General features: G+C 71.2%; 36 protein-coding genes and 1 pseudogene. 9 read left to right on the top strand and 28 right to left on the bottom strand.

The genetic code is table 11. The features are described 5' to 3' along the window. Nucleotides 1–127: 127 nt before the first annotated feature. The 20 genes from AB0C01_RS33515 to AB0C01_RS33420 all read right to left on the bottom strand — a co-directional run bounded on the left by AB0C01_RS33515 (nucleotide 128) and on the right by AB0C01_RS33420 (nucleotide 24,941). Nucleotides 128–2,236, bottom strand: a complete 2,109-nt coding sequence (locus tag AB0C01_RS33515; protein ID WP_357573048.1) for a ThuA domain-containing protein — start codon at nucleotides 2,234–2,236, stop codon at nucleotides 128–130. 75 nt (nucleotides 2,237–2,311) lie between these two features. Continuing rightward, nucleotides 2,312–5,164: a PQQ-dependent sugar dehydrogenase gene (locus AB0C01_RS33510; protein WP_357244691.1), complete on the bottom strand. Its 2,853-nt coding sequence runs from the start codon at nucleotides 5,162–5,164 to the stop codon at nucleotides 2,312–2,314. A 216-nt stretch (nucleotides 5,165–5,380) separates the two neighbouring features. Further along, entirely contained in the window at nucleotides 5,381–6,448 is a 1,068-nt protein-coding gene (locus AB0C01_RS33505) for a polyprenyl synthetase family protein (protein ID WP_357244689.1), read from the bottom strand. After that, nucleotides 6,445–7,851 (bottom strand): nucleotide pyrophosphatase/phosphodiesterase family protein, encoded by a 1,407-nt coding sequence (locus AB0C01_RS33500; RefSeq protein ID WP_357244686.1) that lies wholly within the window; start codon nucleotides 7,849–7,851, stop codon nucleotides 6,445–6,447. Before AB0C01_RS33500 ends, AB0C01_RS33505 begins: the two co-directional genes overlap by 4 nt. Continuing rightward, entirely contained in the window at nucleotides 7,848–9,047 is a 1,200-nt protein-coding gene (gene eboE, locus AB0C01_RS33495) for a metabolite traffic protein EboE (protein ID WP_357573047.1), read from the bottom strand. Before eboE ends, AB0C01_RS33500 begins: the two co-directional genes overlap by 4 nt. Further along, nucleotides 9,047–9,904: a TatD family hydrolase gene (locus AB0C01_RS33490; RefSeq protein ID WP_357244680.1), complete on the bottom strand. Its 858-nt coding sequence runs from the start codon at nucleotides 9,902–9,904 to the stop codon at nucleotides 9,047–9,049. Before AB0C01_RS33490 ends, eboE begins: the two co-directional genes overlap by 1 nt. A 1-nt stretch (nucleotide 9,905) precedes the next feature. Beyond that, complete coding sequence (locus tag AB0C01_RS33485; protein ID WP_357244677.1) at nucleotides 9,906–10,514, bottom strand: EboA domain-containing protein; 609 nt, start codon at nucleotides 10,512–10,514, stop codon at nucleotides 9,906–9,908. A 64-nt stretch (nucleotides 10,515–10,578) separates the two neighbouring features. After that, the gene (locus tag AB0C01_RS33480; RefSeq protein ID WP_357244674.1) at nucleotides 10,579–11,556 is read right to left on the bottom strand and encodes a sugar phosphate isomerase/epimerase family protein; all 978 of its coding nucleotides are present in this window, start codon (nucleotides 11,554–11,556) and stop codon (nucleotides 10,579–10,581) included. Beyond that, complete coding sequence (locus tag AB0C01_RS33475) at nucleotides 11,553–12,494, bottom strand: SCO3242 family prenyltransferase (RefSeq protein ID WP_357573046.1); 942 nt, start codon at nucleotides 12,492–12,494, stop codon at nucleotides 11,553–11,555. The genes AB0C01_RS33480 and AB0C01_RS33475 overlap by 4 nt, the downstream gene beginning before the upstream one ends. Further along, a complete protein-coding gene (locus AB0C01_RS33470) occupies nucleotides 12,478–13,644 on the bottom strand; it encodes an inositol-3-phosphate synthase (protein ID WP_357244668.1) in 1,167 nt (388 codons plus the stop codon). Before AB0C01_RS33470 ends, AB0C01_RS33475 begins: the two co-directional genes overlap by 17 nt. A 624-nt stretch (nucleotides 13,645–14,268) precedes the next feature. After that, complete coding sequence (locus AB0C01_RS33465; protein WP_357244665.1) at nucleotides 14,269–15,477, bottom strand: Gfo/Idh/MocA family oxidoreductase; 1,209 nt, start codon at nucleotides 15,475–15,477, stop codon at nucleotides 14,269–14,271. Between the two features lie 20 nt (nucleotides 15,478–15,497). Further along, nucleotides 15,498–16,550 carry a substrate-binding domain-containing protein gene (locus AB0C01_RS33460; RefSeq protein ID WP_357244662.1) on the bottom strand — a complete coding sequence of 351 codons (1,053 nt, stop codon included), beginning with the start codon at nucleotides 16,548–16,550 and terminating at the stop codon, nucleotides 15,498–15,500. A gap of 98 nt (nucleotides 16,551–16,648) precedes the next feature. Beyond that, complete coding sequence (locus AB0C01_RS33455) at nucleotides 16,649–17,776, bottom strand: ABC transporter permease (RefSeq protein WP_357244658.1); 1,128 nt, start codon at nucleotides 17,774–17,776, stop codon at nucleotides 16,649–16,651. Beyond that, nucleotides 17,773–19,281: a sugar ABC transporter ATP-binding protein gene (locus AB0C01_RS33450; RefSeq protein ID WP_357245185.1), complete on the bottom strand. Its 1,509-nt coding sequence runs from the start codon at nucleotides 19,279–19,281 to the stop codon at nucleotides 17,773–17,775. The genes AB0C01_RS33455 and AB0C01_RS33450 overlap by 4 nt, the downstream gene beginning before the upstream one ends. Before the next feature lie 134 nt (nucleotides 19,282–19,415). Further along, nucleotides 19,416–20,594: an ROK family protein gene (locus AB0C01_RS33445; protein ID WP_357244655.1), complete on the bottom strand. Its 1,179-nt coding sequence runs from the start codon at nucleotides 20,592–20,594 to the stop codon at nucleotides 19,416–19,418. Between the two features lie 271 nt (nucleotides 20,595–20,865). Beyond that, nucleotides 20,866–21,885: a YihY/virulence factor BrkB family protein gene (locus tag AB0C01_RS33440; RefSeq protein ID WP_357573045.1), complete on the bottom strand. Its 1,020-nt coding sequence runs from the start codon at nucleotides 21,883–21,885 to the stop codon at nucleotides 20,866–20,868. A gap of 66 nt (nucleotides 21,886–21,951) precedes the next feature. Next, entirely contained in the window at nucleotides 21,952–22,761 is an 810-nt protein-coding gene (locus AB0C01_RS33435; protein WP_357573044.1) for an ABC transporter permease, read from the bottom strand. Between the two features lie 9 nt (nucleotides 22,762–22,770). After that, on the bottom strand, nucleotides 22,771–23,568 hold the full coding sequence (locus tag AB0C01_RS33430; protein ID WP_357573043.1) for an ABC transporter permease: 798 nt from the start codon (nucleotides 23,566–23,568) through the stop codon (nucleotides 22,771–22,773). 387 nt (nucleotides 23,569–23,955) lie between these two features. After that, complete coding sequence (locus AB0C01_RS33425) at nucleotides 23,956–24,147, bottom strand: DUF397 domain-containing protein (protein WP_357244642.1); 192 nt, start codon at nucleotides 24,145–24,147, stop codon at nucleotides 23,956–23,958. Then, nucleotides 24,138–24,941: a helix-turn-helix transcriptional regulator gene (locus AB0C01_RS33420; protein ID WP_357573042.1), complete on the bottom strand. Its 804-nt coding sequence runs from the start codon at nucleotides 24,939–24,941 to the stop codon at nucleotides 24,138–24,140. Before AB0C01_RS33420 ends, AB0C01_RS33425 begins: the two co-directional genes overlap by 10 nt. Before the next feature lie 302 nt (nucleotides 24,942–25,243). Here AB0C01_RS33420 and AB0C01_RS33415 point away from each other — a divergent pair, with 302 nt between their 5' ends. Then, nucleotides 25,244–25,459: a flavin reductase gene (locus AB0C01_RS33415; protein ID WP_357244636.1), complete on the top strand. Its 216-nt coding sequence runs from the start codon at nucleotides 25,244–25,246 to the stop codon at nucleotides 25,457–25,459. 63 nt (nucleotides 25,460–25,522) lie between these two features. Here the strand turns inward: AB0C01_RS33415 and AB0C01_RS33410 are convergent, their stop codons facing one another. Continuing rightward, nucleotides 25,523–26,062, bottom strand: coding sequence for a hypothetical protein (locus AB0C01_RS33410; RefSeq protein WP_357573041.1), 540 nt, complete (start codon nucleotides 26,060–26,062; stop codon nucleotides 25,523–25,525). A 183-nt stretch (nucleotides 26,063–26,245) separates the two neighbouring features. After that, nucleotides 26,246–27,178: an ABC transporter ATP-binding protein gene (locus AB0C01_RS33405; RefSeq protein WP_357244630.1), complete on the bottom strand. Its 933-nt coding sequence runs from the start codon at nucleotides 27,176–27,178 to the stop codon at nucleotides 26,246–26,248. A gap of 782 nt (nucleotides 27,179–27,960) precedes the next feature. On the opposite strand from AB0C01_RS33405, the gene AB0C01_RS33400 reads away from it, so the two are divergent. From AB0C01_RS33400 to AB0C01_RS33380, 5 genes are all read left to right on the top strand, one after another. Beyond that, nucleotides 27,961–30,051, top strand: coding sequence for a TRAP transporter fused permease subunit (locus tag AB0C01_RS33400; protein WP_357245183.1), 2,091 nt, complete (start codon nucleotides 27,961–27,963; stop codon nucleotides 30,049–30,051). Beyond that, entirely contained in the window at nucleotides 30,048–31,070 is a 1,023-nt protein-coding gene (locus tag AB0C01_RS33395) for a TAXI family TRAP transporter solute-binding subunit (protein WP_357244627.1), read from the top strand. Before AB0C01_RS33400 ends, AB0C01_RS33395 begins: the two co-directional genes overlap by 4 nt. 63 nt (nucleotides 31,071–31,133) lie before the next feature. Next, on the top strand, nucleotides 31,134–33,485 hold the full coding sequence (locus AB0C01_RS33390; protein WP_357573040.1) for a nitrate- and nitrite sensing domain-containing protein: 2,352 nt from the start codon (nucleotides 31,134–31,136) through the stop codon (nucleotides 33,483–33,485). Beyond that, nucleotides 33,482–33,874, top strand: a complete 393-nt coding sequence (locus AB0C01_RS33385; protein WP_357244622.1) for a roadblock/LC7 domain-containing protein — start codon at nucleotides 33,482–33,484, stop codon at nucleotides 33,872–33,874. Before AB0C01_RS33390 ends, AB0C01_RS33385 begins: the two co-directional genes overlap by 4 nt. Next, nucleotides 33,871–34,839, top strand: a complete 969-nt coding sequence (locus AB0C01_RS33380; protein ID WP_357244619.1) for a TAXI family TRAP transporter solute-binding subunit — start codon at nucleotides 33,871–33,873, stop codon at nucleotides 34,837–34,839. Before AB0C01_RS33385 ends, AB0C01_RS33380 begins: the two co-directional genes overlap by 4 nt. 16 nt (nucleotides 34,840–34,855) lie before the next feature. Here AB0C01_RS33380 and AB0C01_RS33375 read toward each other — a convergent pair whose 3' ends face one another. After that, on the bottom strand, nucleotides 34,856–35,392 hold the full coding sequence (locus AB0C01_RS33375) for a hypothetical protein (protein WP_357244616.1): 537 nt from the start codon (nucleotides 35,390–35,392) through the stop codon (nucleotides 34,856–34,858). After that, nucleotides 35,393–37,316, bottom strand: a pseudogene (dnaG, locus tag AB0C01_RS33370) (DNA primase). A 113-nt stretch (nucleotides 37,317–37,429) separates the two neighbouring features. Here dnaG and AB0C01_RS33365 point away from each other — a divergent pair. Beyond that, on the top strand, nucleotides 37,430–38,635 hold the full coding sequence (locus AB0C01_RS33365) for a low temperature requirement protein A (RefSeq protein ID WP_357244600.1): 1,206 nt from the start codon (nucleotides 37,430–37,432) through the stop codon (nucleotides 38,633–38,635). Between the two features lie 7 nt (nucleotides 38,636–38,642). Here AB0C01_RS33365 and AB0C01_RS33360 read toward each other — a convergent pair whose 3' ends face one another. The 3 genes from AB0C01_RS33360 to AB0C01_RS33350 all read right to left on the bottom strand — a co-directional run bounded on the left by AB0C01_RS33360 (nucleotide 38,643) and on the right by AB0C01_RS33350 (nucleotide 41,156). Then, the gene (locus AB0C01_RS33360; RefSeq protein ID WP_357573039.1) at nucleotides 38,643–39,473 is read right to left on the bottom strand and encodes a siderophore-interacting protein; all 831 of its coding nucleotides are present in this window, start codon (nucleotides 39,471–39,473) and stop codon (nucleotides 38,643–38,645) included. A 15-nt stretch (nucleotides 39,474–39,488) separates the two neighbouring features. Next, a complete protein-coding gene (locus AB0C01_RS33355; RefSeq protein WP_357245181.1) occupies nucleotides 39,489–40,721 on the bottom strand; it encodes a deoxyguanosinetriphosphate triphosphohydrolase in 1,233 nt (410 codons plus the stop codon). A gap of 81 nt (nucleotides 40,722–40,802) precedes the next feature. Continuing rightward, nucleotides 40,803–41,156, bottom strand: coding sequence for a VOC family protein (locus AB0C01_RS33350; RefSeq protein ID WP_357244594.1), 354 nt, complete (start codon nucleotides 41,154–41,156; stop codon nucleotides 40,803–40,805). Nucleotides 41,157–41,408: 252 nt separating this feature from the next. Between AB0C01_RS33350 and AB0C01_RS33345 the strand changes: the two genes are divergently transcribed. Continuing rightward, a complete protein-coding gene (locus tag AB0C01_RS33345) occupies nucleotides 41,409–41,909 on the top strand; it encodes a roadblock/LC7 domain-containing protein (protein ID WP_357244591.1) in 501 nt (166 codons plus the stop codon). A 50-nt stretch (nucleotides 41,910–41,959) separates the two neighbouring features. On the opposite strand, the gene ppdK is transcribed toward AB0C01_RS33345, so the two are convergent. Beyond that, nucleotides 41,960–44,695, bottom strand: a complete 2,736-nt coding sequence (ppdK, locus tag AB0C01_RS33340; RefSeq protein ID WP_357244588.1) for a pyruvate, phosphate dikinase — start codon at nucleotides 44,693–44,695, stop codon at nucleotides 41,960–41,962. Nucleotides 44,696–45,060: 365 nt separating this feature from the next. On the opposite strand from ppdK, the gene AB0C01_RS33335 reads away from it, so the two are divergent. Then, complete coding sequence (locus AB0C01_RS33335; RefSeq protein WP_357573049.1) at nucleotides 45,061–46,743, top strand: beta-N-acetylhexosaminidase; 1,683 nt, start codon at nucleotides 45,061–45,063, stop codon at nucleotides 46,741–46,743. Nucleotides 46,744–47,198: the final 455 nt, after the last annotated feature.

The raw sequence follows: 47,198 nt of genomic DNA, 5'->3' as shown, positions 1-47,198 counted from the left end.
CGAACTCCTGCCAGCGGGCGAGCACCTCGCCCCGGAGCAGTCGGCCGTCCTGAAGCCCCTGCTCGACGGTGCGCTCGGCACCCCGGTACGCGGAATGTGGGCGTCGGCCCCCTCCCGTTCTAGCTGGTTAGGGCAGGGTCCACTTCTGGTTCGCCGCGCCTAGGCAGGTCCAGAGGTGTACGGCGGTGCTGTCCGCCGAGTTGTTTCCGGAGACGTCGAGGCACTTGCCCGACGACGGGTTGCGCAGGCTGCTGTCGGAGGACTGGGCCGCCCAGTTCTGCGCGGCGCTGCCGTTGCAGGTCCAGAGCTGGATCTTGGTGCCGTTGGCGGTGGCACCACCGTTGACGTCCAGGCACTTGCCGAGCGCCTTGATGGTCGAGCCGGACACGGTCCAGTTCTGTGCCGTGCCGCCGTTGCAGGTGTAGAGCTGGATCTGGGTGCCGTCGGCGGTACCGCCGCCGCGCACGTCCAGGCACTTGCCCGCCAGGCCCTTGATCGGGCCGACGCCGGGGGTGCCGCCGCCGCCCTTGACCAGGGTGAAGTCGTCCAGGTCGAAGAGCCCCGTGCCGCTACCGGTGAAGGTGAGGTAGAGGTTCTGGGTGCTGGACGGGACGTTGGAGAGCGCGGTGGTGACGTTGGCGTACGTGGACCAGCTGCCGGTGTTGGGCACCGCGACAGTGCCGAGCACCGGGCCGGTGGCCGAGCCGGTACGCACCTGGATGGCGCCACCCGCCCCGCCGGAGACGACCCGGGCCGTGAACGAGGTGACCCCGGTCAGGTTGACCCCGTTGTACGCGGCCCAGTCACCCGGCTCGATGTAGCCGAGGGTCTGCCCACCGTTGGCGCCCTCCTTGGTGAACGCGGAGACGCCGTTGGCCGAGCTGAACGCCTCGGCCTGGATCGTGCCGGTGGGCGTCGGGGTGGTGCCCAGCTCCTTGATCCGGATGTTGCGGAACGCGACGTCGTCACCGGTGCCGTGGTTCTGGATGCCGATGTGGCCGGCGAGTGAGCGGACCGGGTCGGTGTTGGTGAAGTCGTTGATCTTCACCCCGTTGAGCAGGACCTGTAGCCGCTCGCCCTCGACCAGCAGCTCGTAGGTGTTCCACTCCCCCGGCGCGTTCAGCGCCGCGTCACGGGCCGCGGTGTCGGCGGCCTTGTACGTGTAGACCGCGCCGGTGGTGCGGTCGACCGCGTCGGTGGCGTCGATCTGGACCTCGTAGCCGTTGTTGATCGCCGACTGCGGGTCACTCGACGGCGGGAAGCCGATGAAGATGCCGGAGTTGTCGTCCCCGGCCATCTTCCAGTCGAGCTTCAGCGAGTAGTTGGTGAACTGCTTGGCGTTGTACCAGAACAACCCCATGCCGCCCACCGAGGTCAGGGTGGCGTCGGAGTTGGCAAAGTTACCCGGGCCGGCCTGCGACCAGCCGGTCGTCGAGCCGTTGTAGAGCGGGGTGTAACCGGTCTCCGGCCGGCAGTCGGCCTTGCTCCGACCGGAGGCGTACCGGATGCCACCGAGCAGGTGGGTCCGGAACGCCGGCTCCGCGTACGACGCCTGGGTGTGCCCGGCCCCGGTGTAGAAGGACCGGCCGCCGTTGTAGCTCTTGCACCAGCTCAACGGGTGGTCGGCGCCCATGCCGCCGCCGGAGTACGAGGACTCGTCGAGCGTGGCGAGCACGTGGGCGGTCGAGCGGGCGTTGGTCCGGTAGTTGTACCACTCGTCGGTGCGGGTCCAGGTCTGCGGCAGGTGGCCGGTCGCGGCGTGCCCCCGGTCCTCCACCTTGACGTTGGCCTGCTGGATCGCCGGGTGCGAGGCGAACCACGCGCCCACCAGGTTGCCGTAGAACGGCCAGTCGTACTCGGTGTCCGAGGCCGCGTGCACGCCCACGTAACCGCGACCGGAGGCGATGTACGACTCGAAGGCGGTCTGCTGGCTGGCGTTCAGCACGTCGCCGGTGGTGTTGAGGAAGACGACCGCCTCGTACTGGGCGAGGTTGGCGGTGGTGAACGTGTTCGCGTCCTCCGTGGCGGTGACCGTGAAGTTGTTCGCCGCGCCCAGGTCCCGGATGGTCTGGATGCCGACCGGGATCGCGTCGTGCCGGAACCCGGCGGTCTTGGAGAAGACCAGCACGTCGTACGGGGCGTCGGCGGCGCTGGCCGGGCTGGCCGGGGTGGTGCAGGCGATGACGGCGAGTGCGGCCAGGGCCGCACCGAGGACGGGTCGCAGGCGTCTGCGCATATCGCTCTCCTAACTGTGGTTAGGAAGGGCCCCTCGCCCTACCGTAGGCGGTGACGAGGGGCCCCACCACTCAGCTCAGGGCAGGATCCACTTTTGGTTGGCCGCGCCGAGGCAGGTCCACAGGTGGACCGCCGTGCTGTCGGCGGAGCTGTTGCCGGAGACGTCGAGGCACTTGCCCGACGCCGCGTTGCGTAGCGTGCCGTCGGCCTGGGCGGCCCAGTTCTGCGCGCCGGTCCCGTTGCAGGTGTACAGCTGGATCTTGGTGCCGTCGGCGGTGCCGGCGCCGGCGACGTCCAGGCACTTACCCAACGACTTGATCGTGGAGTTCGGCGTGACCGCCCAGGTCTGCGCCGCACTGCCGTTGCAGGTGTAGATCTGGATCTGCGTGCCGTCGGCGGAGGACGCGTTGCGGACGTCCAGGCACTTGCCACCCAGACCCTTGATCGGGCCACTGCCGCTGGTGGCGGTGCCGGTGACGAACGTGAACGCGTCCAGGTCGTAGAGCGCCCCGGTGCCCGACCCGGCGAAGGTCAGGTACAGCGTGGTCGTACCGGTCGGTGGGCTGGTGATCGTGCCGGTCACGGTGGCGAAGGTTTCCCAGCCGCCGGTCACCGGGACCGTGGCCGAGCCGAGCACCGTGCCGGTGGCCGAGCCGGCCCGGACCTGGAGGGTGCCACCGGCACCCGCCGAGGAGACCCGGGCGGTGAACGAGGTCACGTTGCCCAGCCGGTACGGCTGGAACGCGATCCAGTCGCCGTTGTTGATGTCACCGACGGTCTTGCCGCCCTCGGCCGTGGCCTTGCTGAACACGTTGACCCCGGACGAGGTGCCGAAGAACTCGGCCTGCCGGTGCCGCGGCGGCAGCGTGTGCTGGGTGTGCGTGGTCAGGCCCCCGGCGTCGGTGTACTCGGCGTCGAAGATCGCGAAGATGTTCGCCGCGTCGTCGTGCTCACCGTCGACCGGGATGGTGATCGAGCCGGAGCACCCGGTCTTCGAGGTGATCTGGTGCCCGTGCTGGTCGTGCCCGAGCACGTAGGTCATCTTGACCTTCGTGCAGTCGATCGTGCCGTCCTCCGGGTCGGTGACCGTGATGCTGTAGGGCACCGTGTCACCGAAGCTGAACAGCTGACCGTTGCCGGGGTTGTTGATGGTGACCGTCGGCGCGGTGTTGCCGACACTGATCCGTACGCTGCTGCTGCCGGTGGCGCCCTGCGGGTCCCGCACGGTCAGCGTGGCGGTGTAGGTGCCGTTCGTGGAGTACGTCTTCGTCGGGTTGGCGGCGGTCGAGCTGGTCCCGTCACCGAAGGCCCACGAGTACGTCAGCGTGCCGCCCTCGGGGTCGGACGAGCCCGCCGAGGAGAACGTCACCGCGAGCGGTGCCGCACCGGAGGTCCGGTTGGCGTTGGCGACCGCGGTCGGTGCCCGGTTGCCGCTGCCGACGTAGTCGAAGCGGTAGAGCGCCGAGTTGGCGTCGCCGTTGAAGTAGCCGGTGCCGTAGTCGAGCACGTAGTACGCGCCGTCCGGGCCGAACGCCGAGTCCATCACCTGCTTGCCGACCCAGGGGAAGGTGTCGATGGCACCCCGGGAGCCGTCGGAGTTGACGTGGATCGGCTTGATCCAGCCCCGGCCGAACTCGGTGGCGAAGAACTGCCCGTCGAACGACTGCGGGAACTTGGTGGTGGAGGTCGACGAGGCGTTGTACCGGTAGACCGGGCCACCCATCGGCGACTCGGAGCCGCCGCCGAACTCGGTCGGGGTGCCGGCGTCGCCCGCGTACCGGATCCAGGCGGGCTGGGCCGGCGGCAGGGTGGTCAGGCCGGTGTTGCGGAACGAGTTGTTCGTCGGCCCGCTGGCGCAGTTGTACTTCGCCCCGCTGGCGTTGCTGGCGAAGTCCCACTCGTTGTACGTCTCGGTGGAGGTGTTGGTGCCGGTGCAGTACGGCCAGCCGTAGTTGCCCGGCGCGGCGACCCGGTTGAACTCCACCTGGCCGGACGGCCCGCGGGTGGAGCTGGTGGTGCCGGCGTCCGGCCCGTAGTCACCGACGTAGACGACTCCGGTGGCCTTGTCCACGCTGATCCGGAACGGGTTGCGGAACCCCATCGCGTAGATCTCCGGCCGGGTCCTGGCCGTGCCGGGCGCGAACAGGTTGCCCGAGGGGATGGAGTACGAGCCGTTGGCGTTCACCTTGATCCGCAGGATCTTGCCGCGCAGGTCGTTGGTGTTGCCGGCGCTGCGCTGCGCGTCGTACCCCGGGTTGCGGTTGGTCCGCTCGTCCAGCGGCGAGTAGCCGGCGGACTCGAACGGGTTGGTGTCGTCACCCGTGGACAGGAAGAGGTTGCCGGCGGCGTCGAAGTCGATGTCGCCACCGACGTGGCAGCACAGCCCACGGTCGGCCGGCACGTCGAGCACGTCGACCTTGCTCGACTGGTTGATCGTGAAGTCGGCGTTGAGGGTGAACCGGGAGAGGCGGTTCACTCCCTGCCAGGCGGAGAAGTCGGTGCCGGTGGCCGGCGCGTCGCCGCCGGGGGTGGAGAGGGGCGGCGCGTAGTAGAGGAAGATCTGCCGGTTGCTGGCGAAGTTGGGGTCGACCCCGACGCCCTGCAACCCCTCCTCGTCGTGGTTGTAGACCGGCAGGGTGCCGACCACTGAGGTGGTGCCGCTCGCGTCGGTGCGGCGCAGGGTGCCGTTGCGGGCGGTGTGCAGGACCGAGCGGTCCGGCAGCACGGCCAGCGACATCGGCTCACCCATGTCGGTGACGCCGCGGGCGAGTTCGACCTGCTGGAAGTCGGTGGCGACGATTGTGTGCGCCTGTGCGGGGGCCGAGCCGGCGGCGAATGCGACAGTGCCGGCGGCGACCGCCAGCAGCAGCGCCGATCCGGCGGAGGACCATCGTCGAGATCGATGGTGTGGAGCGTCCTTGATGGACATGTGTGCTGCCCCTTCCTGACGAGTGACTGCCAGGCGGGCGCGCGCCGTCGCGCCGGATGCCGTAGCGGTGAGGGTGGTCGATGGGTTACCGCGCCGCCGGTTCACCTCGACGAAACATTGTCGTGTTGGTCACGACACTAAGTTGCGAGTGTCGATGTGTCCATACCTTCCGGTGGTTCTACGCCAACTTTCGTCGATCCGTTCGAAAGTCGGCGATCACGCGTGGCGGTCGATCGCCTGTCCGGCCAGCGCAATCAGCGCCGCGCGCGCCTCGTCCACCACCAGGGCGCTCTCCAGGGCACCGAGCGCGGCCTCGGTCCGGACCCGGATCATCTGCTCGATCCGGGTCCGGGCACCGGTCTCCTCGATGATCCCGCGCAGTTCCGCGGCACCCTCGGCGTCCAACGCCGGGTTGCCGAACAGCTCCCGCAGCCGGACGGTCTGCGAGCGGTCGGCCGCACTGCGGGCCAACGCCATCATCACCGTCGGCTTGCCCTCACGCAGGTCGTCCAGGATCGACTTGCCGGTGATCGCCGGGTCCCCGAAGACGCCCAGCACGTCGTCGCGGAGTTGGAAGGCGTCACCCAACGGGTCACCGAACTCGCCCAGCGCGGCGATCAACTCCGGCCCCGCGCCGGCCAGGGCCGCCCCGATCTGCAACGGCCGGGTCACCGTGTAGCGGGCCGCCTTCATCCGGATCACGGTGAGCGCGCTGGCCACCGAGCCGTCACCCACACCCGAGACCAGGTCCAGGTACTCCCCCGCGATCACCTCGGTGCGCATCAGCGCGAACACGCCGTACCCGCGGTGCACCTGTTCGGTGCTCAGCCCGCACTCGTGGAACATCTGATCCGACCAGGCCGCACAGAGGTCCCCGCAGAGCAGGGCGGTGTTGCGCCCGTACGCCTCGGGGTCACCGCGCCACGCCGAGCGGGCGTGCAGGTCGGCGAAGAGCCGGTGCACCGACGGCTCGCCCCGGCGGCGGTCGCTGCCGTCCAGGATGTCGTCGTGGATCAGCGCGAACGCGTGGAACAGCTCCAGCGCGGCGGCGGCCACCACGATCGGGGTGCCGTCGGGTGCCCCCGCCCCGCGCCAGCCCCAGTAGCAGAACAGCGGGCGGATCCGCTTCCCGCCGGCCAGCACGAACCGTTGCAGGGCGGTGAACACCCCGCGGGGCGCGCCGTCGGGCCAGTCCGGACCCTGCCGTTCGAGGAACCCGGCCAGCTCGGCGTCGAAGCGTGCCCGCAGCCCGCTGGCGTCGGCGGGCGCGACGGTAACCGTCACGACCCCTCCCCCGGCCCGCCGTCACGCAGCCCGGCCAGCTCCAGCAGCAGCTCCTTGACCTCGGTCGCGGCGATCTTGTCCCGGGCCGCCGCCGGGTCGGAGCAGAGCAGCACCGGGGCGTCCGCCGGGTCGTCCGGCAACCGGCCGTGTGAGCCCTTCACCGCCCGCGCACCGGCGTCCAGGCCGACCGCGCTCATCAGGTACCGCATGCCGAGCTTCTTGCGGGCCAGGGCCACCCCGGCGCGGGCCTTCGCGGCACCGGGGTTGGCCGGGTCGAAGAACAACTCGGCCGGGTCGTAACCCGGCTTGCGGTGGATCTCCACCAGCCGGGCGAAGTCCGGTGCCCGGTCGTCGTCCAGCCAGTAGTAGTAGGTGAACCAGGCGTCCGGCTCGGCCACCAGCACCAGCTCACCGGCGCGCGGATGGTCCAGCCCGTGTGCGGCCTTGCCGTCGGCGTCGAGCACCTCGGCCACGCCGGGCAGGCCGGCGCAGAGCTTCGCCACCGCCGGCACGTCGGCCGGGTCCTTGACGTAGACGTGCGCGATCTGGTGGTCGGCGACCGCGAACGCCTTCGACGTCCACGGGTCGAGGTACTCCATGCCGGCCTGCGTGTGCACCCGCAGCAGCCCCTCGGAGCGCAGCAACCGGTTGACGTCCACCGGCCGGGACACGTCGGTGATGCCGTACTCGGACAGCACCACCACTGTGGCGTCCCGGGCGCGGGCGGCGTCCAGCAGGGGACCGAGCACCGCGTCCAGCTCGGCCGCGGCGGCGGCGGCCTGCGCCGACGACGGGCCGAACCGTTGCAGGTCGTAGTCGAGGTGCGGGACGTAGACCAGGGTCAGGTCGGGTGACACGTCGGCGAGGATCTGCTCGGCCGCCTGGCAGATCCACCGCGACGACGGCAGCCCGGCGGTCGGCCCCCAGTAGGTGAACAGCGGAAACGTGCCCAGCCGCCCGGTGAGCGCGTCGTGCAGCTCCGGCGGGTCGGTGTAGCAGTCCGGCTCCTTGCGTCCGTCGGCGTAGTAGACCGGTCGGGGCGTCACCGTCCAGTTGACGTCCGCGCCCATGGCGTACCACCAGCAGACGTTGGCCACGGTGTAGCCGGGCTCGGCCTTGCGGGCCGCCTGCCAGAGCTTCTCCCCGCCGACCAGCGCGTTGTGTTGCCGCCACAGCAGCACCTCGCCCAGCTCCCGGAAATACCACCCGTTGCCGACGATCCCGTGCCCGCTGGGCGGCTCGCCGGTGAGGAAGGTGGACTGCACCGAGCAGGTCACCGCGGGCAGCACGGTGCCCAGCTCGGCCCGGAAGCCGCCGTCGGCGACCCCGCGCAGCCGGGGCATGTGCGCCAGTAACCGTGGGGTCAACCCCACCACGTCGAGGACCACCAGTCGCCGGCTCATCGCGTCACCCCCATGCTCACGGTTCGCTCTGCGGTCAGGCCGAGGCCGACCAACTCGTCTCGGGCGAAGGCCAGCTCCGCGGCGATGCCGGCGGCCAGCTCCGCGTCGGTGCCGGGCCGTCGTGCGGCCGGCAGCACCCCCCAGGTGTACGTCTCGACGTCGAGGTGGTCACAGCCGGCGGTCGGCGCGTCGAAGAGCGCTCTCAGGGCCGTGCGGAGCACCGGAAGGGTCGAGCCGAGCGGCTCCTCGGGTGGGGCGTGCAGGGGCACGTGGTAGTGCACCCGCCACGGGCCGGGCAACTCCCGGTCCAGTGCCTCGTCCAGGTCGTCGGCCGCGTACGCCGGGTCGGCCGGGTCGGCTCCGCCCGCGCAGCCGGCGCCCCGGGTCTGGTGCAGGAACCGCGGCTCCACCCAGCGGCGCAACGCGTCGGCCCCGCCGGCCGGGTCGGCCGCCTCGACGGCGGCGGAGACCTGCACCTTCACCACCGGCAGCCCCGCCGCCCGCAGACGCTCCAGCGCCTCGGCCGGCTCCTCCCACGCACAGGCCAGGTGGGCCAGGTCGACGCAGACGCCCAACCGCTCGGTGTCCATCCCGGACAGCAACTCGGCGGCCTGGGCCGTGCTCTCCACCACGCAGCCCGGCTCCGGCTCGAAGGCGATTCGCACCTCGCGGCCGGTGTCGCGCTGCACGGCGGCCAGGCCGGCCGCCAACTGGTCCAGCCGACCGCGGGCCGCGTCGGCCCGAGCGGTGTCCCAGGGTTGACGCCAGGCCAGTGGCAGCGTGGAGATCGAGCCCCGGGCCGCGTCGTCGGGCAACAGGTCGGCGAGCACCCGGGCCAGGTTCAGGGTGTACGTCAGGCGCTGCTCGGTGGTCCAGTCCGGGTGGTAGACGTCCTGCTTGACCACCGGGGCCTGGAAGGCCGCGTACGGGAAGCCGTTGAGGGTGACCACCTCCAGCCCGCGCGCGTCCAGCTCGGTGCGCAGCCGGCGGCGCAGCGTCGGGTCGGCGGCCAACTCGGCGGCGACCGGGGCGGCCAGCCACAGGCCGAGCCCGAGCAGGTCACTGCCGAGCGCCTCGCGCACCGGCACGGCGTAGGTGTCCAGTTGACCGAGGATGCCGGCGAGGTCCTCGGCGGGGTGCACGTTCGTGCAGTAACTGAGGTGGACGGTGTCGCCGCCAGCGTGTCGCAGCCGCATCAGCTGCCGCCGCGCAGGATCGAGTTGCCCGTCTGCGGGTCCACCTTCTCGGCGACGTCCAGGTCGCTGAGGTCGAGCCGGCCGGACTGCCCGTAGAACTCCACCGGGTTGCGCCACAGCACCGCGTCGACCTCGTCGTCGCTGAACCCGGCCAGCAGCATCGCCTCACCGGTGGCCCGGGTCAGCAGCGGGTCGGAGCGTCCCCAGTCGGCCGCCGAGTTGACCAGCATCCGGTCCGTGCCGTACTCGCGCAGCAGCTCGACCATCCGCTGCGGCGTCATCTTGGTGTCCGGGTAGATGGAGAAACCCAACCAGCAGCCGCTGTCCCGGACCAGCTTGACGGTCACCTCGTTGAGGTGGTCGACCACCACCCGACCGGGCTCGATGCCGGATTCGGCGACCACGGCGAGGGTCCGTTCGCATCCGCGCGCCTTGTCCCGGTGCGGGGTGTGCACGAGCGCCGGCAGGTCGTACGCCACCGCGAGGGCGAGCTGCGCGGCGAACGCCTCGTCCTCCTCCGGCGTCATCGAGTCGTACCCGATCTCACCGACCGCCACCACCGCGTCCTTATCCAGGTAACGGGGCAGCAGGTCGAGGACGGGACGGCAGCGCGGGTCGTTGGCCTCCTTGGGGTTCAGGGCCACGGTGGCGAAGTGCCGCACCCCGAACTGCCCGGCCCGGAACGGCTCCCAGCCGATCAGCGAGTCGAAGTAGTCGGTGAACGAGGCGGCGCTGGTGCGTGGCTGACCCAGCCAGAACGACGGCTCCACCACGGCGCGTACACCGGCGGCGGCCATCCGTTCGTAGTCGTCGGTGGTGCGCGAGGTCATGTGGATGTGCGGGTCGAAGATACGCATGTCACGCCTCTCGGGGCAGTGCGGCGGTGAGCCGGTCGAGCAGTTCGGTGGCGTCGGCGGGCAGGTCCCGGCCGGCGGCGTGCCGCTCGGCGGCGAGCGCCGCCAGCATCGCGGCCAACTCCCCGTCGGCTCGGGTCTCCAGGTCGGCGACCACCGCCAACGGCACACCGCTGAACACGCACTTGAGCACGGCCTGGCGCCAGGCGGCCGGGTCGAGGTGCCGGGCGTACGGGCCGAGGGCCGCACCCACCAGCCGGGTGTCGTTGGTGCGGATCGCGTCGTGCAGCAGCGGCACCCCGGCGGCGCCGATCGGCAGCAGCGGCAGGGCCCGCAGCACGGCTCGCCGTTCGGCCGCGTCACCGTGCTGGTAGAGGCTTTCGGCGTACGCCGCGTGGTCGCCGGGCAGGCTGGTGAGCAGCAGCACGCGGGCCGCGTCGTCGGCGGTCCAGCCGGGGGCGTCGGGCAGCGCGGCCCGACCGCAGCGTCGTCCGGCGGCGGGGAAGAGCCGGGTGATCGCGGTGGGCTCGGTCGTGACCCGGCGCAGCGCCGTGTCCAGCCAATCAGGATCCGGTACGCCTCGCAGCGCGGCCCGTAGTGAATCCGGTGTCATCCCGTCTCCTCCCTCGTGCTGCTGTGCAGCTCCGCAGGTGCCCGACCGCGTCCTTTGCTCTGCTTCACTCCACGCGACGGTCGGTGTCCGGATCTGTCGCGTCCGTTGGTGCAGAGCTGAGGGCCTTGGCAGGCACCTCCTGTCGCCGGCGGTCACCGCCTGTCGAGGTGGCCGCCGCGGCGCGCAGGAAATCGATGGACCGGGCGGCCACGTCCGGTGCGGCGTGCGAGTCGCGGGGCAACTCGACGGCGACCAGGCCGCGGTAGCCGGCCTCGGCCAGGGCCGCCAGCACCGGCGGAAAGTCGATCTCGCCGGTGCCGAACTCCAGGTGCTCGTGCACGCCCCGGCGCATGTCGTCGATCTGCACGTTGACCAGGTGGTCGGCCACCTCCGCGACGCACTGCGGCACGGGCCACGGCTCCAGGCAGCGGCAGTGGCCGATGTCGAGGGTGATGCCGAACCGGGCCGGGTCGCCGAGGGCCGCGCGCAGCCGACGCCAGTCGGCGATGTCCTGCACCAACATCCCCGGCTCGGGCTCGAAGCCGAGGGTGACGCCGGCGGTGTCGGCCGCGTCGACCACCGTGGCGCAGCCGGCGACCAACCGGTCCCAGGCGCACTGCGGCGACACCGTGTCGGGTCGGACGCCGGCCCAGAACGAGACCGCCTCCGCGCCCAGGTCGGCGCCGATCCGGACGGCCCGGCGCAGGAATTCGATCCGCCGGGTCGGGTCGTCGTGCAGCAACGTCGGGGCGTGTTTGTGCCACGGGTCGAGCAGGTACCGGGCTCCGGTCTCGATCACCACCGCCAGACCCAGTTCCTCCAACCGCCGACCGAGGACGGCGACCCGGCGTGCGAGCCCGGGCGCGAACGGGTCCAGGTGGTCGTGGTCGAGGGTGAGTGCCACCCCGTCGTACCCGAGCTCGGCGAGGACGGCGAGCGCGTCGTCGAGTCGGTGGTTGGCGAAGCCGTTCGTGCCGTACCCGAGGCGCAGCGTCGTGGCGTCGGCCGTCGGCGGTGCGGGTCGGGGGTGGGGAACGGTCATGTCGGGGAGACTTTCCGGGCCAGGCGTCGACCCAGCGGCGCGGCCGCCGCGACCGCCAACCCGAGCAGGCCGGCGCCGCCGCGGGCGGTGAGCGCTCCCTGGAGGGCGGGAAGTCCGGTGATCCCCGCGCCGACCGCGGCGCGAACCCGCCCGGCCGACGGGTCCCGGATCACCTCGGCCTGGGCCGCGCCGTAGCGGGCGGCATACCACCCGGCCAGCACGACGGGCAGCACGGCCGCGACCCCGGCCGATCGGGTGCGACTCACGCGCGCGCCGACCTCGTCGGTGGCCCCATCCTGGTCGGTGGCACCGCTGTGAACGGCCGCGCGCCGGGCGCGCGGGATGGCGGCGCTGGCGGCGACGAGCGCGGTGCCCGCGAGGGTGCGCATCGGCAGGGCCGCGTCGGCGCCACTGACCTCCCGGCGGGACAGCGCGGTGACCGTCCAGGTGTGCGCGGCGACGGTGACCGCCGCCGGCAACGCCCTGGTCATCCGGCCGCCGGACGCGCCGAGCAGCACATCCAGCCCCCGGCAGGCGGCCATCACGGCCGGCCCGGCGGCGGTGTTCTTGGCCAGCAGGTCGTACCCCCAGATGGTGGCGGCCAGCGGCACGGCGAGCGCGGCGGCGCGGCGACCGCCCACGGCGGCGGCCAGGCCCACGCCGGCGGCCGTGAGGCCCGCCGCGAGACCGACCGCGGCGGCCGGGGTGACCCGCCCGCTGGGGATCGGCCGCTCGGGCCGCTCCACGGCGTCCAGGCCCCGGTCGGCCCAGTCGTTGGCGGCCATGCCGGCCCAGTAGAGCAGCACCGAAGCGCCGGCCAGGGCGGGGGTACGCGAACCCAACGCGCCGGCTGCCGCCGCTCCGGCGACCACGTCACCGGGTACGGAGAGCGCCGCCGGCGCCCGGACCAGCTCGGCGAGGTCAGCCAGCGTGGTCATCGGCACCGTCCGCGCCGGCGTGCAGCAGCCGCGTGAAGTCGGTCAGCCGGGCCCACTGCTCGCCCAGTGAGTGGCTGGGCGTGCCGAGCGGGTCCTTGAAGAAGAAGCCCAGCTCGGTCAGCGGACCCACGTGCCCGGCGGCGTGCGCGGCGGCGGTGAGCCGGGCCAGGTCGAGCACCAGCGGCGCGGCCAACGCGGAGTCGCAGCCGTGCCAGGTGAACTCCATCCGCATGCCGGTGCCGAGGAAGCCGGCGAAGGTGATCAGATCCCAGGCGGTCTTGAAGTCGCCGAGCTCTTCGACGTACTCGATGCGGGTGCCGCCCTGCGGGACGTAGCCCAGCGTCTCGCCGAGCACCCGCTGCTTGCTCTGCACCTTCGCGGCGTTCGCGGCCGGGTCGGCGAGGGTGGCGCCGTCGCCACCGCCGAGCAGGTTGAACCCGGACCAGGAGCGCACGTCCAGGTTGCGCATCGCGAACATCGGCGCGAGCACCGACTTGACCAGGGTCTCCCCGGTCTTGCCGTCGTGCCCGGCGTACGGCAGGCGCGCCTCGTCGGCCAGCGCGGCGAGCGCGGGCAGCCGCAGTCCGGTGGACGGGGTGAAGTCGACGTACGAGCAGCCGGCCAGCAGTGCCGCGTACGCGTAGAGGGAGCTGGGTGGCAGCACCTCGTCCGGACCGGTGAGCGCGGCGCGCAGCGCGTCGGGGTCGGCGTGCCCGGGATGCGGTGGCGGGGTGGCTTCGGTGGCGGAGACGTTGACGACCACCACCCGGTCCAGCCCGTGCCGCTCGCGGAAGCTGGTGAGGTCGCGGACCACGGCTTCGGCCCGGTCGGCCTGGGTGTCGCCGACCGGCGCGGGGCGCAGCTCCTGCTCGACCACGCCCAGCTCGTCGCGGAGCGCGGCGACCAACCGCCAGGGGATGACGCCGCTGTCGGCCAGCGCCTCGGCGCGCTTGCCCAACGGGGTGGTGGCCAGGTCGTGTCCGCCGAAGACCAGATCGGCGAAGGCCGGCAGGGCCGGGCCGCGCAGCTCGGGAAGCTCGGTGACGCAGCCGGTGGGTCCGGCCAGACCTGCTCGCAGCGCGAGCCCTCCGACGATGCTGGTGGTCGCGACTGAACCACGCGCTCCTATCAGCCAGACACCTGTTCGCATGGTGCTCCTTCCCCGTTCTCGAGGAATCGTCGGTACCGCTAAATATAGGGATATCAGAATATTGTTCGGAAAGATATGGGCCGTGGCTGGATGGGCCCCGCCCGCCCGCCCCGCACCGGAACGACACCGGTTTCCGACGTCGGCGTCGGCGGCGACGACGCCGGACCGGCTCCCGGTACGGGTGCGGGCAGACGGGGCTGGTAGGCAGGGTCGGGTCGGCGTCTCGACCCTGCCTCCCCCGCATCCGACCGACCGGGGCGTTGGCAAGCCCCGACCGGGCGTCTCAGGCCGCCGTGCCCACCTGGTGACCGACCGCGGCACGACCCGCCGGAGACCGGCGAGCGGATGCGGTACGGGTGGGGGCAGCAGCGGGCGGTGCGATCAGGTTCTGGATTTCCACAAATGGTGGCGGTCCTCCGGTGCGGCCGGGGAATCCCGGTCCGGCCGCACCGGACGACCGTCCTGCTCGTGCGCCACCGGGCCGTACGGTCCGGCTGCACGCTCTCCGTTGCCAACCTCGTCCCGGCCGCGGGGCGCAATCCGCGGTCGGTCCCTCGCCGGTCGGCGTCGGAAAGCCGGTTGGGCGACGGCGGTGCGAACACCGCCATCGCGGATGGTCAACTGTCAGGCGGCGGCTGTGACCAGCGCCGTTTCCACCTCGGTCCAGGAGGAGCCGAGCTCCGCCGAGCGGGTCACCGCGTCCAGCACCAACTGGACCTGCAACGCGTCGGCGAAGGAGGGAGTCGGGTCGACGCCGGTGGCGACCGCCTCGATGAAGTCGCGCATCTCGTGGGTGAACGAGTGCTCGTAGCCGATGATGTGGCCCGGAGGCCACCACGCCGACATGTACGGGTGGTCGCCCTCGGTCACCAGGATGCGGGTGAAACCCTGTTCCACGCTGGGCCGGGTGGCGTCGTAGAACTCCAGCTCGTTGAGCCGCTCCAGATCGAAGATCACACTGCCCAGCGAGCCGTTGATCTCGACGCGCAGCGCGTTCTTGCGACCGGTGGCGAACCGGCTCGCCTCGTACGTGGCCAGGGCGCCACCGTCGAGCCGGGCCACGAAGACCGCGGCGTCGTCGACGGTGACCAGTCCGGTGGGCGCCGAACCGCCGTCCACACTGGCCGCCAGCCCGCTCGACTCGGCCGGCAACGGCCGCTCCTTGACGAAGGTCTCGGTGACCGCGCTGACCCCACTGATCCGCTGACCGGTGACGAACTGGGTCAGATCGATGATGTGCGCACCGATGTCACCGAGCGCGCCGGAGCCCGCCCTGTCCTTCTGCAACCGCCAGACCAGCGGGAACTGCGGGTCCACGATCCAGTCCTGCAGGTACGTCGCACGGACGTGTCGAATCACCCCGAGTCGTCCGTCGGCGACCATCTGACGCATCATCGTGACCGCGGGGACCCGGCGGTAGTTGAACCCGCACATCGATCGCACTCCGGAGGCCCGGGCCGCGTCCGCCGCAGCGGTCATCGCCCGTGCCTCCGCCACCGTGTTGGCCAACGGCTTCTCGCACAGGACGTGCTTGCCGGCGGCCAGTGCGGCGAGGGCGATCTCGGCGTGACTGTCACCCGGTGTGCAGATGTCGACGACGTCGATGTCGTCCCGGCTGATCAGGTCTCGCCAGTCCGTGGTGGACGCGTCCCAGCCGAGACGATCGGCGGCTTCCGCCACCTTCGTTGTGTCTCGACCGCAGATCAGCGCCATCCGGGCCCGCGCCGGCAGGTCGAAGACGCGGTTCACGGTGCGCCACGCCTGTGAGTGCGCGGCGCCCATGAACGCGTAGCCGACCATGCCGACCCGCAGTTCTTTGTCTGTCGTGGACAAGGTGGGTCTCCCCCCGTATGTCAGAACCCGAGCTTGTCGTAGCTGCTCGCGTTCTCCTTGGTGATCGTCTCCGAGGCCAGCGTCACTTCCTTGGGCACCTGCAGCTCCGTCAGGTCGCCCAGGCCCCGACCCTGCGCGATGAGCCGCGCGAGCGAGATCGCCGAGGAGGCCATCGACGGGTTGTAGGTGACCGTGGCCTTCAGCACGCTGTTGTCGGCCTTGATGGCGTCGATCGCGAGCTTGGAGCCCGCGCCGCCGACCATGAAGAACTCCGACCGGTTGGCCTGCTTGATGGCCGCGAGCACACCGATGCCCTGGTCGTCGTCGTGGTTCCAGATCGCGTCGATCTTCGGCAGCGCCTGGAGCAGCTGGGCCGCCTCGCGCTGACCGCTGTCCGAGGTGAACTCGGCCGAGCGGCGGTTCTTCACGGTGAAGCCGTAGGTCGCCAGGGCGGCCTTGAAGCCGTTGCTGCGCTCGACGGTCAGCGGGATCTCCAGGCCGGCGATCTCACCGATGACCGGGTTGGTGACGCCCTTGTCCTTGAGAATCTTGCCGATGTAGTGCCCGGCCGACACGCCCATGCCGTAGTTGTCGCCCTTGATCACCAGCCGGGAGGCCAGCGCGTCGGGGAACGCCCGGTCGAGGTTGACGATCGGGATGCCCGCCTGCATCGCCTGGAGGGCAACGGCGTTGACCTCCTTGCCGTCGTGCGGCAGCACGACGATGATGTCCGGCTTCTGGGCGATCAGCGTGCCGAGCGTGGAGCGCTGGGCCTCCGAGTTCGAGCCGCCGTCGACCTCCTTGAACTCCACGTCGGAGTACGCGGCGGCCTGCGCCTTGGCGTTGGCGTGGATCGCGCCCATCCAACCGTGGTCGGCGGCCGGGGCGGAGAAGCCGATGACGACCCTCTTGCCCGGGGCGTTGTTGCCTTCGGCGTTGCCGGCGGCCTTGGTCTGGGTGCTGGCCGCCGGGGTCTCGTTGCTGGTGCAGGCGGTCAACAGGGTGGCGGCGCCAACTGCGGCTCCACCGAAGAGCAACCGGCGGCGCGACACGTCGCGACTGTGCTGGGTCATGAACGACCTCCTGGGAGCGGGATTTGAGTGAGTAAGGGTGTGCGGGGTCCGGCCGGTGTCGAATTTCTCGACCTGGCCAGGGACATCGGTGCGGTGCGTCAGGTTGCGGTGGTGACCCTGTTCCGCGCGAAGAGCCGGGTGACGGACTTGAACTGGAACTGCTGGATCAGGACGGCGGCGACGATGATGCCGCCCTTGACCATGTTCTGCGCCTCGATGGAGAGGCCGTTGATGGCGAAGAGGTTGGTGATCGTGGCGAAGATGATGACGCCGAGCAGCGAGCCGACGATCGTGCCCCGGCCACCGCTGAGCAACGTCCCGCCGATGATCGCCGCGGCGATCGCGTCCAGCTCGTACAGGTTGGCCATCGCCGCCTGCGCCGAGGTGGCCTGCGAGGTGAGCATGATCGCCGCGATGCCGCAGCAGAGACCGGAGAGCGCGTAGAGCAGCATGGTGTGCCGCCGGACGTTGATGCCGGCCAGCCGGGCCGCTTCCGGGTTGCCGCCGACGGCGATGGTCCGCCGGCCGAAGGTCGTGCGGTTGAGCAGGACCCAGCCGGCCAGCACCACCGCGCCCAGGATGTAGACGAGGATCGGGATACCGATGATCTTGCGGGCCGCGATGTCGTTGATGACGGTGCTGGTCGACACCTGGGTCTGCTTGTTGGAGATCGACGCCGCGAGACCGCGGGCCGCCACCAGCATCGCGAGCGTCGCGATGAAGGGGACCAACTTTCCGTACGAGATGAGCACACCGTTGACCAGGCCGACGCAGATGCCGACCACGAGGGCGGTGAAGATCATGCCGCCGGCGCCGTAGCTCTGGGTGGCCACCGTGGTGCACCAGACCCCGGCCAGCGCGACGATCGCACCGACCGACAGGTCGATGCCACCGCCGATGATCACGAAGGTCATCCCGACCGTGACCACGCCGACGACCGAGGCGAGTTGCAGGATCGCCAGCACGTTGTTCCAGACCCAGGTCGGGTCGCCGTACAGGTCCGGCTTGGTGATCGCGCCGACCAGGATCAGCGCGGCCAGCACCCCGATCAGACCGAGGTTGCGCTTCGCGCCGTCACCGCCGTCGCCGCGCCACCAGGAAAGGCGGCCCGCCGACCCTGCCTTCTTGCTGGCCACCGCCGTCTCCGCCGGGTCCACCGGCGGCGACTGGGCCGGAAGCTGCGGGCGCTCCGGTGTCGCGGTGGGAGTGGGAGTCGCGTCGCTCATGCCGGTGCGCCTTCCATCAAGGACCCCGCCATCACGAGGTCGAGCACAGTGTTCTCGTCGAGTTCGCCGGCCGCTGCTTCACGCACGACCCGCCCTTCCCGCATCACCAGCACCCGGTCGGCCAGACCCAGCACCTCGGGCACCTCGCTGGAGACCAGCAGCACCCCGACGCCCTGCGCGGCCAAACCCCGGATGACCTGGTAGAGCTCAGCCCGGGCGCCCACGTCCACGCCCCGGGTGGGCTCGTCGAGCAGCAACAGCTTGGTGCCGCCGAGCAGCCACCGCCCGACCACCACCTTCTGCTGGTTGCCGCCGGACAGCGTGCGTACCGGCCGGTCGACGTCCCGGGGCCGCAGCTCCAGGCTCTCCGCGATCCGGTCCGCCTCGGCGCGCTCCTTGGCGGCGTTGGTGAAGCCGAGCCGCGCGTACCGGCCGAAGGTGGCCAGCGTGACGTTGCGGTAGATCGGTTCGCCGAGCAGCAGCGCCTGACTCTTGCGTTCCTCCGGGGCCATCCCCATGCCCGCCCGCACGGCGGCGCCGACGCCGGGACGCAGCGCCTTGCCGTTCATCCGGACCGAGCCGGCCTCCGCGAGACGGGCGCCGTAGATGGTCTCCAGCAGCTCGGAGCGGCCGGAGCCGACCAGCCCCGCAATGCCGACGATCTCCCCGGCCCGCACGTTCAACGAGACGTCGGCGAACTCACCGGTGCGGGTCAACCCCTCCACCTGGAGCAGGTCGGCGCCGGCGGGGTCCTCGGCCGGCCGGTCCGGGAAGACGTACTCGATGGTGCGGCCGGTCATCCGGCTGACCAGATCGCGGGTCGGGGTTTCGCGCGCCGGCAGGTTCGCCGCCGTGGTCCGACCGTCCTTGAGTACGGTGACCCGGTCACCGATCTCGCGGATCTCCTCCATGCGGTGGGAGATGTAGATGACGGCGATGCCCTGCGCGGTCAGCTCGCGGATGATCCGGAACAGGTTGCCGACCTCGTCGTGGGCCAGCACCGCGCTCGGCTCGTCCATGATGATCAGTCGGGCCTCGTGCGAGAGCGCTCGGGCCATGCTGACGATCTGCTTGCCGGCGGCCGGCAGCGACCGGACCATCCGGCCGGGCGGGATCTCACCGTGGCCGAGCCTGCTGAGGATCTGCCGGGTGTGCCGGGCCATCCGGCCGCGTCGGACGAACCCGAAGCTGCGGTACTCGTGCCCGAGGAAGGCATTCTCCGCCACCGACAGGTCCTCGACGAGGTCGAGCTCCTGGTAGATGGTGGCGATTCCGGCCTTCATCGCGGCCTGCGGGTTGGTGAACGTGGCCGGCTCGCCGCGCCACTCCACCTGCCCGGAATCCGGTTGGTGCACGCCGGAGAGCACCTTGATCAGGGTCGACTTGCCGGCGCCGTTCTGCCCGAGCAGGCAGTGCACCTCGCCGGCACGCACCTCAAGCTGCACACCGTCGAGTGCGCGTACGCCGGGGAACGTCTTGACGACATCGGTGAGGCGCAGGACCACCTCGCCCGCGACGGTGTCGGCGGGAGCCTCGACCAGCGGTGCCTCGGCGACGGCCTCGGCCGACGCGGTGGCGGGGTCATCCTCGGGCAGAGCCACAGTCTCCTCCTCGCTCACGACAGGATTTCGGTCAGGGTTCATGCGGCTTCCCCGAAGGCGACGTCGCCGGCGAGCACCGCCGCGCCGGTGACACCGGCACGTCCACCCAGCTCGGACAGCACGACCGGCAGGTTGCCGGTGGCCAGCGGCAGCGACCGGCGGTAGACCACACTGCGGATCTCGGCGAGCAGGATGTGCCCCAGTTGGGCCAGCCCGCCGCCGATCACGATCATCGAAGGGTTGGTGAAGCTGACCAGGCCGGCGAGCACCCCACCGACCCGTCGTCCGCCGTCCCGGATGAGCTGGATGCAGGTCACGTCGCCCTCGACGGCGCCCTCGGCGACGTCCAGCGCGGTCACGATCCCCCGCAGGGCCAGCCGCTCGGCCAGCGCCGGCGACGTCCCACTGCGGGCGGCGGTCGCGGCGTCCTTGGCCAGCGCGGCGCCGCTGAACAGCGCCTCCAGGCAGCCGACGTTGCCGCAGGAGCACATCGGGCCGTGCGAGTCGACCTGGATGTGGCCGATGTCGCCGGCGCAGCCGTCGGTGCCCCGGTAGACCTCGCCGGCGAGGTAGATGCCGCACCCGATGCCGGTGCCGATCTTGATGAACAGGAAGTCGTCCACCGAGTGGGCGACCCCGCCGTGCCGCTCACCGATCGCCATGATGTTGACGTCGTTGTCGACCACCGCCGGGCAACCGTGCTCCCGGCTGAGCAGCTCGCGCACCGGATACCGGTCCCAGCCGGGCATGATCGGCGGCGAGACCGGAACGCCGTCGCGGAAGCTGACCGGACCGGGTACGCCGATGCCCACCGCGTCCAACCGCTCGTACGCGCCGTCGACCCGGGCCTTGTGCAGCAGCTCGTTGACCCGTTGCAGGGTCACCTTCGGTCCGTTGCGGATGTCGGCCGGCTCGGTGTAGTGGGCGACCGGTTCGAGGCGGCCGTTGACCACCTCGATGTCCATCGAGCTGGCACCGAGGTCGACCGCGGCGAAGCGCAGCTTCGGGTTCAACTCGACCAGGGTGGAGCGTCGTCCACCCCGGGAGGCGGCGAGCCCCGCCTCGGCGACGTAACCCAGTGCGACCAGACGATCCAGCTCGGCCAGCATGCGCGGGCGAGGCATCTGGAGTCGGTCGCCCAACTCGGCGCGGGAGACGGCCCCCTCGTCGCGGAGCAACCGCAACAGCCGTACGTGCAGGGGGTCGACGGTGCGCACCGGGGGTCACCTCTTCATTGGCATCGTTCACATCGACGCAATGTCGAAGTGTTGTGTCCGACACAGTAGGAGCGCTCTGCACCGCGTGTCCAGAGCTTCAACCGTTCCGAGATGAACTTTTGTCCGAAAGAACAAAAGCTACTAGTCGATCAAGAAAAGGATCACGGGCCGCCTGCGTCCGCTCGCCCGCAGTTGCATCGACACACACGAAAATGCCCCGCCGACCAATGGCTGGTGGCGGGGCGGTTTCGGGTTTGCGGTGCGGGAACCGTCAGCGGCGGCCGGCGGCGTTGCGCTTCTTGCGGAGCTTGCGGTCGTCGCGCAGCTCGACGTACGGCTCGTCGTCGACTCCATGGCCGGCCGCGATGGCACGGCCCCGCTCCAACTCGGCGTCGAACTCGGCACCCAGCAGGATCGCGATGTTGCTCAGCCACAGCCAGACCAAGAAGATGATCACACCGGCCAGCGCCCCGTACGTCTTGTCGTACGAGCCGAAGTTGCTCACGTAGAGGGCGAACAGACCGGAGATCACCAGCCAGATCACCACGGCCAGCACCCCACCCGGGCTGACCCAGCGGAAACCGCCGTGCCGGGCGTTCGGTGAGGCCCAGTAGAGGATCGCGAACATCAGGCTGACCAGGATCAACAGCACCGGCCACTTGGCGACGTCCCACACCGTGACCGCGGTCGCGCCGAGGCCGACGACGTCCCCCACCGCCTCGGCGAGACGGCCGGTGAAGACCACGATCACCGCGCTGACCAGCAACAGCGCCCCGACCACCGCGGTCACGCCGAGACGGATCGGCAGCGTCTTCCAGATCGGCCGGCCCTCCGGCACGTCGTAGATGCTGTTCGAGGCGCGCATGAACGCGCCGATGTAGCCGGACGCGGACCAGAACGCGGCCACCACACCGATGATCGCCGCGACGCTGGCCAAACCGCCGTTCTTGTCCGCCGTGGTGATCGCGTCGGTGACGATCTGCCGGATGCTGTCGTTCGGCACCGCCTGGTCGACGGTGTCCTTGACCCCCTCGGTGGCACCCGTGCCCAGCAGGCCGAGGATCGAGATCAGCACCAGCAGGCCGGGGAAGATGGACAGCACCCCGTAGTAGGTGAGCGCCGCCGCCCAGTCGGTCAGGCTGTCGTCCTGGAATTCGCTGACCGTGCGCCGCAGCGCCGCCTTCCAGCCGCTGCCAGGCAGATCGGTGGGGCTGTCCGGCCCCGCGCCGGGCCCGACCGGCGCACTGGCGTCGGCAGGCGTCCGGCGGGCGGCAGACTCGTCCGAGGCCATCGCCCCTCCTCATCGTCGGTGGTGGTGTCACCTCCGACATGCCCCGTGGACCGGCGCCGATAACCCCTACTGGTAGAGCAACCTGCCCATCCGGCGCGACGCCACCAGCAGGCCGGCCGCCAGCACCGCCAGCAGGTAGAGCACGTCGAGCAGCCAGAGCCAACCCCCGGTGCCCAGCGCGAGGCCACGGATGAGGTGCACCGACCGGTACAGCGGGGTGATCTCGACCAGCCAGTGCAGCAGGGTCGGGTACGCCTGCGCCGGCACGAACGTGCCGGAGAAGAGGAACAGGGTGAACTGCGCGGAGGCCACCAGGTCGAAATCCTGCCAGCTGCGCATGAACGTGGAGACCGCCATGCCGAGCGCCCCGAACGCGAACCCGACAAGCACCGCGGCCGGCAGGGCGGTCAACGCACGGGTGACGCTGGTCAGATCCAAGGCGATCATCACACCGAGGAACGCGGCCGAGTAGGCGCTGCCCCGCAGCATCGCCCAGCCCAGCTCACCGAGGGCGATCTCGAACGGCCGTACCGGGGTGGCGATCATCCCGTCGTACAGCTTCATGTACTTCATCTTGCCGAAGAAGTTGAAGGTGGTCTCGGAGAGCGCCCCGGTCATCGCCGAGGAGGCCAGCATCGCCGGAGCCACGAACTCGGCGTACGGCACCAGCCGCCCGTCGGGCAGCGGCAGGTCGCCGATCAGCGTCCCGACGCCCACGCCGATGGAGAGCAGATAGAGCAGCGGTTCCAGGAAGCCGGAGAGCAGGAGCAGCCAGTAGACCGACTTCAGCGCCGCGACGTTGCGCCCCACCACCGACGCGGACCGCCGGGAGGCGGAGGAGACGTCCACCAGCCGGGGCAGGAGCAGCGTGACCACGGGATCTCCCTAGACGACGAGCTTGCGGCGGAAGGCGCGCAGCGCCAACAGCCAGCCGACACCGGCCCACGCGGCCAGGTAGAGCAGGTGCCCGGCGATCGACCACTGGGGGACGACCCCGAGCGTGGCCGCGCGGCAGAGGTCGACGGCGTGCCACAGCGGCGTCGCGTACGCCAGCCACCGCAGCGCGTCGGGCAGCGACTCCACCGGGAAGAACACCCCGGCGAAGAGCGTCATCGGGATGACCGCGAACCGGAACAGCATCGCGAGCCAGTTGTCGGTGGACACCCAGGCGGTGTACGCGAAGACCGGCGCGGCAACGGCCAGCCCCAGCAATGCCACCACCGGCAGGGTGGCCACCGCCCACGGCGAGCGCAACGCCCCGAACAGCCCGGTGACCAGCAGGAACGCCGCGATGGTGGTGAGCACCCGGAACAGCACGAAGGCCAGGTGCCCCAACACGATGTCGCCGACCCGCAGGGGCGAGGCGCTCTGCGCGAAGTAGGTCTTGACCCACTGGAAGTTGCTGAACACCGGCCAGGTCGAGTCACCGACCGTCACCTGCAGCGCGGTCGAGGCGATCAGCCCGGGGACCAGCCAGTCGAGATAGCGCACCCCGTCGACGCCCTGGTCGACGTAGGCGCCGACGCCCATCCCGAAGCCGACAACTGTCAGCACCGGCAGCAGGAACGAGGAGAACACCCCGGCCCGCCAGGTGCGACGAAGACCGACCAGGTAGTGCTCGAACACCGCCCACGCCGGCACCCACGGCAACCGCGCCCGCCCCGCCACACGCACCACGACCACCCCCGTCCCCGACCTTCCTACCCCCGGGGTACGACAGGCCGCCGGCCACCCTACGACGGGCACGTCGCCGTGTCGCCCGGGTTTCGGCCGGCTCGTCGCTGATGATCCACTCGGGTTCACGGAAACCGCGGCGTCCGCGGCCGGCTCGCGCTGGTGAGCGGCACGGGTTCACGCAAACCGGGGCGTCCCGGCCCGCTCGCGGCTATGATCCACTCGGGTTTCACGGAAACCGGGGGGTCCACAGCGCTGCGACACCCAGGTTTGCAGGAAACCGAGTGGATCTAGCGGTCCGAAGCGCCGGAAACGGGCGACCGGCGACCGGCGACCGGCGACCCGCCGCGACCGCCGCGATCGGCGCGACTGCCGCGACCGCCGCGATCGGCGCAGCTACCCGCGAAGGGCACCGAGCCCGACGAACGCACGCCACGCGTCCGGCGCGAAGACCAGCACCGGGCCGGTCGGGTCCTTGGAGTCACGGACGGCCACCACCCCGGGCAGGTTGTCGGCCACCTCCACGCAGTTACCGCCATCTGGGCCGCTACGGATGCTCTTGCGCCACCGGGCACCGGTCAAATCCATGTCTCTGCTACTTCCGCCAGGAGATCGAGGGACTGCCTGTGCGATAGTGCCTCACCCCGGATCGACTCCCACACCTCGACCATCTGACGGACGTACTCTGCCCGGTCGATGACCTGCCCATGGCGCTGGCCGGCGAGGTAGACGAGGTCCTCCCCCTGCCGCGACGTAGCAATCACAAAGGGTCCACCGAGCCCAACGTAAGCACCGGCAGCGGACGGCACGACCTGGATTCGGACCCTGGGGAGCGCGGAGCCAAGTTTCACCAGGTGCTGAATCTGCTCGCGCATCACTTCCGACCCGCCGACGGAGCGGCGGAGCACGTGCTCGTCGATCACGGCAGTGAGCAGCGGAGGCCGGTCGCGGGTGAGCAGTCCCTGACGGTCCAGCCGGGTTGCCACCTGCTGCTCGATCTCGTCCGGCGCGAACAGCCCGCCGCCGGTCAGTAGCGCGCGGGCGTACCCCTCGGTCTGCAACAGACCTGGCACACACAGCGGCTCGAACCACCGCAGCGCGGTGGTCTCCTGCTCGACGCCGGCCCAGTCGCGGAACCACGGCACCACGGCCTCGCGGCTGATCCGCCGTTGGATGCGTTCGAACCGGCCGTCGGCCGCGAACACGGCGTCGCACCGTCGCGCGAAGTCCAGGCTCGGCCGCCGCTCGGACGTCTCCACCTTGGCGACCAGGGCTCCCGAATAGCTCAGGGCCTCGGCAAGCGTCGCCTGGGACAGGCCATTTGTGGCCCGGGCCAGGCGCAGCTCCTCGGCGAAGTGCTCCAGCATGGACGAACTCTCCACGGACAGCCTCCGTACATCCTCGTACCGTGCCGGGCCGATCACCGCACGCGCTGGTCGTCGGCGCGCGCAATCTCCCACGGTAGTCGGATCCTCAGCAGACTGTCACGCAGCGGAACCGCTCACGGGCAAGGAACGGCGGGCGGAACCAGGCCGGGAGCGTCCCCTGACCACGGTCCGGGGCGCTCCCCTCCCACCCGACGGAGGTTCCCTGTGCGACTCAGGTGCGGGCGACGTGCCAGCCCGAATGGCAGCCACTGGTTGCGGGATCGGGACAGCCACTGATGCCCCGCTACCGCCCACACGTGGCAGCGCGCCCCTCCTGGCGCTGCCGGGTCTGCGGTGCGGCGTGGCCGTGCTCCCCGGCCCGGCTGGCGCTGCTCGGCGAATACCGCGAGGACCGGATCGGCCTGCTCGTCTACCTCGCCACGTTGCTGTGCGAGGCGACCGGGGATCTGCCCGGCCAGGCCGTTGACGATCGGCTGAGCGACCGCTTTCTCACCTGGGCCAGAGCCCGCTGATTGTTGGCAGCTCGATCACGCGGGAGACGATCGGACCACCTCGCTCGCGGGGGCCTCCGCCGGTCAGGCCGGTCGGTGGGCGCGGACCAGCGCCTGCACGGCGTAACCGAGCAGCAGCACTCCCGCGCCGACGCCGACCACCAGACCCGCGGACACCGCCGAGGCAAGGCCGGTGACCAGCCCCGCCACTGCCACCAGGCACAACGCGACGCCGAGCGGACGCAGCAGCGGGTCCCGCAGGAGCGGGGCGAGCGGGAAGAAGTGCAGGCCGACCACCAGGCAGACCAGCACCGGCACGTACTCGGACCAGCCGGCGGCGACAAGCACGGCGGCACCCAGCCCGGCGGCGGCGAATTCGGCGACGACGATGAGCAGGTACGGGCGGTCGGCTGCCCGGTCCCGAGGGCTGCCGGCGCCTCGGAGTCGGGCCGCCAGCACGCCACCCAGCGCGGCGGTGAGCAGTGCGGCGATGCTGCCCACCACCAGCAGGGCGCGCAGCGGTTGTTCCGCCGCCGGCACACTGAACCAGACCATCGCGAAGATGCCCAGGTAGAGGGCGGTCAGCCCGGCCTGACGTCGGTTGGCGGTCACCAGATCGGACATGAAGCTCCTTCGGGGTACGACAGGCCGCCGGTCACCCTAACGGCGGCCCGGCAGCCGTCAACCGTCGCCCGCCCGCAACCCGGCGCGCCCGTGCCCGGCCCCCGCCTCGTGATCGACTCGACGTCCGGGAAGTCGGGGCGTCAGCGCCACGCCGACACCCCGATCTCCGGACAGCCGAGTGGGTCAGTCGACCAGGGTGCGGCCGGTCAGGTGCAGGAAGACGTCCTCCAGGCCGCTGCGCCGCACCAGCACGTTGGCCGGGTCGAGCCCGAGCGCGGCGACGTCGGCGACCGCCGCGTCGCCGTCGGGCACGTAGAGCAGGACCCGGTCGGGCAGCACCTCGACCCGCTCCCCCAGGCCGTCGAGCTTGCGGGCGAACGGCTCCTGCGACTCGGCGGCGAAGCGCAGCTCGACCACCTCCCGGGTGGAGTGTCGCTCGATGAGCGCCCGAGGCGAGCCCTCGGCGACGATCCGCCCGCCGTCCATCACCACCAGCCGGTCGCAGAGCTGCTCGGCCTCGTCCATGTAGTGCGTGGTGAGCACCAGCGTGACGCCCTGCTGCTTGAGCCGGAACAGCCGCTCCCACACCAGGTGCCGGGCCTGCGGGTCGAGCCCGGTGGTCGGCTCGTCGAGCAGCACGATCTCCGGATCGTTGACCAGCGCGCGGGCGATGGTCAACCGGCGCTTCATCCCGCCGGACAGCGGATCGACCTTGCTGTCGGCCCGCTCGGTGAGCCGGACGAAGTCGAGCAACTCGTCGGCCCGTTCCCGGGCCGCTCGGCGGGCGATGCCGAAGTAGCGTGCGTAGACCGTCAGATTTTCCCGAACGGTCAGCTCCGGGTCGAGATTGTCCAACTGTGGGCACACGCCCAGCCGGGCTCGGATCGCCGGACCGTCGGCGACCGGGTCCATGCCGAGGATGCGCAGCTCACCACCGCTGGGTGGGGACGTGCACCCGACCATCCGCATGGTGGAGGACTTGCCCGCGCCGTTGGGGCCGAGGAAACCGAACGCCTCACCCGAGCGCACCTCGACGTCGATGCCATCCACGGCGGTGAAGTCACCGAAGCGCTTCACCAACCCTCGCGCCTGAATCAGTGGCCGCCCCGAAGTCACCGCCAGACCCTATCCGCCGGGTCCGACAACCCTCCACGCAAATTCGACGCCAGACCCCACCCCCCACCGCGTCGATCTTGCCGTTGAGCCCAATCCGAGCCGGAATGAGTGGTCGCCCGAAGGCACCACCGGCCCCGAACCGACACCGCGGACAGCACCACCCCAATAGCGCGTCGACCGGATCAAGATCACCATGGATGGCCCGGACCGTCAGCAGTGCCGGGTCTTTGCAATTTGTCGGCGGCAAAGAGGCTCCGGGATTCAGCAACACCCGGATGGCCGACGCGATAACAAGAAGGTCACACCGGCAAGTTTTTTCGCCTCGCGACGGGGCAAGACCGAACCGGACGAAGATGGGCAAAGCAGCGCGAAGCCGGCGTGCCGCGACGAATGATGTGACTTTTAGTGATCACATGTTGGGGATGCGTATCCGTTGGTTCCCACCACTCACCGACCCCGCGAGCGGGACCACGCAGCCTGCACCACCTGCCGAATCGCCGACTGTCCGCGACTGCCGCAGACACGAATCCCATTCTAGAATCGACATTCTCGGGGATTCCCCTCAGCAAACAATAGTCACCCACAGCAATCACGATCAACAATATTCCCAGACAGCGCAGTCCCCCGTAGTGTCCCCCAGCGTGTCATCCGCCCAACCTGTTCAGGACTCCGTCCCCTCGCCCCGAAACGACGACGCCCCCGCACCGGCCGACATCGACGAACAGCCGCTGACGCCAGCCGCCGAGAAGGGGCCAGCCGCCGAACCCGGTGGGACCGATCCCGTGCCCGTGGGCGGGCAGCCCGACCGCGAGCTGACCGCACAGTTCGAGGACGAGAAACCGGGCCGGGTTTTCACCGGGCCACTCGGCTTCTTCTTCGCGGGCGTCACCCTTGCCGTCGCGCTCCTCGCCATCTACCAGGTCTTCTTTCCGCTGGCTCAGGGCAGCAAGTTCTACCTGATCATCTTCCTCGCCGGCGTCCTGCCGATGGTCTTCCTGGCGTATCCGTCGGGAGTGCGCCTGCCCCGACGAGGCACCCCGGCAGCGCGGACCGACCCGGCGAGCAGACCGACGAGCCGGATGCGCCCCACCCCGGTCGACTGGGTGCTCGCCGTGGCCGCGTTGCTGAGCTGCCTCTACCCGGTGTTGCCGGTGGCCGTCGGTACGGGAGGCGGCGGATACGACGCCTTCCTCGACCGACAGGGGCTGCTCGACCCGGTCGACCTGATGCTGGGCACCGTGCTGCTGCTCCTGCTGCTGGAGGCGTGCCGCCGAACCACCGGGTGGATCCTGCCGGCGGTCTGTCTGCTCTTCCTGGCCTTCGGCTACTACGGCGGGCTGCTGCCGCAGTCCTGGCCGGTGGCCCATGCCGGTCTCGACTTCGGGCAGCTCATCGACGCGTTCTACAACTCCGACAGCGGCTTCTACGGGACCCCACTGGACGTGGCCGCCTCGTACATCGTGCTCTTCACCATCTATGGCGCGGTGCTGGACCTCTCCGGCGCCGGTCGGTTCTTCGTGGAACTCTCCGCCGCCGCGTTCCGCCGCTCCCGCACCGCACCGGGACGCACCGCGGTGGCCGCCGGCTTCCTCCTCGGAACCGTCTCGGGTTCGGGTGCGGCCACCACGGTCAGCATCGGCTCGGTCACCTGGCCGATCCTGCGCCGAGCCGGCTATCCGCCGGAGCGGGCCGGCGGCATGCTCGCCGCCGCCGGCGTCGGCGCGATCCTGTCACCGCCGACGCTGGGGGCCGCCGCGTTCATCATCGCCGAGTACCTCGGCGTCTCGTACCTCCAGGTGCTCGGCTGGGCCACCGTGCCGACCCTGCTCTACTACCTGGGCATCCTGCTCGCGGTCGAGATCGACGCCCGCCGCTCCGGAGTACGTCGGGTCACGATCGACGCCGGGTCGGCCTGGTCGCTACTGGCCCGTTTCGGCTACCACTTCCTCTCGCTGATCGTGATCGTCGTGATGCTCGCCCTCGGCGCCTCGGCGACCAGGGCGGTGGTGCTGGCCACCGCGTTGGCGGCCGTGCTCTCCTTCCTGGACCGGCGGCACCGACTCACCGCCGCACGCCTGATCGAGGCGCTCAGCAACGGAGTGCGCGGAGTGTTGGCGGTCACCGCGGTCTGCGCCGCCGCCGGCATCATCACCGCCACCACCACCAAGACCGGGCTCGGCCCGCAGGCTGCGGCGCTGCTGCTCAGCGGCGCCCAGGCGATCAGCTCCGACCCATTCGTCGTGCTCCTGCTCACCGCCCTGCTCGCCGCGCTCGCGCTCACGCTGCTCGGCCTGGCCGTGCCGGTCACCGCCTCGTTCGTGATCGGCTGGGTGATCATCGGCCCCGCGCTGCTCAACCTGGGCGTCGCCGCACCCGCCGCGGCGATGTTCGTCTTCTACTTCGCGGTGCTCTCCGAGGCCTCGCCGCCAACCGCGCTCGCCGCGGTGGCCGCCGCCGCCGTCACCGGCGGACGACTGGTCCCGACCATGTGGCAGACCCTGCGGTACGCGCTACCCGCGTACCTCATCCCGATCGCCTTCGTGCTCACGCCAACCGGGCTCGGGCTGCTCGGTATCGGCGGGGTGGACCGCATCCTGCTGGCCGGTCTGACCACCGCGCTCGGGGTCGCGGTGCTCGCGGTGGCGGCCGGTGGATGGCTGCCCGGCATCGGCCCGGCCGGAAGGCCCGAGCGGATCGTCGGCGCGCTCGCCGGGCTGGTTCTGCTGTGGCTCGAACCTGTCCCCGTCATGGTCGGCGCCGCCCTGGTCGCGCTCACCGTGGCGGGTGTTCTGCTCCGTCGCGGAACGGCCAACCGGACGGCCGCCGCCGGCAGGGGCGTCAACCAGAAAGACCATCAGAAGGAGAACAGGTGAGACGGATCAACGTGCGAATCGCCGCGAGTCTCGGGGCAGTCACCCTGCTCACGGCCGGCGTCGCCGGATGCGGAGGCCGTCAGAAGAATGCGGCCACCGACGACACCTCCAGCGCGGTCGGCTGCGAGGTCACCAAGGACACCCGGGTCGGCATCGCCACCGGCAACGCCACCGGGGTCTACTACGTCGTCGGCAACGCGCTCGCCGGGCAACTCGCCACGGCCAGCGGCGGCAAGCTCACCGGCACCGCCGCCGAGACCGGCGCCTCGGTGCAGAACATCGAGCAACTCGTCGCCGGACAGTACGACGTCGCCTTCTCGCTCTTCGACACCGCGGTCAACGCGACGCAGGGCAAGGGGAGCTTCAAGGGGCCGCAGCCGGTGAAGGCGCTCGCGCGCATCTACGACAACTACACCCAGGTCGTCGTCCGGGCCGACGCGGGAATCACCTCGGTCGCCGAGATGAAGGGCAAGAAGATCTCCACCGGATCGCCCAAGTCGGGTACCGAGGTCATCGCGCAGCGGCTACTCACCGCGGCCGGCCTCGACCCGGCAAAGGACATCCAGGCACAGCGACTCGATCTGACCAAGACCGTCGACGGCATGAAGGACGGCAGCATCGACGGCTTCTTCTGGTCCGGCGGCACCCCGACCGGCGGCGTCACCGACCTCTTCACCACCGCGGCCGACAAGGTGAAGTTCATCGACATCAGCCCGCTGCTGCCGAAGATGGCAGAGCTGAACCCCGCGTACCAGGCCGGCACGATCGCCAAGGACGTCTACCAGACCCCCGCCGACGTCCCGACCATCGTGGTGCCGAATGTGCTGCTGGTCCGCGACGACCTCGACGCCAACGTCGCCTGCGTCATCACGAGGACCGTGTTCGAGAAGAAGGACGCCCTCAGCCAGGCCAACCCGGCGGCCAAGGGCATCGACCTGACGAACGCGCGCAAGACCGACCCGGTGCAGCTGCACCGTGGGGCGGACACGGCGCTGACGAAGCTGAACGCCGCAAGCTGATCCGATCGTCCCGGCCCGGGCTCACCGCCCGGGCCGGGCACCATCCCGACCCGGGAGGCCCCCGTGCCGCTCCCCGCCCACGTACGCCAGCATCGCACCGGCGGTGTTCTCGAGAACCTTCGCTCGATCCGCACCCAGCTACTCGCGCCGATCCTGGTGACGATCATCAGTCTGACCGTGCTCGGTGCCGCGCAGACCAAGGCCGCCCTGGACGCCAGCGCGGACGCCGACCGGGCCCGTGTCCTCTCCGGCACCGCCACCGTCACCGTCCAGCTGGTTCACGAACTGGAGCGGGAACTCGGCGAGACGGCGGCGCTGCGCCAACGCGGCGGCACCGCCGGACGGCCACTCGTGGACGCCCAACGGCGCCGCGTCGACGCTGCCGTCGAGCGGTTCCGCTCCGCCGATGAGCAGGCCCGGGAGTCGGTGCCCGAGCTGACGTCGGTGCTCGGCAGGGCCAGAGGTCAACTCGATGGGCTCTCCCCCAACCGCGCCCTGGCGCTGATCGGCACTGAGGCGGACACGGCGTACGCCCGTACCGTCGAGTCCCTGCTGGCCGTCGCGGACGCGCTGCCGGCTCAGTTGCGTGACCCGGAGTTGGCCAACGCCGCCCGGGAGGTCGCCTCCGTCGCCACCCAGGAGCACCTGGCCTCCGTCGAACGTGACCTGCTGCGCGCCGTCTTCGTCCGGGGCCGCCTCGACGCCGGCGAGCTTGCCTCGCTGGGTTCGCTCAACGGTGCTCAGGAGCAGCGCGAGGCCGAGTTCCTCCGGATCGCGACCGACACGGCGAGCAGGTCCTGGGCCCGGCTGCTGACCGGCGGTGACGTGGAGACGGCCCGCACCATGCGGAACGCGGTGCTGGAGACCGACGGTGGCGCCGAGGCGATGAAGACCGATGGCGACGCCTGGTTCGTGGCGCAGAGTGGCACCCTGCGCCGATACAACCTGCTCGGCCGTGAACTCTCCGAGGACCTCGACCGCGACGCGGCGGCGCTGGCCCAGGACACGCTGAGGAAGGCCCTGCTCACCGGTGGGGTGACCGGCGCCGTGGCGCTCGGCTCGCTGATCACGGCCGTGGTGCTGGCGATCCGGATCAGCCGGCGGTTGAGCCGCCTGCGGGCCGCGGCGTTGGCCATGGCGAACCACGAGCTACCGGAGCGGATCACCGCCATCGCCGCCGGGGCGGAGCGCCCGGACGAGAGCGCCGCTGGCGCGGCCACCGCCGCGATAGCGCGTGGTCACGACGAGGTCGCCCAGGTCGCCGCGGCTTTCGGCACGGTCAGCCAGGCCACGCTGCGCCTTGCCGGCGCGCAGGCCGAGTTGCGCCTGGACATGACGCGGATGGCCGAGGCGCTGGCCCGGCGGATCCGCACCCTGATCACCCGCCAGCTACGGCTGCTGGACGACTTCGAGCGCGAGGAAACCGATCCCCGGATCCTCGAACGCCTCTTCGCACTGGATCACCTCGCCGCACGCCTGCGTCGCAACGGGGAGAACCTGCTGGTCCTCTCCGGCGGGGAGCCGAGCCGGGGGCACGAGACTCCGCTGCACCTGGAGGACGTGGTCCGGGCGGCGGCCTCGGAGATCGAGCACTATCCCCGGGTGGAGCTGAACCTGCCGGCGGCCGGGGTGCACGGCGCGGCGGTCGGCAGCCTGGTGCACCTGCTCGCCGAACTGTTGGAGAACGCCACCGTCTACTCACCGCCGCACACGCCCGTGCTGGTCGACGGCCGGCAGACGGTGGACGGGCTGCTGCTGCGGGTCCACGACCACGGAATCGGCATCCGGCCGGGCCGACTGGCGTCGATCAACGACCGGCTCGCGAGGCCAGCCATGATCAGCAGTGCGGCGGCCGGCAGCATGGGACTGCACGTCGTGGCTCACCTGGCCGTCCGGTACGGGATTCGGGTGCAGCTCTACAGCACCGACAGCGGCACCATCGCCCAGGTGCAACTCCCCGACCAGCTGTTGACCCGGATCGAGACGGTCGCCCATCACCAGCCCGTGGCGGGTCGGCCACTGGCCGGACGGCCGGCGGCCTGGTTCCGACCGGCCAGCAACGCTGCCGCCGGGGCACGGCCACTTGTCGCCGCCCAGGGCGCGGCGGGCGGGCAGGCTCGCGGCGTCGCCACGGTACCGCCGCCCACCGGGCCGATTCCCAGCGCTGCTCCCGCGCCGCCGCCGGCCGCCCCACCGACCCCGCAGTTCACCGCCGGCGGGCTGCCTCGTCGGAGCCGCGGTGACCAACTGCCCGCGCAGCTACCCGAGCACCTGTCCCCACCACCGTCCCCCGTCAGCGAGTCGGATCTGCTCGACCCCGAGGTGGTCCGGCGTCGCCTCACCGCCCTCGCCGAAGGCGTCGCGAGCGCCGCCCGCTCCAACCCGTACACGACACCCAACGGGAGAATCCGATGACCACACCCGCGCCAACAGGTCTGGACTGGCTGCTCGCGAACTTCGTGGACCAGGTTCCGGACGTGTCGCACGCCCTCGCGGTCTCCGAGGACGGGCTTCGACTGGCCGCCTCCCCACACCTCTCGATCGACCAGGTCGATCAACTCGCCGCCGTGATCAGCGGACTGGCGAGTCTGACCGTCGGCGCGGCCCGACTGATGTCCGCCGGCCGCGTACGCCAGCAGATCGTCGACATGGACGGCGGTGTGCTGCTGGTGATGGCGGTCGGCTCACGCGCGCTGCTCGGCGTGCTCGCGGCACCCGGCTGTGACCTCGGCCAGATCGGCTACGAGACCGCAACCCTGGTACAGCGAGTGGCCGAGGCCCTGGAGCCGGCGGTACGCCGGTGACCACACGAGTGCGGCGGCTGGTGGCGGCGCTGCTGCTGGCCGTGCTCGTCGCCGGTTGCGGTGGCGAGTCGCCCCCGTCGGACGCCTGGCACGGCGGGCGCATCTTCCTGGCCACCGGCAACACCACAGGCGTCTACTACCAACTCGGCGGCGGTTACGCGGACCTGATCAATCGGAATCTGCCCGGCTACGAGGCACGGGCCGAACCGACCGGCGCCTCGGTGGAGAACATCAACCGCCTGACCACCGGCGACATGGAGATCGCGTTCAGTCTCGCCGACACCGCTGCCGACGCCATCGCCGGAAAGGGCGCGTTCGACGGGAAGCCGCAGCCGGTTCGCGCGCTGGCCCGCATCTACAGCAACTACACGCATCTGATCGTGCGCGCCGACAGCAAGATCGAGAACGTCGCCGACCTCCGCGGCAAGCGGGTCTCCACCGGCTCGCCGAAGTCCGGCACCGACATCATCGCCGGCCGGCTGCTCACCGCGGCCAGCCTCGATCCGGACCGCGACGTCCGACGGCTCACCCTGTCGCTGCCCGAGACGGTGAAACAGATGCGGGCCGGAAGGCTGGACGCCCTGTTCTTCTCCGGTGGTCTGCCCACCCCCGGCATCAAGGACCTGCTCACCAGTTCACCGGGGGCGTTCCGGCTACTGCCGCTGGACAACCTCCTCCAGCCGTTACAGAAGGGCTACGGCCCCGTCTACACCACCGCGACGCTGACCGCCAACGTCTACAACACGGCGAGTGACGCGCCCACCATCACCGTGGCGAACGTGATCCTGGTCAGCGCCGACATGCCCGACGGCCTGGCGTACGACCTCACCCGGACGCTCTTCGACCACCAGAGAGAGCTGATCGCCGTCCATCCCGAGGCGGCGAACTTCACCCGGGCCAGCGCCGCGCTGAGCGAGCCGATCCCGCTGCATCCCGGCGCCAGCCGCTACTACCAGGGGAGTTGAGCAACCGAGCGTTCGCTCAGAGGTCGCCCGGAGCCGTGGCGGCGCGGGCCACGCCGACCAGGCGGTCGGTCTCGGCGAGCAGGGCCTCGTCGTCCGCCGGGGTGCCGGGATCGAGGCGGACCGTCCAGGTGAGACCGTCGGCCCCCGCCACGCGGCGGGCCGCGACCCGCGCCGCGCCGCCGGGCACCGGCTGGTGCTCGGTGTACGCGACCGAACGCGTCACCCGCGCCCGCACCTGGTGTGGCAGCTCCTGCGGATCGAGGAGGAAGTAGGTCTCGGCCGGGCCGTCGGCGACGAGCGTGTAACCGTCGCGTTCGGCAACTGTCTCGGCCGGTGTGACGGTCAGCTCCCGGCCGGACCAGACCGCCTTGAGGATGGTGTGCCAGCCGAGCCGGTGCCCTCGACCGGGCAGCCACAGCCCGAGGTTGCTGGCGACCACCACCCCGTCGCCCTCGCCGTTGCCGACGGCCGCCCAGGCCAGCACCCGTTCGTCCGGGGCCAGCGGCGGCCGGTCGGCCGGTGGCAGCTTCGGCTTGCGGCTGAACAGTCCCATCTAGAGGCCTCCCGCAGCCTGCTCACGCAACGCCCGGGCATGCTGCTCCAGGGACAGCAGCTCACCGAAGGCGGCGAAGTACTCGTCCTTGTTGTTGACCGGGTTGATCCGCTGGATGCGCGACTTGAGGTCCCGGACGCGGGCGGTCACCGACCCGAACTGCACCCGCGCCATCGTGATCGACACGTAGCGCGGGTCCGGTTCGCCGTCGATGCGCAGCGGCTCCACCGCCAACTCACCGACGAGGGCCGCCGCGGCCAGATCCTCGCAGGCGTCCCGGACCGACTCGATCCAGACCGCGCCGCCAGTCGCCGACGCGGCCCCACCGGCGGTCGCGATGGCGGTACGCACCGCGACGTGCACCGGGTGGCGGTATTCGGGCGCCTCGACCGCGTCGAACATCGGCCCCGCCAGGACCGGTTGCTGGAGGGCGAGCTTCAGCGCCTCCCGCTCGACCATCGACTGCGGGCTGTCCAGGGCCGGTTCGGGGCGAGCCGGGGCGGGCCGGGCGCCGGAGGCGGCGGCGCGGTTGCCGGGGGCGGCGTCGCGCGTGCCGGGCGGCGGGGTGTTGGCGGCGGCGAGCACCGCCCGCTGCACCGGCTCGATCTCCATCCCGAGGTCCATGGCGAGCTTGCGGACGTACTCGGGGCGCTTTTCCCGGTCCTTGAGTCGCGCGACAAGCGGCGCGGCGTGACGCATGGCCTCGACCCGGCCGTCGACGGTGTCCAGGTCGAAGCGGCTGATCACGTGACGCAGCGCGAAGTCGACGAGCGGCTCCCGGCGGGCGACCAGATCCCGCACGGCCAGGTCACCCTTGGCCAGCCGCAGGTCGCACGGGTCCATGTTGTCCGGGCTGACCGCGATGAACGTGCGCCCGACGAACCGCTGGTCGTCCTCGAAGGCCCGCAGTGCGGCCTTCTGGCCGGCGGCGTCACCGTCGAAGGTGAAGATGATCTCGCCGGCCACCTCGTCGCTGTCGAACAGGAGCCGCCGCAGCACGGAGATGTGGTCCGCGGCGAACGCGGTGCCGCAGGTCGCCACCGCCGTGGTCACCCCGGCCAGGTGGCAGGCCATCACGTCGGTGTAACCCTCGACGATGACCGCCCGGCCCTGCTTGGCGATCTCTCGTTTGGCCTGGTCGATGCCGTAGAGCACGTGCGACTTCTTGTAGATCGGCGTCTCAGGGGTGTTCAGGTACTTCGGGCCGTCGTCGTCGTCGAAGAGCTTGCGCGCGCCGAAGCCGATCACGTCGCCGGCGAGGTCGCGGATCGGCCAGAGCAGCCGACGGCGGAACCTGTCGATCAGGGTGCCGGAGCGGGACTCCCGGGACAGCCCGGCCGTGACCAGCTCCTGGTGGGTGAAGCCCTGCTGGCGCAGGTGCTTGGTGAGCGGGTCCCAGCCCTCCGGCGCGAAGCCACAGCCGTAGCGCTCGGCGGCGGCCCGGTCGAAGCCCCGTTTGGCCAGGAACTCCCGGGCCGGCCGGGCGCCCGCCGTGCTGAGCTGCGCCCGGTAGAACTCGACGGCGGCGGCGTGCGCGGCGACCAGGCGCTGCCGTTGACCCTGCTGCGGGCGGGGGCGCGGGGTGCCCTTGTCGTCCTCGATGTAGCGCAGTTGGATGCCGGCACGGCCGGCCAACCGCTCGACGGACTCCACGAAACTGAGGTGGTCGGCGTCCATCAGGAACTTGATGGCGTCGCCGCCGGCCCCGCAACCGAAGCAGTACCAGACGTTGCGGGCCGGGGACACGTTGAACGACGGGCTCTTCTCGTCGTGGAACGGGCACAGGCCCTTCAGGTTGCCGCCGCCGGCGGACTTCAGGGTGACGGTCTCGGAGATCACATCCCCGATCGAGGTGCGTTCCCGGACCAGTGCGATGTCCTCGTCCCGGATCCGCCCAGCCATGCGCCACCCCCTCGGCGTACATCCTGCCCTGCCGGACCGACGACACGCCGGCCGGGGGATGCCGGTGTGGCGGCCACCGCTGCCGGCTGGGCGGTTCCGGCCCGCGGGCCGGGTCCGCCCGGGGACCATGACCAGATGCGCAGGGTACGGACCGGAGCCCCCCACGTACCGAACTGGCTGGCCAGCCGGATGGGGTTGCGTGGACTGGCCCCGCGGACCGACGAGGCTGGCCACCGGCACGCCACGTGGCTGGAGCTGTTCCTCGACCTCATCTTCGTGTACGCGCTGGCGGCGGTGGCGGCCCGGCTGGGCAACGAGCCGAGCCCGTCGCCGACGGCCGTGCTGGCCGTGATCGGGCTCTTCGTGGTGATCCAGTGGGCCTGGCTGGGGCAGGTCTACTACGACACCCGGTTCGACCCGGACGACGCGCCGCACCGACTGCTGGTGCTTGTCGCGTTGGTCGGCGCGGGCGCGATGACACTCGGGGTCGACGAGGTGCCGGAGAGCGTGCTCCTGCCGGTCGGTTACCTGATCGTGCGGGGCGTGCTGCTCCTGCTGTACCTGCGGGCCCGTCCGACCAGCCCGATGGCCCGCCTGGTGACGACCGTCTACCTGATCGGCTTCGGGTCGGGCTGGCTGATCTGGCTGGTGTCGCTGATGGCGCCCACCGAGCTGCGTCCCGTCCTGTGGATCGTCGCGATGGTCATCGAACTGGCCACGCCGTGGGTCGGGGTCCGCTGGCTCAACCGCTGGCCGGTGGACAACCGGCACCTGCCGGAACGGATCGGCCAGTTCACCATCATCGTGCTCGGCAGCGCGCTGGCCAGCCTGCTCTTCGCGGTGCCGGACCACCCTCCGCCGCACATGATCCTCACCGCCGCGATGGCCTTCCTGATCCCGGCGGCCGTCTGGTGGGTCTACACCACATTCGTCACCACCCGACTCCTCCAGAGCCGCCTACGCGGCGGGCAGGCGTACAGCTTCCTGCACATTCCCCTCGGCGGCGCGCTGCTGCTGCTCGGCTGGTCGCTCGGCCAGGTGGTCCGGCTTGTCGACGACAACGCGGCCCGCCTGCCGCTGGAGCTGCGGCTGCTGCTGGGCGCGTCGATGGTGATCTGGACGTTGTGTGGCCTGGCCCTGTACTGGCTGTGGACCCGACCGAGCCGCGCCCGGTTGGCGATCGCCGCCTACGGGGTGCTCTCGGTCAGCCTGATCACCGCGACGGTGCACGAGCCGAAGTTGATGCTGTCCCTGCTCGCGGCGGCGATCGTCGGGTACGCCGTGCTGCTCAGCCGACGACTCACCAGCGCCCGGGAGTCGAACCAGACGCAGGAGGGTTGAACGACCCTCAGGCGGCGGTGGCCTCCTCGGCTGCCACCTGGTTGTTCCAGTCGGCCTTGGTGGAGCGCCAGCCCTCGTCGTCCATGCCGCGTCGCCAGTACCCGGAGATGGAGAGCCGGTCGAGGGGCACGCCCCGCTCGCCGCGCAGCAGCCGGCGCAGGTCCCGGACGAAGGCCGCCTCGCCGTGCACGAACGCGTGCACCTGGCCGATCGGGAACTCCAGCGCGCGTACCGCAGCGACCAGCGCCTCGCCCACCGGGCGGTCGCCCCGGTGCAACCAGGTCAGCTCGACCGCGCCGGGGCTGAGCAGCTTCTGCTCGTCCGCCGGGTCGCCGATCTCCACGAAGACGTGGGCCGGCGCGCCCAGCGGCAGCCGCTCCAACGCGGCGGCGATCGCCGGCAGGGCGCTCTCGTCGCCGACCAGCAGGTGCCAGTCCGCGTCCGGGCTCGGCGCGTACGCCCCGCCGGGGCCGACGAAGTGCACCGGGTCACCCGGACGCAGCGCGGCGGCCCACGGGCCGGCCAACCCCTCGTCGCCGTGGTGCACCACGTCCACGGTCAGCTCCTCGGCCAGCGGGTCCCACCGCCGCACGGTGTACGCGCGCAGCCGGGGCCACTGCTCCCGAGGCAGGTCCCGGCGGATCGCGGCGAGGTCCAACGGCTGCGGGTACGCGACGCCGGGCTGCGGGAACACCAGCTTGATGTAGTGGTCGGTGAACTCCCCGACCGGCAGGCCGACCAGCTCGTCCCCACCGAGGACGAGCCGGATCAGGTGCGGGGTGGGCCGCTCGGTGCGCAGCACGTGGGCCGAGGTGACGTTCCTGGGACGTTCCGTCATGTCAGTTAGGCTAGCCTAAGCTGGCTCGTGGTCGGTCGGCGGTGCGCTCCTACCGGTCAGGCGGGTGTGCCAGGTCACCGCCGCCGGGTCGGTGAGCGAGGCGACCTGGTCGATCACCACCCGCAGTCGGGCGGTGTCGTCCGGGGCCGCCCGCCACAGCGGAGCGAAGATCGGATCGAGCCCGTCCGGGGCGTGCCGGAGCAGCGCGGCCACCACCTCGGCAAGCATCGTCCGCTGTCGTTCGTAGCGGCCCCGGTAACCGGAACGGCGCATCACGTACCGCAGGGCGATGCCCTTGAGCAGCGCGCACTGCGCCCGGACCAGCCTCGGCACCACCAGATCGGCGTCGTAGCGGCGGTGCGGGCCGGGACCGGAGCGCTCCTCGGTGGCGGCCACCGCCGCCGAGACGAACCGGCCGGTCAGTCCGCTGGTGGTGGCCTTCAGCGCCACCTGGGCGCGGTGGCTGCCGTCGTACCCGGCGAGCGGGGCGAGCAGCGGGTCGGCCAGCAGGTCCACCAGCACCTCGGCCAGGTCGGCCGCGGACTCGCCGGAGTAGGCGGCGGCCACGTCGGCGCAGAGCGCGGCCCGCTCGTCGGCGTCCGCGAGCAGCGGACCCAGCGTGACGTACCCGCCGTGGATGCCGTCCTCCACGTCGTGCACCGAGTACGCGACGTCGTCGGCCCAGTCCATCACCTGCGCCTCCAGGCAGCGCCGGTCGCCGGGCGCACCGGCCCGGATCCAGCCGAAGACCGGCGCGTCGTCCGCGTACACCCCGAACTTGCGCTGCCCGGGGCGACGCGGCCAGGGATACTTGCCGATCGCGTCGAGCGACGCCCGGGTCAGGTTGAGGCCGGCGGGCGAGCCGTCCGGGGCGAGCACCTTCGCCTCCAGCCGGGTCAGCACCCGCAACGTCTGCGCGTTGCCCTCGAAGCCACCGCAGGGTGTGGCCAGCAGGTCCAGAGCGGACTCGCCGTTGTGCCCGAACGGCGGATGCCCGAGGTCGTGGGCGAGCCCGGCGACGTCGACCACGTCCGGGTCGCAGCCCAACCGGGCACCCATCTCCCGGGCGATCTGCGCCACCTCCAGCGAGTGCGTCAGCCGCGTACGCAGGAAGTCGTCGGTGCCGGCCGTGTGCACCTGGGTCTTGGTGGCCAGCCGCCGGAACGCCGCGGAGTGCAGCACCCGGGCACGATCGCGCTCGTACGGTGACCGGCGGTGCCCGGTGTCCTTGGGCGCCTCGCGCACCAACCGCGCGTCCGGCGCGCCCGCCTTACTCCTCGCGCTCACGCAGCCGCCGGTGTTCGCGACTGCGGGGCTCGCAAAACCGGCTCACTCCTCGCGCTCACGCAGGACGCAGAACTCGTTGCCCTCCGGATCGGCCAGCACCGTCCACTCGACGTCGCCCTGGCCGATGTCGACGTGCCGGGCACCCATGTCGACGAGCCGCTCGACCTCGGCCTCCCGGTTGGCGGGGCGCAGGTCGAGGTGCAGCCGGTTCTTGCGGTCCTTGCCCTCGGTCACCGGCACGAAGACCAGGCCGGGCAGGCGGTCCGCGGACTGGCGGATCTCCACCTCGTCGGGAGTGTCCCTGATGACCTGGTAGCCGAGCGCCTCAGCCCACCAGCGGGCCAGCCGGCCCGGATCGCGGGCGTCGACGGTCAGGTTCTCCCAGACGCTTGTCATTCAGTCACCTTTCCCGTTCGACGGCGTACGCAATCAGCCGTTTGCGAGCGAGCCAAGGTTACGCCCGTCACGGTTGGTCGACGTGCCCCCGACGCGTCGTTGAATCGTCCACAACCGCCGATCGGCCCGGAGTTGTGGACCGATCGCCCTGGGTTACAGGCTCGCGGGCGGAGGTGGCCAGCGGTAGCGTTCCCAGCGCGGAAAGTGACGAGCCGACCGACACGCAGATCCCGACCGGTAAGGGAGCAGCTCGTGGACGCAGACACGGTGGTGGGTACGGAGCTACGCGGGCTGCGTCGACGCCGGCCCGACGTCGCCGGGACGGTGCTGGCCGGCACCGACGGGTTGCTCATCTCCAGCGATCTGCCCAGCACCGACGCCACCCATCTCGCCGCGTTGGCCGCCGCCAGTTTCGGGCTCGGGCACCGGGTGGCCGACACCGTCCGGCGGGGTGAGTTCCGGGAGTCGGTGGTCTGCACGACGGCTGGCTGCGTGGTGACCTACCCGGCGGGGCGCACCGCCCTGCTGACCCTGGTCACCGCGTCGCCGGTGGAGGATCTGGAGACGCTGCACCAGGAGGCTCGGGCGGTGGCCCGGCGGACCGGATCGGTGTTGGACACACGTGTCGGCGGTGGCGGCGCCACCGCCGTTCCGAATGGGCACGCGCCACTCGCCGTGCGTACCCCGATGGCGACCCTGCCCACCCAGTTGCGCCGCTCGTCCCGGCCGACCTGGCGGCGCCCGCCGATCTGATCGTCGGTGCCGGCGGCGGACCGGGTGACCCGGTCCGCCGCCGGCCCGCGTCAACGACTGTCCGACCCGCCGGTCTCCACCACGGCCCGACCGGCCTCCAGCCGGGCCACCGGCACCCGGAACGGGGAGCAGGACACGTAGTCCAGGCCGACCTCGTGGAAGAAGTGCACCGAGTCCGGGTCGCCGCCGTGCTCGCCGCACACGCCCAACTTCAGGCCCGGACGGGCGGCCCGCCCCTCCTCGGCGGCGATCCGCACCAGCCGGCCGACGCCGTCGCGGTCGATCGACTCGAACGGCGAGATGCCGAAGATGCCCAGCTCGAGGTAGCGCCAGAAGAACGCGCCCTCGACGTCGTCCCGGGAGAAACCCCAGCCCATCTGGGTCAGGTCGTTGGTGCCGAAGGAGAAGAACTCGGCGGCCTCGGCGATCTGCCCGGCGGTCAACGCGGCCCGGGGCACCTCGATCATCGTGCCGATCAGCACCTCGACCCCGCTGTCCCCGACCACCTCGGCGATGATCTTCTCGGCCTCGGCGCGGACCGTCTCCAACTCCTGCACGGCCCCGACCAGCGGCACCATGATCTCCGGCTTCGCCGTCCCGCCGCCGCGAGCGCAGCTGACGGCCGCCTCGGCGATGGCCCGGACCTGCATCGCGAACAGGCCGGGGATGACCAGACCGAGGCGGACGCCCCGCAGCCCGAGCATCGGGTTCTCCTCGTGCATCCGCCGGACGGCGGCGAGCAGCGCCTCCTCCTTGGCGACGTCCTCGCCGCGCTCCTGGGCGACCGCCACGTTGACGGCGAGCTGCTCCAGCGGCGGCAGGAACTCGTGCAGCGGCGGATCGATCAGCCGGACGGTCACCGGCAGGCCGTCCATCTCGCGGAAGATCTCCTCGAAGTCGGCCCGCTGCAACGGCAGCAGCGCCGCCAGCGCCGCCTCCCGCTCACCCGGGGCACGAGCCAGGATCAGCCGCTCGACCAACTCCCGCCGGTCGCCGAGGAACATGTGCTCGGTGCGGCACAGCCCGATGCCCTCGGCACCGAAGCGCCGGGCCCGGGCCGCGTCCGCGCCGGTGTCGGCGTTCGTGCGGACCGCCAGCCGCCGCTTCCCGTCGGCGTGCGTCATGATCCGGTGTACGGCCCGCACCAGCGCGTTGTCGATGTGCTCCGGGTCGAGGCTGCCCTCGAAGTACTGCACCACCTCCGACGGCATGACCGGCACCTCGCCGAGGTAGACCTTGCCGGTGGTGCCGTCGATGGACACGACGTCACCCTCGTCGACGGTCTGCCCGGCCACGGTGAACCGCTTCGCCGGCACGTTCACGTCGATCTCGTCGGCGCCGGAGACGCAGGTCTTGCCCATGCCCCGGGCCACCACGGCGGCGTGGCTGGTCTTGCCGCCGCGCGAGGTGAGGATGCCCTGCGCGGCGATCATGCCGTTCAGGTCGTCCGGGTTGGTCTCCCGGCGGACCAGGATCACCGACCTCCCCTCGGCCGCCAGCTCGACGGCCCGCGCGGAGGTGAAGACCACGGTGCCGGACGCCGCGCCGGGTGACGCGCCGATGCCCGTGGCGACCGCCTCGAACTCGTGGTCGAGTTGGAAGCGCGGGAACATGAGCTGGGCGAGCTGTGCGCCGTTGACCCGGTGCAACGCCTCGTCCAGGTCGATCAGGCCCTCGTCGACGAGCTGCCCGGCGATGACGAACGCGGCGGCGGCGGTGCGCTTGCCGACCCGGGTCTGCAACATCCACAGCTTGCCGCGCTCGATGGTGAACTCGATGTCGCACAGGTCCTTGTAGTGCTCCTCCAGCCGGGCCATGATGCCGAGCAGCTCCTCGTAGGAGGACCTGTCGAGCTGCGCCAACTCCTGCAACGGCACCGTGTTGCGGATGCCGGCGACCACGTCCTCGCCCTGGGCGTTGGCCAGGTAGTCGCCGTAGATGCCCTGCGCGCCACTGGCCGGGTCACGGGTGAACGCGACACCGGTGCCGGAATCGGGACCCAGGTTGCCGAACACCATGGTCACCACGTTGACCGCGGTGCCGAGGTCGGCCGGGATGCGCTCCTGGCGACGGTAGAGCACCGCGCGCTCGGCGTTCCACGACTCGAAGACCGCCCGGATCGCGAGGTCGAGCTGCTCACGCGGCTGCTGCGGGAACTCCCGACCGGTGTGCTTCACAAAGATCTTCTTGTACGCGTCGACCAGCCCGCGCAGGTCGTCCGCGTCCAGGTCGAGGTCGTTCTGCGTACCCTTGGCGCTCTTGATCTCGTCGAGCGCGTGCTCGAACTCCTCGCCCGGCACCTCGCAGACGGTCTTGCCGAACATCTGGATCAGGCGGCGGTAGGAGTCCCAGGCGAACCTGTCGTTGCCGCCGGAGGCGGCCTGATCGCCCGCGCCGCCGGCCTGTCGTGCGAGTCCTTCCACGCTCTGGTCGTTGAGGCCGACGTTGAGGACGGTCTCCATCATGCCGGGCATGGAGAACTTGGCGCCGGAGCGGACGGACACCAGCAGCGGATCCTGCGGGTCGCCGAGGCGCTTGCCCATCGCGCGCTCCAGCGATTCCAGGTGCGCCTCGATCTGATCGGCGAGCCCGTCCGGCTCCTGTCCCGTCGCGAGGTACGCCTGGCAGGCCTCGGTGGTGATGGTGAAGCCGGGGGGAACGGGCAGGCCGAGGTTTGTCATCTCGGCGAGGTTCGCCCCCTTGCCGCCGAGCAGGTCCTTGAGGTCCTTGTTGCCTTCGGAGAAGTCGTAGACGTACTTGTGATCGACGGTTCCTTGCGCTGCCACCAAAGCCTCCACACACGCGCCGGATGGACACTTAACGAAGGTTCAGTTTTTTCCTACCCCGGGACGGACCGCCGGCAATCCCGGGGTCGACGCCGATCGGTGGGCGAAGGTTAAGCGAACATCGGGCGACCTGGGACCGTTCGGTGACAATTGGCACAGCCATCACGACTATCCGTGTTCGTACCGGTTTTTGGGAACGCTTCCATGCGCACCATCACGCATCCCGGCCGAGCGTCGTACGCTTGACGACACGCCAGCCGGTGAACCTCACTTTTGCCATAACCGACGCGAATACACCCCCCGGAGTCGCCGCCGTGTCGACCACCCCCTCCCCCGGCCCCACCGCCACCCCCGCCACCGGCGAGGTGCCGCTGCCGACGCGGGAACCGGACCCGGCCACGCTGGCCCAGGCCGCCGAACGGGCGGCGGGCGACCTGCTCACCCCGTCGGCCCCGCATCGGCTGGCCGACGTCGTCCCCGCCCCCGCGCAGGTCCAGCCGGATCCGACCGAGGACTGGGTGCTCCCGGCCGAAGCGGTCATCGTGGTCAGCGCCGACCCCGCCGCGCTGGCCGTCGCCACGCAACTCGCCGAGCTGCTCCGCCCAGCCACCGGCTACCCGCTGCCGGTCGTCCACGCCGCCTCCCGTCCACTGCCGGCCACCGACGCCGCCACGCCTGCGCCGCCGTCCACCGACGCGCCGGAGCGGGTCGACGGCATCGCGCTGGTGCTGGACGCGACCGTCGACCTCGGTGCGGAGGGCTACCGGCTCGACATCGCCCGCGACGGGGTACGCCTCACCGCCGGCACCGCCACCGGCCTGTTCTACGGCGTGCAGACCCTGCGCCACCTGCTGCCACCGGCCATCGAAAGCCCGACCCCGGTCACCGCACGGTGGGCGCTGCCCGGCGGGACCATCACCGACACCCCCCGCTTCCCGTACCGGGGCGCGATGCTCGACGTCGCACGGCACTTCTTCACCGTCGAGGACGTCCTGCGCGTGGTGGACCACCTGGCCCGCTACAAGCTCAACCACCTGCATCTGCACCTCACCGACGACCAGGGTTGGCGGATCGCCGTCGACTCCTGGCCGAGGCTGACCTCCGTGGGCGGGACGACCGAGGTCGGTGGCGGCCCCGGGGGGCACTACACGAAGGCGGACTACCGGCGGATCGTCTCCTACGCCGCCGCCCGCCACATCACCGTCGTCCCGGAGATCGACCTCCCCGGGCACACCAACTCGGCGCTTGTCGCGTACCCGGAGCTGGCACCAGACAAGATCGCGCCGCCGCCGTACACCGGCACCGAGGTCGGTTTCAGCTACGTCGACCCGGCCGACGAACGGACGTACGACTTCGTCACCGACGTGCTGGGCGAGGTGGCCGCACTCACCCCCGGCCCGTTGCTGCACATCGGCGGCGACGAGGCGTTCAAGGTCAAGGGCGAGGTCTACACCGGTTTCGTCGAGCGGGTCCAGCGCATCGTGGCCGACCTCGGCAAGACGGTCGTCGGCTGGCACCAGCTCGCACCGGCCGCCCACCTCGACGGGCGGGTCCTCCAGTGGTGGGGCACGAACGCCGACGACCCCACCACGGCCGACGCGGTCCGTCGGGGCGCCCGACTCATCGTCTCCCCCGGCAACCACGCCTACCTGGACATGAAGTACGCCCCGGACACCCCGATCGGCCACGACTGGGCCGGCCTGATCGACGTGCGCAAGGCGTACGACTGGGATCCGGGCACACACGTCGCCGAGGTGCCCGCCACCGCCGTTCTCGGGGTGGAAGCCCCGCTCTGGACCGAGTCGGTCACCTCGCTGGCCGACATCGAGTTCCTGCTCCTGCCCCGACTCCCCGCCATCGCCGAGCTGGGTTGGTCACCCCGGGCCACCCACGACTGGGCCGACTTCCGTGACCGGCTGGCCGGTCAGGGTCCGCGCTGGGCGGCCGCCGGGATCACCTTCCACCGCGCACCCGAGGTCCCCTGGCCGAGCACCCCGACCATCCCCACTCAGCGCACCGTGCCAGAGACCGACCCCGCCACGTCCTGATCCTCGACTCAGCCGCCGCCTACATCCGGTCCGCCGCTGTTCATCCCCACTGCCCGAGATTGGGCCGCCGCGCAGCATGATCGTGCTCAATCCTGGTTGTAGTGGTCTCCTGCGCGGGTGAGGGGCCTGTTTCATGGATCGAGCACGATCATGGGGTGAGGTGTCGTCTCCGGGCGGGTCGGCGGCGGGGTCCGGTGTCGCCTGGGCGCCGGGGCCTGATGTCCGGTTCCGGGGGTTCCGGTGTGTGGGTGTCCGGTTTCGCACCCCGCGTCCTGAGGTCGGGGTCACCCACGCGGCGGAATCGGTGGCCGGGCGGGGTCGTTATACCTGGCAGCCCACCGCAGCAGTCAGGGTCGCGGAGCGCGGCTCCGGCCGGGAACATCCGTCCGGCCGCCCCGGTTACATCCCCCGCACGCCGAGCACCACCACCGGCCGACCCCCGGGCAGACGGACTG

The organism is Micromonospora sp. NPDC048905 (assembly GCF_040649655.1).
Classification (GTDB): Bacteria; Actinomycetota; Actinomycetes; order Mycobacteriales; family Micromonosporaceae; genus Micromonospora.
The sequence above is the reverse complement of the archived record's forward strand: the minus strand, read 5'-3'. Positions and strand labels throughout refer to the sequence as shown.

Coding starts and splice junctions, on each gene's coding strand:
- AB0C01_RS33360 (WP_357573039.1), bottom strand. CDS start 39,473: ATGACGGAACGTCCCAGGAACGTCACCTCGGCCCACGTGCTGCGCACC.
- AB0C01_RS33365 (WP_357244600.1), top strand. CDS start 37,430: ATGCGCAGGGTACGGACCGGAGCCCCCCACGTACCGAACTGGCTGGCC.
- AB0C01_RS33440 (WP_357573045.1), bottom strand. CDS start 21,885: ATGGCCTCGGACGAGTCTGCCGCCCGCCGGACGCCTGCCGACGCCAGT.
- AB0C01_RS33425 (WP_357244642.1), bottom strand. CDS start 24,147: ATGGATTTGACCGGTGCCCGGTGGCGCAAGAGCATCCGTAGCGGCCCA.
- AB0C01_RS33470 (WP_357244668.1), bottom strand. CDS start 13,644: ATGCGAACAGGTGTCTGGCTGATAGGAGCGCGTGGTTCAGTCGCGACC.
- AB0C01_RS33455 (WP_357244658.1), bottom strand. CDS start 17,776: ATGAGCGACGCGACTCCCACTCCCACCGCGACACCGGAGCGCCCGCAG.
- AB0C01_RS33480 (WP_357244674.1), bottom strand. CDS start 11,556: ATGACCGTTCCCCACCCCCGACCCGCACCGCCGACGGCCGACGCCACG.
- AB0C01_RS33385 (WP_357244622.1), top strand. CDS start 33,482: ATGACCACACCCGCGCCAACAGGTCTGGACTGGCTGCTCGCGAACTTC.
- AB0C01_RS33350 (WP_357244594.1), bottom strand. CDS start 41,156: ATGACAAGCGTCTGGGAGAACCTGACCGTCGACGCCCGCGATCCGGGC.
- AB0C01_RS33460 (WP_357244662.1), bottom strand. CDS start 16,550: ATGACCCAGCACAGTCGCGACGTGTCGCGCCGCCGGTTGCTCTTCGGT.
- AB0C01_RS33500 (WP_357244686.1), bottom strand. CDS start 7,851: ATGAGCCGGCGACTGGTGGTCCTCGACGTGGTGGGGTTGACCCCACGG.
- AB0C01_RS33410 (WP_357573041.1), bottom strand. CDS start 26,062: ATGTCCGATCTGGTGACCGCCAACCGACGTCAGGCCGGGCTGACCGCC.
- AB0C01_RS33475 (WP_357573046.1), bottom strand. CDS start 12,494: ATGACCACGCTGGCTGACCTCGCCGAGCTGGTCCGGGCGCCGGCGGCG.
- AB0C01_RS33485 (WP_357244677.1), bottom strand. CDS start 10,514: ATGACACCGGATTCACTACGGGCCGCGCTGCGAGGCGTACCGGATCCT.
- AB0C01_RS33510 (WP_357244691.1), bottom strand. CDS start 5,164: ATGTCCATCAAGGACGCTCCACACCATCGATCTCGACGATGGTCCTCC.
- AB0C01_RS33375 (WP_357244616.1), bottom strand. CDS start 35,392: ATGGGACTGTTCAGCCGCAAGCCGAAGCTGCCACCGGCCGACCGGCCG.
- AB0C01_RS33490 (WP_357244680.1), bottom strand. CDS start 9,904: ATGCGTATCTTCGACCCGCACATCCACATGACCTCGCGCACCACCGAC.
- AB0C01_RS33515 (WP_357573048.1), bottom strand. CDS start 2,236: ATGCGCAGACGCCTGCGACCCGTCCTCGGTGCGGCCCTGGCCGCACTC.
- eboE (WP_357573047.1), bottom strand. CDS start 9,047: ATGCGGCTGCGACACGCTGGCGGCGACACCGTCCACCTCAGTTACTGC.